Origin of the sequence: Pelagerythrobacter marinus (assembly GCF_034375205.1) — a bacterium.
GTDB lineage: Bacteria > Pseudomonadota > Alphaproteobacteria > Sphingomonadales > Sphingomonadaceae > Pelagerythrobacter > Pelagerythrobacter marinus.
In genome coordinates this window covers 2,854,363-2,911,304 of sequence record NZ_CP139719.1, presented here as the reverse complement: position 1 = coordinate 2,911,304, position 56,942 = coordinate 2,854,363, and the positions used below count along the sequence as shown (strand labels likewise).

47 protein-coding genes and 1 pseudogene (1 of these 48 running past the window's edge) are annotated in these 56,942 nt (G+C 70.5%); 19 read left to right on the top strand and 29 right to left on the bottom strand.

Annotated features, from left to right (window positions below; all coding sequences use genetic code 11):
• Positions 1-17: 17 nt before the first annotated feature.
• The 5 genes from T8T98_RS14145 to T8T98_RS14125 form a co-directional block, all read right to left on the bottom strand.
• Complete coding sequence (locus tag T8T98_RS14145; RefSeq protein ID WP_160734524.1) at positions 18-920, bottom strand: FAS1-like dehydratase domain-containing protein; 903 nt, start codon at positions 918-920, stop codon at positions 18-20.
• A complete protein-coding gene (locus T8T98_RS14140; RefSeq protein WP_251104698.1) occupies positions 920-2,134 on the bottom strand; it encodes an acetyl-CoA C-acetyltransferase in 1,215 nt (404 codons plus the stop codon). The genes T8T98_RS14145 and T8T98_RS14140 overlap by 1 nt, the downstream gene beginning before the upstream one ends.
• 70 nt (positions 2,135-2,204) lie before the next feature.
• Positions 2,205-3,380 carry an acyl-CoA dehydrogenase family protein gene (locus tag T8T98_RS14135; RefSeq protein WP_251104699.1) on the bottom strand — a complete coding sequence of 392 codons (1,176 nt, stop codon included), beginning with the start codon at positions 3,378-3,380 and terminating at the stop codon, positions 2,205-2,207.
• A gap of 39 nt (positions 3,381-3,419) precedes the next feature.
• Complete coding sequence (locus T8T98_RS14130) at positions 3,420-3,701, bottom strand: hypothetical protein (protein ID WP_251104700.1); 282 nt, start codon at positions 3,699-3,701, stop codon at positions 3,420-3,422.
• Positions 3,702-3,800: 99 nt separating this feature from the next.
• On the bottom strand, positions 3,801-4,097 hold the full coding sequence (locus T8T98_RS14125) for a hypothetical protein (RefSeq protein ID WP_251104701.1): 297 nt from the start codon (positions 4,095-4,097) through the stop codon (positions 3,801-3,803).
• 133 nt (positions 4,098-4,230) lie between these two features.
• On the opposite strand from T8T98_RS14125, the gene recQ reads away from it, so the two are divergent.
• The 3 genes from recQ (at position 4,231) to T8T98_RS14110 (ending at position 7,427) form a co-directional block, all read left to right on the top strand.
• Positions 4,231-6,021, top strand: a complete 1,791-nt coding sequence (gene recQ / locus T8T98_RS14120; RefSeq protein ID WP_251104702.1) for a DNA helicase RecQ — start codon at positions 4,231-4,233, stop codon at positions 6,019-6,021.
• A 128-nt stretch (positions 6,022-6,149) separates the two neighbouring features.
• Positions 6,150-7,112, top strand: a complete 963-nt coding sequence (locus tag T8T98_RS14115) for a right-handed parallel beta-helix repeat-containing protein (RefSeq protein ID WP_251104703.1) — start codon at positions 6,150-6,152, stop codon at positions 7,110-7,112.
• Positions 7,113-7,163: 51 nt separating this feature from the next.
• Positions 7,164-7,427: a DksA/TraR family C4-type zinc finger protein gene (locus T8T98_RS14110; protein WP_160734530.1), complete on the top strand. Its 264-nt coding sequence runs from the start codon at positions 7,164-7,166 to the stop codon at positions 7,425-7,427.
• Between the two features lie 10 nt (positions 7,428-7,437).
• Here T8T98_RS14110 and T8T98_RS14105 read toward each other — a convergent pair whose 3' ends face one another.
• From T8T98_RS14105 to pabB, 8 genes are all read right to left on the bottom strand, one after another.
• Positions 7,438-7,935 carry a GNAT family N-acetyltransferase gene (locus T8T98_RS14105; RefSeq protein ID WP_251104704.1) on the bottom strand — a complete coding sequence of 166 codons (498 nt, stop codon included), beginning with the start codon at positions 7,933-7,935 and terminating at the stop codon, positions 7,438-7,440.
• Positions 7,932-8,969, bottom strand: a complete 1,038-nt coding sequence (gene ribA, locus T8T98_RS14100) for a GTP cyclohydrolase II (protein WP_251104705.1) — start codon at positions 8,967-8,969, stop codon at positions 7,932-7,934. The genes T8T98_RS14105 and ribA overlap by 4 nt, the downstream gene beginning before the upstream one ends.
• A gap of 35 nt (positions 8,970-9,004) precedes the next feature.
• Complete coding sequence (locus tag T8T98_RS14095; protein WP_251104706.1) at positions 9,005-9,796, bottom strand: exodeoxyribonuclease III; 792 nt, start codon at positions 9,794-9,796, stop codon at positions 9,005-9,007.
• A gap of 294 nt (positions 9,797-10,090) precedes the next feature.
• Complete coding sequence (locus T8T98_RS14090; RefSeq protein ID WP_407675124.1) at positions 10,091-10,762, bottom strand: LolA family protein; 672 nt, start codon at positions 10,760-10,762, stop codon at positions 10,091-10,093.
• Positions 10,763-10,865: 103 nt separating this feature from the next.
• Complete coding sequence (gene rpmG, locus T8T98_RS14085; RefSeq protein ID WP_160734534.1) at positions 10,866-11,033, bottom strand: 50S ribosomal protein L33; 168 nt, start codon at positions 11,031-11,033, stop codon at positions 10,866-10,868.
• A 133-nt stretch (positions 11,034-11,166) separates the two neighbouring features.
• Entirely contained in the window at positions 11,167-11,571 is a 405-nt protein-coding gene (arfB, locus tag T8T98_RS14080) for an alternative ribosome rescue aminoacyl-tRNA hydrolase ArfB (RefSeq protein ID WP_160734535.1), read from the bottom strand.
• Complete coding sequence (locus tag T8T98_RS14075) at positions 11,564-12,217, bottom strand: RluA family pseudouridine synthase (RefSeq protein ID WP_251104708.1); 654 nt, start codon at positions 12,215-12,217, stop codon at positions 11,564-11,566. The genes arfB and T8T98_RS14075 overlap by 8 nt, the downstream gene beginning before the upstream one ends.
• A complete protein-coding gene (gene pabB / locus T8T98_RS14070) occupies positions 12,214-14,037 on the bottom strand; it encodes an aminodeoxychorismate synthase component I (RefSeq protein WP_251104709.1) in 1,824 nt (607 codons plus the stop codon). The genes T8T98_RS14075 and pabB overlap by 4 nt, the downstream gene beginning before the upstream one ends.
• Positions 14,038-14,142: 105 nt before the next feature.
• On the opposite strand from pabB, the gene T8T98_RS14065 reads away from it, so the two are divergent.
• Complete coding sequence (locus T8T98_RS14065) at positions 14,143-15,717, top strand: helicase HerA-like domain-containing protein (RefSeq protein ID WP_251104710.1); 1,575 nt, start codon at positions 14,143-14,145, stop codon at positions 15,715-15,717.
• 12 nt (positions 15,718-15,729) lie between these two features.
• Here T8T98_RS14065 and T8T98_RS14060 read toward each other — a convergent pair whose 3' ends face one another.
• The 6 genes from T8T98_RS14060 to T8T98_RS14035 form a co-directional block, all read right to left on the bottom strand.
• Positions 15,730-17,112, bottom strand: a complete 1,383-nt coding sequence (locus T8T98_RS14060) for a sensor histidine kinase (RefSeq protein WP_251104711.1) — start codon at positions 17,110-17,112, stop codon at positions 15,730-15,732.
• A 3-nt stretch (positions 17,113-17,115) separates the two neighbouring features.
• On the bottom strand, positions 17,116-17,850 hold the full coding sequence (locus T8T98_RS14055) for a response regulator (RefSeq protein ID WP_160734539.1): 735 nt from the start codon (positions 17,848-17,850) through the stop codon (positions 17,116-17,118).
• 47 nt (positions 17,851-17,897) lie between these two features.
• Positions 17,898-18,632 (bottom strand): EF-hand domain-containing protein, encoded by a 735-nt coding sequence (locus T8T98_RS14050; protein WP_160734540.1) that lies wholly within the window; start codon positions 18,630-18,632, stop codon positions 17,898-17,900.
• 197 nt (positions 18,633-18,829) lie between these two features.
• Positions 18,830-19,228 (bottom strand): cupin domain-containing protein, encoded by a 399-nt coding sequence (locus T8T98_RS14045; RefSeq protein ID WP_251104712.1) that lies wholly within the window; start codon positions 19,226-19,228, stop codon positions 18,830-18,832.
• A complete protein-coding gene (locus T8T98_RS14040) occupies positions 19,228-19,620 on the bottom strand; it encodes a VOC family protein (RefSeq protein ID WP_251104713.1) in 393 nt (130 codons plus the stop codon). The genes T8T98_RS14045 and T8T98_RS14040 overlap by 1 nt, the downstream gene beginning before the upstream one ends.
• A 124-nt stretch (positions 19,621-19,744) precedes the next feature.
• On the bottom strand, positions 19,745-21,562 hold the full coding sequence (locus T8T98_RS14035; protein ID WP_251104714.1) for an aminopeptidase P family protein: 1,818 nt from the start codon (positions 21,560-21,562) through the stop codon (positions 19,745-19,747).
• Positions 21,563-21,599: 37 nt separating this feature from the next.
• Between T8T98_RS14035 and T8T98_RS14030 the strand changes: the two genes are divergently transcribed.
• A complete protein-coding gene (locus tag T8T98_RS14030; protein ID WP_251104715.1) occupies positions 21,600-23,708 on the top strand; it encodes a S9 family peptidase in 2,109 nt (702 codons plus the stop codon).
• A gap of 2 nt (positions 23,709-23,710) precedes the next feature.
• The gene (locus T8T98_RS14025; RefSeq protein WP_251104716.1) at positions 23,711-24,109 is read left to right on the top strand and encodes an acyl-CoA thioesterase; all 399 of its coding nucleotides are present in this window, start codon (positions 23,711-23,713) and stop codon (positions 24,107-24,109) included.
• Positions 24,110-24,130: 21 nt separating this feature from the next.
• Here the strand turns inward: T8T98_RS14025 and T8T98_RS14020 are convergent, their stop codons facing one another.
• Complete coding sequence (locus T8T98_RS14020) at positions 24,131-25,831, bottom strand: GGDEF domain-containing protein (protein WP_251104717.1); 1,701 nt, start codon at positions 25,829-25,831, stop codon at positions 24,131-24,133.
• Between the two features lie 81 nt (positions 25,832-25,912).
• Positions 25,913-27,028 carry an alanine dehydrogenase gene (ald, locus tag T8T98_RS14015; RefSeq protein ID WP_160734547.1) on the bottom strand — a complete coding sequence of 372 codons (1,116 nt, stop codon included), beginning with the start codon at positions 27,026-27,028 and terminating at the stop codon, positions 25,913-25,915.
• A gap of 273 nt (positions 27,029-27,301) precedes the next feature.
• Between ald and T8T98_RS14010 the strand changes: the two genes are divergently transcribed.
• The 7 genes from T8T98_RS14010 to T8T98_RS13980 all read left to right on the top strand — a co-directional run bounded on the left by T8T98_RS14010 (position 27,302) and on the right by T8T98_RS13980 (position 35,673).
• Positions 27,302-28,738 (top strand): OprO/OprP family phosphate-selective porin, encoded by a 1,437-nt coding sequence (locus T8T98_RS14010; protein WP_251104718.1) that lies wholly within the window; start codon positions 27,302-27,304, stop codon positions 28,736-28,738.
• A 92-nt stretch (positions 28,739-28,830) separates the two neighbouring features.
• Positions 28,831-29,877 carry a substrate-binding domain-containing protein gene (locus tag T8T98_RS14005; RefSeq protein WP_251104719.1) on the top strand — a complete coding sequence of 349 codons (1,047 nt, stop codon included), beginning with the start codon at positions 28,831-28,833 and terminating at the stop codon, positions 29,875-29,877.
• Positions 29,878-30,056: 179 nt separating this feature from the next.
• On the top strand, positions 30,057-30,935 hold the full coding sequence (gene ku / locus T8T98_RS14000) for a non-homologous end joining protein Ku (RefSeq protein WP_251104720.1): 879 nt from the start codon (positions 30,057-30,059) through the stop codon (positions 30,933-30,935).
• Positions 30,935-31,405 carry an MgtC/SapB family protein gene (locus T8T98_RS13995; protein ID WP_160734551.1) on the top strand — a complete coding sequence of 157 codons (471 nt, stop codon included), beginning with the start codon at positions 30,935-30,937 and terminating at the stop codon, positions 31,403-31,405. The genes ku and T8T98_RS13995 overlap by 1 nt, the downstream gene beginning before the upstream one ends.
• Positions 31,402-33,951: a DNA ligase D gene (ligD, locus tag T8T98_RS13990; RefSeq protein ID WP_251104721.1), complete on the top strand. Its 2,550-nt coding sequence runs from the start codon at positions 31,402-31,404 to the stop codon at positions 33,949-33,951. The genes T8T98_RS13995 and ligD overlap by 4 nt, the downstream gene beginning before the upstream one ends.
• A 58-nt stretch (positions 33,952-34,009) precedes the next feature.
• On the top strand, positions 34,010-35,167 hold the full coding sequence (locus T8T98_RS13985) for a DUF2157 domain-containing protein (RefSeq protein WP_251104722.1): 1,158 nt from the start codon (positions 34,010-34,012) through the stop codon (positions 35,165-35,167).
• Entirely contained in the window at positions 35,164-35,673 is a 510-nt protein-coding gene (locus tag T8T98_RS13980; protein WP_251104723.1) for a GDYXXLXY domain-containing protein, read from the top strand. Before T8T98_RS13985 ends, T8T98_RS13980 begins: the two co-directional genes overlap by 4 nt.
• A gap of 918 nt (positions 35,674-36,591) precedes the next feature.
• On the opposite strand, the gene T8T98_RS13975 is transcribed toward T8T98_RS13980, so the two are convergent.
• Together T8T98_RS13975 and T8T98_RS13970 are read right to left on the bottom strand one after the other, a co-directional pair.
• Positions 36,592-38,949 carry an FtsK/SpoIIIE family DNA translocase gene (locus tag T8T98_RS13975; RefSeq protein WP_160734204.1) on the bottom strand — a complete coding sequence of 786 codons (2,358 nt, stop codon included), beginning with the start codon at positions 38,947-38,949 and terminating at the stop codon, positions 36,592-36,594.
• Positions 38,950-39,055: 106 nt separating this feature from the next.
• Entirely contained in the window at positions 39,056-39,628 is a 573-nt protein-coding gene (locus T8T98_RS13970) for a thiamine phosphate synthase (RefSeq protein WP_251104724.1), read from the bottom strand.
• On the opposite strand from T8T98_RS13970, the gene T8T98_RS13965 reads away from it, so the two are divergent.
• A complete protein-coding gene (locus T8T98_RS13965; protein ID WP_251104725.1) occupies positions 39,612-40,277 on the top strand; it encodes a YggS family pyridoxal phosphate-dependent enzyme in 666 nt (221 codons plus the stop codon). The genes T8T98_RS13970 and T8T98_RS13965 overlap by 17 nt on opposite strands.
• 86 nt (positions 40,278-40,363) lie before the next feature.
• On the opposite strand, the pseudogene T8T98_RS13960 reads toward T8T98_RS13965, so the two are convergent.
• The 3 genes and pseudogenes from T8T98_RS13960 to T8T98_RS13950 all read right to left on the bottom strand — a co-directional run bounded on the left by T8T98_RS13960 (position 40,364) and on the right by T8T98_RS13950 (position 47,654).
• Positions 40,364-43,099 (bottom strand): annotated as a pseudogene (locus T8T98_RS13960) (TonB-dependent receptor).
• 104 nt (positions 43,100-43,203) lie between these two features.
• A complete protein-coding gene (locus tag T8T98_RS13955; RefSeq protein WP_251104726.1) occupies positions 43,204-45,960 on the bottom strand; it encodes a [protein-PII] uridylyltransferase in 2,757 nt (918 codons plus the stop codon).
• Positions 45,957-47,654 (bottom strand): class I adenylate-forming enzyme family protein, encoded by a 1,698-nt coding sequence (locus T8T98_RS13950; RefSeq protein WP_251104727.1) that lies wholly within the window; start codon positions 47,652-47,654, stop codon positions 45,957-45,959. Before T8T98_RS13950 ends, T8T98_RS13955 begins: the two co-directional genes overlap by 4 nt.
• A gap of 163 nt (positions 47,655-47,817) precedes the next feature.
• Here T8T98_RS13950 and lgt point away from each other — a divergent pair, with 163 nt between their 5' ends.
• Positions 47,818-48,684: a prolipoprotein diacylglyceryl transferase gene (gene lgt, locus T8T98_RS13945; RefSeq protein ID WP_251104728.1), complete on the top strand. Its 867-nt coding sequence runs from the start codon at positions 47,818-47,820 to the stop codon at positions 48,682-48,684.
• Complete coding sequence (locus tag T8T98_RS13940) at positions 48,681-49,778, top strand: class I SAM-dependent methyltransferase (RefSeq protein ID WP_251104729.1); 1,098 nt, start codon at positions 48,681-48,683, stop codon at positions 49,776-49,778. The genes lgt and T8T98_RS13940 overlap by 4 nt, the downstream gene beginning before the upstream one ends.
• A 66-nt stretch (positions 49,779-49,844) precedes the next feature.
• On the opposite strand, the gene T8T98_RS13935 is transcribed toward T8T98_RS13940, so the two are convergent.
• The 3 genes from T8T98_RS13935 to T8T98_RS13925 all read right to left on the bottom strand — a co-directional run bounded on the left by T8T98_RS13935 (position 49,845) and on the right by T8T98_RS13925 (position 53,772).
• A complete protein-coding gene (locus tag T8T98_RS13935) occupies positions 49,845-51,386 on the bottom strand; it encodes an ABC transporter permease/substrate-binding protein (protein ID WP_251104730.1) in 1,542 nt (513 codons plus the stop codon).
• Complete coding sequence (locus tag T8T98_RS13930; protein ID WP_251104731.1) at positions 51,383-52,153, bottom strand: ATP-binding cassette domain-containing protein; 771 nt, start codon at positions 52,151-52,153, stop codon at positions 51,383-51,385. The genes T8T98_RS13935 and T8T98_RS13930 overlap by 4 nt, the downstream gene beginning before the upstream one ends.
• Before the next feature lie 101 nt (positions 52,154-52,254).
• Positions 52,255-53,772, bottom strand: a complete 1,518-nt coding sequence (locus tag T8T98_RS13925) for a sensor histidine kinase (protein WP_160734195.1) — start codon at positions 53,770-53,772, stop codon at positions 52,255-52,257.
• A gap of 121 nt (positions 53,773-53,893) precedes the next feature.
• On the opposite strand from T8T98_RS13925, the gene T8T98_RS13920 reads away from it, so the two are divergent.
• The 3 genes from T8T98_RS13920 to T8T98_RS13910 all read left to right on the top strand — a co-directional run.
• On the top strand, positions 53,894-55,057 hold the full coding sequence (locus T8T98_RS13920) for an acyl-CoA dehydrogenase family protein (RefSeq protein ID WP_251104732.1): 1,164 nt from the start codon (positions 53,894-53,896) through the stop codon (positions 55,055-55,057).
• Positions 55,054-56,007: an NAD-dependent epimerase/dehydratase family protein gene (locus T8T98_RS13915; protein WP_251104733.1), complete on the top strand. Its 954-nt coding sequence runs from the start codon at positions 55,054-55,056 to the stop codon at positions 56,005-56,007. The genes T8T98_RS13920 and T8T98_RS13915 overlap by 4 nt, the downstream gene beginning before the upstream one ends.
• 78 nt (positions 56,008-56,085) lie before the next feature.
• Positions 56,086-56,942, top strand: partial view of a carboxyl transferase domain-containing protein gene (locus T8T98_RS13910; protein ID WP_251104734.1) — the 5' portion only. The gene runs 754 nt beyond the window's last position; only the first 857 of its 1,611 coding nucleotides appear in the window; it begins with the start codon at positions 56,086-56,088; its stop codon lies beyond the right edge, outside the window.

Here is a 56,942-nt window from a genome sequence, read left to right as displayed (position 1 = left end):
GCCCAGCGCCGGCCGCGCTAGGTCGCGTGCGCTTCCACCACCTGGCGCCCGTCGCCGGCGAAGGCGGCGAGGGCCAGGCCCTCCCCCTCTCCCTCGCGCTCCCGGCGCAGGACGAGGTGCAGCGTCTCGCCGGCAATGGCCGGCGACAGGCCGCGGAAGCCGAAAGTCTTCAGCGCATTGTCGCCCAGCTCGCGCGCGGCGAGCTGGAGCAGGAGGCTGGCCGTCAGCGGCCCGTGGACCACCAGCCCGCGATAGCGCTCCACCTCGCGCGCATAGGGCGCGTCGTAGTGGATGCGGTGGGTGTTGAACGTCAGCGCGGAATAGCGGAACAGCAGGCGCGGATCGGGCACGATCGCGCGGTGCGCGTCCCACCCGCGCGGGTCGAACCGCTCCGCGCCCGGCTCAGGCGGCGACAGCGGGGCATCGCCCGGGGCCGCGGCGCGGTAAACCAGCGTCTGCCGTTCGCGCACTGCCGCGCGCCCGTCGGCGGTGGTCTCGTGCTCGACCGTCACGAAAGTCATCGGGCCGCTGCGCCCTTCCTTCGGCGTGATCGCGCCGATGCGCGACGTGCGCTCGATCGCGGCACCCGTCGCGATCGGGGCGAGGAAGGCGATCGTGCTCGCCGCCCACATCCGCCGCGGCAGGGGAATCGGCGGCAGGAAGCTTTCCGGGCTGTCGTCGCGCTGCGGATGCCCGTCCTCGCCCAGGTCCGCGGTCGCGGCATCGGGGGTGCAGAGGCAGAAGTGAATGCCCTGCGGCATCGCTGCCCCGGGGGCGGGGCCCGGGGTGGCGGGGCCCGGGGGGGCGCGGGGGCCGGGGGCGGGAAGGTCGAACGTGGCGCACCAGCGCGCCGCGAGCGCGGCGTCGAGCCGGTCGGCGGCCCGCTGCTCGCGCCCGATCCAGGCGTCCCACCCGGCCATCAGGCCGCGCGTTCGAAGATCGCCGCCATGCCCTGGCCGCCGCCGATGCACATCGTCTCCAGCCCGAAGCGCACTTCGCGCCGGTGCATCTCGTGCGCCATGTCGGCCAGGATCCGTCCGCCGGTCGCGCCGATCGGGTGGCCGAGCGAAATGCCCGAGCCGTTGACGTTGAGGATCTCGCGCCGCGAATCGTCCTCGCTCCAGCCCCAGCCCTTCAGCACGGCGAGGACCTGCGGCGCGAAGGCCTCGTTCAGTTCGACCAGGCCGATGTCGTCCCAGCCCATGCCGGTGCGGGCGAAGAGCCGCTCGACCGCCGGGACCGGGCCGATCCCCATGCGGCTGGGGTCGCAGCCGGCGGCGGCATAGCCGCTGAACCACAGCATCGGTTCCAGCCCCAGTTCGGCCAGCTTGTCCTCGGCCACGACCAGGCAGGCGGCGGCGGCATCGTTCTGCTGGCTGGCATTGCCCGCGGTGACCACCCCGCCTTCCAGCGCGCGCAGGCCGGCCAGGCTTTCCATGCTGGCATCGGGGCGGAACCCCTCGTCCCGCGTGAAAGCGACCGGGTCGCCGCGCCGCTGCGGCACCTCCAGCGGAACCAGCTGCGCGTCGAAACGCCCCGCTTCCCAGGCGGCGGCGGCATTGCGGTGGCTGCGCACGGCAAAGGCATCGGCCTCCTCGCGCGTGATGCCGTAATCCTTCGCCAGGTTCTCCGCCGTCTCGATCATCCCGCTGATGACGCCGAAGCGCTCGACCGGCTGGCTCATCAAGCGGCCGCGGGTCAGCCGGTCCCACAGCTCGACGTTGCCCGCCTTCACCCCGCCGCGCAGCGCGGTCGTGTAATGCTCGACATTGGACATCGATTCGCACCCGCCGGCGACGACCACGTCGGCATGGCCCGCCTCGATCATCATCGCCGCGCTGACCACGGCCTGGAGGCCCGATCCGCAGCGGCGATCGAGCTGGTAGCCGGGCACTTCCAGCGGCAGGCCGGCGGCGAGCCAGCTCCAGTGGCCGATCGCCGGCGCTTCGCCGCTGCCGTATCCCTGGCTGAAGACCACGTCGTCCACCCGCTCGGGATCGATCCCGCTGCGTTCGATCAGGGCCTTGAGGATCGCCGCCCCCAGCTCGCCCGCGGTCAGCGGCGCGAGCGTGCCGAGGAAACGCCCCACCGGGGTTCGCAGGGGGCTGACGATGGCGGCGCGGCGTTTGGTCATGGCAGATCCTTCAGGCGATTGTTCCAAGAGGTCCTCTCGACGCCGGGGGAGCCCGGCACGGCGCAGCTTGTCAGGTGCCGGCGGCGAAGTCGCGCAACATGTGCTTGGCGATCTGCAACTGCAGGATCTGCGTCGTGCCTTCGTAGATTCGGTAGATCCGGGCATCGCGGAAGAACCGCTCCGCGTCGTATTCGGCGAGGTAGCCGGCCCCGCCGTGGACCTGGACCACGCGATCGACGACCCGGCCGCACATCTCGGAGGCGAAGACCTTGAACGCGGCGGCCTTGCGCAGGACGTTCTCGCCCGCGTCGGCGCGCGCGGTCACGTCGGCCATCATCGCCTCGGCCGCGTAGATCTCGGTCTCGCTTTCGGCCAGCATCTGCTGGATCAGCTGGAAGTTCGCGATCGGCTCGCCGAAGGCCTTGCGCTCCGTGGCGTAGCGCAAGGCGGTGTCGAGCGCGCGGCGGGCATAGCCGGTCGCCGCCGCGCCGACCGAGATGCGGCCGTTGTCGAGGCTCTTCATCGCGAACACGAAGCCGCGGCCGGTCTCCCCGCCCAGCAGGGCATCGTCGGGAACGTGCACGTCCTCCAGGATGATGTCGGCGATCTGCGCGCCCGCCTGCCCCATCTTGCGGTCGGCGCTGCCGACGGAGACGCCGGGCGCGTCCATCGGCACGATGAAGGCGGAAACATGCGCGTTCTTGGGCAGGTTTTCCTTCTCTGTCCGGGCCATGATCAGGCCGACGCGGGCCTGCGGGGCATTGGTGATGTAGCGCTTGGTGCCGTTGAGGACCCAGCCGCTGCCCGAGGGATCGCGCCGCGCCGTCGTCTGCATCGCGGCGCTGTCGCTGCCCGATCCCGGCTCGGTCAGGCCGAAACAGGCGATCTCGCCCCCGGCGATCCGGGGCCACCACTCGGCCTGCTGCTGCGACGTCCCCCCGTTCTTGATCGCGGAGTTGAACATGCCGACGTTGATCGAGAAGATCGATCGGAAGGCCGGCGCGGCATAGGCCATGGCCTGCACGACGCGGGCGTACTGGCTGGTGTTGAGGCCGGCGCCGCCGAATTCCTCCGGCACGGTCAGGCCGAACAGGCCCATCTCGCGCATTTCCTGCAGGATCGGTTCGGGCACCGCGTCGTTCGCGATCACCTCCTCCTCCGCCGGGATCAGCCGTTCGCGCACGTAGCGCTCGAGCTGGTCGATGAACTGCTGGAAAATCTCGGGGTCCATGCCGGATGCGGCCATTTTCTGTCTCGTCCTTTCGCGTTGGCGTGTGCGGGCGTTCTAGTTTTCGGCCTGGGGAGGGGTCCGGTCGCCGTCTTCGGCGGTTTCCCGATCGCCGGGAGCATCTTCGCCGGCAGGTTCTGCGGCTGGGGCGCTGGCGGGGGCGTCGGGCTCGTCGCCGGCGATCGCCGCCACCGGGCGTCGCCGCTCTTCGAGCATGGCGGCCGCCTCGTCGAGCGCCCTCGCCTCCCCCACCGTCACGCCGCCCGGGCCGGGCTCGTTATCGGCGGGCTCGCACGCGGCGAGCGGGAACAGGGCGATCAGCAGGGCGAGCCGTTTCATCGGCCGGCACCATAGCGAAGCGCGGGCAAAGGAAAAGCGGGGGAATCGCCCACACGATCCCCCCGCCTTGCGCGGCCATCGGCGGCCGCCCGGCGAAGCTTACTGCGCGGCCTCGGCGGCGGCGGAAGCTTCGGCGGCGACGTCCGCAGCGGCCGCGGCAGCGGCTTCGGCCGCCTCGTCCGCGGCGGCGTCCGCATCGGCATCGGCCGCGGCGGTTTCGGCCGGGGCCGTTTCGGCGACCGGGGCATCGACCGGCTCTTCGGCGACCGGCTCGAGCGCTTCGTCGGCCGGCATCTCGACCGTGTCGGCCTCTGCATCGGCGGAAGCGTCTTCGGTGCTGCCGCAGGCGGCGAGCGCGAACACGGCCGGGGCCAGGACAAGTGCGAACTTCTTCATCGTTCTCTCCGTGGTGAGCGCCGGATGGCGCGGGTCCGCCCGATCCCTACCCCCGCCACATTTCAACCGCAATCTGCAAAACTCGCGCGCGCGCCGTTCACCTGCGGCCCGGCCTATGCCATGGCGCATCGCGATGGCGACGGCAGGGCAAGGCGAAACGGGGCTGGAGGCGGCACGGGCGGAACTGCGCCGGCTGTTCGGGTTCGACGATTTCCGCGGCGTGCAGCCGCAAGTGCTCGCGCGCGTGCTGGCCGGGCAATCGACTCTCGCGGTCATGCCCACGGGCGCGGGCAAGTCGCTGACCTACCAGCTGCCCGCGACGATGCTGCCGGGCACTTGCGTGGTGGTCAGCCCGCTGATCGCGCTGATGCACGACCAGCTGCGCGCCGCGCGGGCCAACGGGATCGAGGCGGCCACGCTGACCAGCGTCGATTCCGACTGGCGCGAGACGATCGACCGGTTCCGCGCCGGCGCGCTCGACTTGCTCTACGTCGCGCCCGAACGCGCCAGCCAGCCGGGCTTCCGCGATCTCCTCGGGTCCGCCCCGCTCGCGCTGTTCGCGGTGGACGAGGCGCACTGCGTTTCCGAATGGGGCCACGATTTCCGCCCCGACTATCGCCAGTTGCGCGGCCTGATGGACGCCTTCCCCCAGGTCCCGCGCCTGGCCCTGACCGCGACCGCCGATGCCCACACGCGGGCCGACATCCTCGACCAGCTCGGCATCCCGCGCGACGGGCTGGTCCTCGCCGGCTTCGACCGGCCGAACATCCGCTATGCCATGCGCCACCGCGACAACCCGGTGCGCCAGATCGCCGCGCTGATGGCGGAGGAGCCGGGGCCGGGGATCGTCTATGCGCCAACCCGCCGCAAGGTGGAGGACCTGGCCGGCAAGCTGGCGCTCGCCACCGGGCGCCCGGTGCGCCCCTATCACGCGGGGCTGGAGAGCGGGGTGCGCGCGGACAACCAGGCCGCCTTCGTCGCCAGCGAGGACATGGTGATCGTCGCGACCGTCGCCTTCGGCATGGGCATCGACAAGCCCGACGTGCGCTTCGTCGCCCATGCGGGAATCCCCAAGTCGATCGAGGGTTACTACCAGGAAACCGGCCGCGCCGGGCGCGACGGCGACCCGGCGCGCGCGGTCATGTTCTGGGGTGCCGGCGATTTCGCCACCGCGCGCCAGCGCCTGGCCGAAATCGACGAGGCGCGCCGCGCGGGCGAGCGCGCGCGGCTCGACGCGCTGGCCGGACTGGTCGAGACCGCCGGCTGCCGCCGCGCCGTCCTGCTGCGCCATTTCGGGGAAGACCCGCCGCCGGCCTGCGGCAATTGCGACAACTGCCTGGCCCCGCCGCGCGTCACCGACGCGACCGAGACGGCGCGCAAGCTGCTTTCCGCGGTCTATCGCACCGGGCAGAGCTTCGGCTTCGGTCACGTGCAGAAAGTGCTGACGGGTGTCGAGGACGAGCGCGTGCGCCAGCGCGGGCACGACGGGCTGAGCGTGTTCGGGATCGTCGCGGGGGAAGAGGCGCGGCTGCTGCAGCCGCTGGCGCGGGCGCTCCAGGCGCGCGGCGCGCTGGTCGCGACCGAGCACGGCGGGCTGGCGCTGGGCGGCGATGCGCGCGCGATCCTGAAGGGGGAGCAGGCGGTGGAAATCGTCGTCCCGCCGCGCGCCGAGCGCCGCCGCCGGCGCGATGCGAGCCCGAACCCGGTGGGCGATCCGTTGTTCGACGCCCTGCGCGACTTGCGCCGCGAGCTTGCCCAGGAAGCGCAAGTGCCGCCCTACGTCGTGTTCCACGACGCGACCTTGCGCGAAATGGCCGCCAGCCGGCCGGAGACGATGGACCAGCTCGGCGCGATCGCGGGTGTCGGGGCGAAGAAACTGGAAGCCTATGGCGCGCGGTTCCTCGACGCGATCAGGCGCCACTGAACGGTTGCGCCCGTGCTGCGCCCCGGGGCGCGTGCGGGATCGCAGGGGCGCAGGTTAGGGGCCGTTAACCCTTTCCGGCTATCGCCGGCCTCATGGATAGATGCGCCCGCACTTCGCCCGCCCGCAATATGCCGGCCGACCGGTCCGTCACGCTCGCGCTCGTCGCCGGGGCGCTGGCCACGGCCGGCATTCCCGCCGCGGCAGTGATCGCGCAGCCCGGCGCGGCCCCCTTCACCGTGGTCGAGACCGGCCAGGGGCATGCGACCCTGCAGCAGGCGGTCGATGCGATCGGCAACGGCAAGGGCACGATCGCGATTGCCAATGGCACCTATCGCCAGTGCGCGGTCCAGGAAGGCGGCACGATCGCCTATCTCGCCGCCGAACCGGGCAAGGCGGTGTTCGACGGCAAGACTTGCGAGGGCAAGGCGGCGCTGGTCCTGCGGGGGCGCGCGGCCGAAGTCTCCGGCCTCGTCTTCCGCCGCATGGCCGTGCCCGATTACAACGGCGCCGGCATCCGGCTGGAGCAGGGCGACCTTACCGTCGCGCAATCGTGGTTCGCCGACAGCCAGCAGGGCATCCTGACGGCCGACGATCCCAACGGGCGGATCGTGATCGACAAGACGACGTTCTCCGGCCTCGGCACCTGCGAAGGGTCGGGCGGGTGCGCGCATTCGATCTATATCGGCGATTACGGCCATTTGCGGGTCACGCGCAGCCGCTTCGAACGGGGCACCGGCGGCCACTACGTCAAGGCCCGCTCCGCCCGGGTCGATATCGCGGCGTCGAGCTTCGACGATTCGGCCGGGCGCGGCACCAATTACATGATCGACCTGCCCGATGGGGCCACCGGCCAGATCACCAACAACTGGTTCGTCCAGGGCGGCGACAAGGAGAATTACTCCGCCTTCATCGCCGTCGGGGCGGAGGATATCAGCCACAGCTCCGACGGGTTGCAGATCGCGGGCAACGACGCGCGCTTCGTCCCTGCGCTCAGCCGCAGTTCGGCGTTCGTCGCCGACTGGACCGGCGCGCGCCTGTCGATCACGGACAACCGGCTCGGTGCCGGGATCGAGCCGTTCGAACGCCGTTGACCGGAACCGCCCGCGCCGCCCGGCGGTTGTGGGGGTGAAAGGGGAAGGGCAATGGCAGGCGGCTGGGCCCGCGACGGGGCCGTCCAGGACCAGATCGACGACACGGTGAACGACGCGGTCGAGGCCGCGCGCACGCGCATGCCGCGCGGCGAGAGCGCCGAGTATTGCGACATCTGCGGCGAGGATATTCCCGAAAAACGCCGCCAGGCCCTGCCCGGCGTGCGCACCTGCATCGCCTGCCAGGCGGAGCGCGACGCCGCCGTCCGGTCTTCCGGCATCAACCGCCGCGGCAGCAAGGACAGCCAGCTGCGCTAGCGCGCGCCGGTCAGCCGAAGGCGGGGGCGTAGGTCACGACGCCGCGCGGAGCGTTCCCTGCCATGACGAGGCGCTGGAAATAGGCGGCCGGGGGCCCCGGGAATGCCAGGCCGGGATCGTGCGCGAAGCCGAACCGGCCGTAATAATCCGGCTCGCCCAGCACGACGCAGCCCGCGGCGTCGCGCTCGCGCAGCAGGGCCAGGCCCTGTTCGATCAGCGCCGCGCCGATGCCCTCGCCTTGGCGTGGCGGCATGACCGCGACGGGACCGAGGCCGAACCAGCCTTCGCCCCCGTCCGCGATCGCGACGGGCGAGAAGGCGACGTGGCCGACGATTGCGCCGCCGTCTTCCGCGACCAGCGAGATCGAGAGGTCGCCGTCGGCGCGCAGGGCATCGACGATGGCCGGCTCGCTACCGTCGCTGTGGGGATGGCCGTCGAAGGCCGCGCGCACGACCTCGTGGATCGCGCATTCGTCGCCGGCGCGCTCGGGTCGGATCGCGACGCTCACGTCAGCAGGTGGCCCGAACGGTCGCGCTTGGTCGCGAGGTAGCGGGCGTTGTGCGGGTTGTCGGGCAACTGGTGCGGCACGCGCTCGGCCACCGTGATGCCGCTGGCGGCCAGCGCATCGACTTTGCCCGGGTTGTTCGTCATCAGCCGGATCTCGCGCACGCCGAGCAGGTCCAGCATCCGGGCCGCGACCGGGAAATCGCGCGCCTCGTCGGGCAGCCCCAGCCGCCGGTTGGCGTCGACCGTGTCGAAGCCCTGGTCCTGCAGGCGATAGGCGCGCAACTTGTTGACGAGGCCGATCCCGCGCCCTTCCTGGCGCAGGTAGAGCAGGACGCCCCAGCCGCCGCGCCGCGCCTCGTCCGCCATCGCGTGCAGTGCGGCGTCGAGCTGCGGGCCGCAGTCGCACTTGAGGCTGCCGAGAATGTCGCCGGTCAGGCATTCGGAATGGAGCCGCACCAGCGGGGCGGCGTCGGATCGCTGCTCCCCGATGACCAGCGCGACGTGTTCGCGCGTGTCGTCGGCGCTGCGGAAGGCGACGATCTCGGCGTCCTCGCATGCAGAGACCGGCAGCCGCGCCCGGGTCGAGATCGCCAGCGCCGTGCTGTCGGCCCATTCCACCAGGTCAGCCGGGGCGACCGGCTGCGGCTCGCCCGCGTTCACCGGGTCGACCAGGAAGGCGGGCAGAATGCCCGCGATCCGCGCCAGTTCCAGCGCGGCCAGCGCGTGGTCGGGCCAGGCGATGTCTTCCGCGCGGAACGGCCCCTTCAGCGGGCTGCGCAGGTCCAGCGCCGGATCGGCCACCGGCAGCGCGCTGCCGAGGTCGAACGGCTCGGCCCCGTGGATCAACACCGGCGCGTGCGGTTCGGCCGCCTCGCGCTGGTTGGCAAGCTTGAGCGTTTCCGCGCGCGCGGCGGAGATCAGCATTCGCGGCGCCTGCGCCCGGCGCGCGATCGCGGTTTCCACCGGCAGGAACAGCGGCCCGCCCTCCATCGCCAGCGGCCAGCCGTGGCGCAGGGCATCGATCGCCTGCGCCACCCGCCGTGCGGGCGAAGGGCCGGGCGCCGGCGCGCTCAGAGCGCGAACTCCGTCACCAGCGGGACGTGGTCGCTCGGGCTTTCCCAGCGCCGCGTTTCCTCGACGAAGCGGTGCCCGGTCGCCTGGCGCGCGAGATCGGGGCTGGCCCACATGTGGTCGAGCCGCCGGCCCTGGTCCTTCTGGCGCCAGAAACTGCGATAGGACCACCACGAGTAATTCCGTTCCGGCGCGGGGATGAACTCGCGCCCCAGGTCCACCCAGCCATGGGCGTCGCGGAACCGGCCGAGCGTCTCGACCTCGATCGGCGTGTGGCTGACGACCTTGAGCAGGGCCTTGTGATCGTAGACGTCGCATTCCAGCGGCGCGATGTTGAAATCGCCGACGATCAGCGTCGGCCGGTCGATCGCCTCGGCCCAGCGGGTCATCCGGCCGAGGAAGTCGAGCTTCTGCCCGAACTTGGGATTGACCTCGCGGTCGGCGACGTCGCCGCCGGCCGGGATATAGACGTTTTCCAGCACGACGTTCTGCCCGGGGCCGAGCAGCTCCACCCCGACGTGCCGCGCCTCGCCGTTGTCCTGCCAGTCGTGGCGGCAAAACTCGCGCATCGGGATGCGGCTGACCGTGGCCACCCCGTGATAGCCCTTCTGCCCGTGCACGGCCTGGTGGACGTAGCCCATGTCGGCCAGCGCGGCGGCCGGGAACTGGCTTTCCTGGCACTTGATTTCCTGCAGGCAGAGGACGTCGGGGGACTGTTCCTCGATCACGCGCTTGACCTGCTCGATACGCAGGCGGACCGAATTGATATTCCAGGTGGCAATGGAAAGCATGGGCCCGGCCTTAGGTGTCCCGGCCGCCAGCGGCAAGCCGGGGGATGCCCGGCGCGCGGCCGGGCCGGCTGGCGGACAACAAAAAACCCTCGTGCCGGGGGCATTGGCACGAGGGTTCCATGTTAGCGTTCGTCACGCTGTTGCAAGGCGGCGTTGTCGCGAGGTCAGGGCAACAGGGGGGAAACCCGCCTCGCACCGACTTGCAAGGCACAAGATAGGGATGGCCGGCTTTCTAACCAATGAACGAGCGGCCGCACCTCGTCGCAGGCCATGAACGACGCGGCGCGCAGTCGTTCACCCCGGTCGGCGGGTCGAGCGGCGCGGATCGCGGTAGGTGAACGCGCTGTCGGGCACCGACATGCCGTAGCGGTGGTTGCGCAGGCGCACAGTCGTGCGGTTGTTCTGCACGTCGAGCGCGACCCAGTTGGTCAGTTGCAGGCCCCCGGGGGCCGAGGCGTTGCGGGTGAAGATCAGCGTGATCACCCCGAACTGCGGCTTGTCCGGATCGCGCACCTCGACGCCGACGACATCGGGGTGCTCGGTCGGGACCAGCTTGCCGTAGCGTTTCACGTCGCGCGCGGGATCGAGCAGCGCGCCGAGCGGCGAATCGGAGATCGGCCAGCGTTCGACCTGGTTCACCTCGTAATCGATCATGGTGAACGACTTGCCGTTCGAAACCAGCAGCAGCGGCACGCCTTCTTCGTACTGGAAGCGGATCTTGCCCGGCCGCTTGAGCGTCATCACCCCGGAAACCGTCCGCCCCTTGCGGTCGGTCTGGGTGAAGTCGGCCTTCATCGTGGAGATGCCGCGCAGCGCGGCGACGGCCCGGTCGAGATCGCCCTCGGCCGCGGCGACCGGCGCCGCGGGGGCGACGAGGGCGGCCGGCGCGACCAGCGCGAGGGCGGCCGCGACGGCGAGCGCGCGCGGATGGCGGGCGGGCCGGAAAGAGGCGATTCCGCGCGCCAGGCGGCGCAGCGGGGAAAGGGTGATCTCGTGCACTGTCATGCTCCGTCGGTTAGGGCTGGAGCATTGAACCGCCGCTGAATTGATCCGGTTCCGGCGATTCAGCTTACTTGATCTTCGCTTCCTTGAACTCGACGTGCTTGCGCGCGACGGGATCGTACTTGCGGAAGGTCAGCTTCTCGGTGATGTTCCGGGGATTCTTCTTCGTCACGTAGTAGAAGCCCGTGTCGGCGGTCGAGACGAGCTTGATCTTGACGGTTGCGGGCTTCGCCATGGCGTGTTCCTAAAGATCGATGGGGGCCGCCCGGTGCGCCGGACCTGCCCGAAAAAATACAGGCGGCGCGCACGGCACCGCCCTTCCGGCGCGCCCATTGGGCGATTCACCGGCGAAAGTCAAGCGCGCGCCGTCACCAGTCGACCTTGCCGCGCCCGGCCTTGACCGCGCCGCGCGCCTTCTTGGCCTTGAGCCGCTTGACCTTGCCCACGCGGTTCACCCGGCTCTTCGCGCGGCGGGCGGGCGGGGTCAGCGCCTCTTTCAGCAGGGCCGCCAGCCGTTCGCGGGCGGCCTCGCGGTTCTGTTCCTGGGTCCGGTATTCGCGCGCGGTCAGCACGATCTCGCCCCCCTGGGTCAGTCGGCTGCCGGCGATGTCCTTCAGCCGCGCGAAGGCGTCGGGCGGCAGGCCCAGCGCGAATACGTCCACCCGCAGCTGCACCGCGGTCGCCACCTTGTTGACGTTCTGCCCGCCCGGCCCGCTCGCGGCGATGAACTTCTCCTCCGCGATCTCCAGCGCGCGATCGAGGATCCTACCCATCGCCGAACCCGAGCGCGGCGAAATCGGGCGGCAGGGGTGCCGTCGCGTCGACCGGCGGCTTGTTCCCGCGCGTGACGGACAGGCCCGCGGCATGGAGCATCGTGCGCGGCGCGCCCTTACCGCTGCCATAGACCGGGTCGCCCAGCAGGGCCATTCCGATCCCGCTCGCCGCGTGGACGCGAATCTGGTGCGTGCGGCCCGTTTCGGGGGTGAACTCGACCAGCGTGCGCCCGCCGCGGCGCGCGACCACGCGCCAGTGGGTCAGCGACGGCTTGCCCTTGCGCGCCGGGATCATGCGCCAGCCCTTGTCGGCGCTGGAAATCTTGCTCAGCGCCAGTTCGACCGTCCCTTCCTCCTCGCCCGGCTCGCCGTCGAGAATGCCGAGGTAGCGCTTGGCGACCTGGCGTTCCTCGAACGCGCGGGCAAAGCGCTTCAGCGCCTTCGGATTGCGCGCCAGGAGCAGGCAGCCGGACGTATCGGTATCGAGGCGGTGCACCGCCACCGGCGCGCGCTGGAACCCGAGCTTCAGCGAATCGAGGTGATCCTCCAGCGCGGGCCCGCCCTTGCGCGGCCGCTCGATCGGCAGCCCGCCGGGCTTGTCGATCACCAGCGCCTCGCCGTCTTCGAAGAGAATGTCGATCGTCATGCCAGTCGTGCTTTCATCAGGCCACGCAGGGCGTTGCCGATCAGGAACCCGCCTTCCAGGTCGGCCAGGGTCAGCCGCGCCTCGCGCGCGCGGCCGCTTTCGATCAACGCCGTGCGCCCCACGCCCGGCAGCAGGCCGAGCGATTCGGGCGGCGTTTCCAGCGCCCCGGAGCCGGGGCGATAGAGATTGGTGAAGCTGCCTTCGGTCACCAGCCCGTCCTCGCGCACGAAGATCGCTTCCGCGGCCCCCGCCTCGCGCGCGGCGGCGAGCGCTTCCTCGTAGAACCCGCGATCGCTCGTCTTGTGCCGCAGGCGCCAGTCGCCCGGGTCCACCGGCAGGGGCAGCGCGATGCACGGCACCGGCTCGCCCGGCGGTTCGGGCATGTCGCCGGCCTCCAGCGCGATCGCGCCGCCGCGCGCGGCGAGCAGGCGCACGCGCGATTCGCGCTCCAGCTCGAAGCACAGGGCCTGGATGCGGTTGCGCGCGGCATGGCGATCGAACGCGAAGCCGAGCGCGGCCGCGCTGGCCTTGATCCGTTCGAGGTGCAGCTCGATCAGCGCGATCCCTTCCTCCGGGGTGAAGCGCATGGTTTCCACCAGGTCGAAGCCCGGCGCGCGGTGGCCGGGGGAACTGCGCCGGGCGAAGCCGCCTTTCAGCACGGCCTCGCGCCATTCGGCCATCGGCGCGCTGTCGGCCACGATCGCCGAACCGACCCCGAGCACGGCGGTGCCTTGCGCATTCTCCACCGGGGTCAGCCGCAGCGTGCGGATCGCGACGTTGAACGCGGCATCGTCTGCGCTCTCCCCCTCGGCCGGGCCGATCCGCCCGATCGCGCCGCAATAGGGGCCGCGCGCGTCGCGCTCGACTTCGGCGATCAGTTCCATCGCGCGGATCTTGGGCGCGCCGGTGATCGAGCCGCAGGGGAACATGGCCCGCACGAGGTCGGCCGCGCCGTGCCCCTCGGCCAGCCGCGCGCGCACGGTCGTCACCATCTGGTGGACCGTGGGGTAAGTCTCGACCGTGAACGGCGCATCGACCTGGACGCTGCCCGGCTCGGCCACGCGCGACAGGTCGTTGCGCAGCAGGTCCACGATCATCAGGTTCTCGGCCCGGTCCTTTTCCGACCCGGCCAGATCCCGGGCCAGTGCATCGTCGCGCGCCGGATCGTCCGATCGCGGGCGGGTGCCCTTCATCGGCCGGGCCCGCGCCTCGCGCCCTTTCAGCGAAACGAACAGCTCGGGCGAGAGGCTCAGCAACCAGTGCTGCCCGTCGAACACGACGCCGCCGTAACCGGCCTGCCCCGCCGGGCGCAGCGCGGCATAGAGCGCGAGCGGATCGCCGCGGTACGATCCGGCGAGCGGCAGGGTCAGGTTCGCCTGGTAGATGTCGCCCGCGCCGATCGCCTCCTGCAGGCGGGCGAAAGCCTCGCCATAGGCGCCCGGCGAAACCTGCGGGTCGAGCGGGCCGAGCGTGGCCGCGCCTTCCGCCTCGCCGGCCAGCCATTCGCCGACCCGGCCCGCCGGGATCACGGTTTCGCGCGCGAACCGGCCGAACCAGACGAGCGGCCCGGCCGCGCCGGCGCGCCGCTGCGCGAGCGGGGCGAGGCGGGGTTCGAGCGCCAGCCCCGCCTCGTAGGCGACGAACCCGGCCAGCCAGCCGCCGCGTTCGCGCCGGGCGCTGTCGGCGGCCTCCAGCACGCCGGCGACGTCCTGCGCGCGCCGGGCCACGAAGACCTCCTCCGGCCCCTGGTAGAGGCGCGCGTCGGCAGCGCCGTCGCCGCGGGCGTCGTCGAGCAATACGAAAGGAGCGTGGTCCGCCATTCGCCCTGCCTTAGGGGCGCGGGGAAAATTGGCCAAGCCGGGAACTTGACCGTGCCCGACGGGGTGGGCCATGCCATGGCGGCATCAAGGCGGGAGGTTTGCGCAGTGGGTGAGATCTTTCTCGGGCTGGCCGACAACGGAGAGAAACAGGTCCTCAACCTCGCGCGGGCCAACCGCCACGGGCTGATCGCGGGCGCGACCGGCACCGGCAAGACGGTGACCCTGCAGGGCCTGGCCGAAAGCTTTTCCGCCAAAGGCGTGCCGGTCTTCGTGGCCGACGTGAAGGGCGACCTCTCGGGCATTGCCATGGCCGGATCGCCGACGTTCAAGAACGCCGACAAGCTGGAGGAGCGGGCGAAGGAACTGGGCATGGACGACTATGCCTATTCCGACAATCCGGCGGTGTTCTGGGATCTCTACGGCGAACAGGGGCACCCGATCCGCACGACGATTTCCGAAATGGGGCCGCTGCTGCTCGCGCGGCTGCTCGATCTCAACGACACGCAGGAAGGCGTGCTGCAGATCGTGTTCCGCCATGCCGACGACAACGGCCTGCTCCTGCTCGACCTCGGCGACCTCCAGGCCATGCTGGCCCACTGCGCCGAAAACGCGAAGGAGCTGAGCGCGAAGTACGGCAATGTCAGCCGCGCCAGCGTCGGCGCGATCCAGCGCCAGCTGCTCAGCTTCGAGAGCCAGGGGGCCGATCGCTTCTTCGGCGAGCCGGCGCTGGAGATCGACGATTTCCTCAAGTGCGACGAGCAGGGGCGCGGCTATGTCAACGTGCTCGCGGCCGACAAGCTGATGCGCAGCCCCAAGCTCTACGCGACGTTCCTGCTCTGGCTCCTGGCCGAGCTGTTCGAGAGCCTGCCCGAGGTGGGCGACCCGGACAAGCCGAAGCTGGTGTTCTTCTTCGACGAGGCGCACCTGCTGTTCGACGATGCGCCCAAGGCGCTGGAAGAGAAGATCGAGCAGGTCGTGCGCCTGATCCGCTCGAAGGGGGTGGGCGTGTTCTTCGTCACCCAGAACCCGATCGACGTGCCCGAGGACGTGGCCGGCCAGCTCGGCAACCGGGTGCAGCACGCCTTGCGTGCCTTCACCCCGCGCGACCAGCGCGCGATCCGGGCCGCGGCGGAGACGTTCCGCATCAATCCCGACCTCGACGTCGAGCAGGCGATTACCGAGCTGAAAGTGGGCGAGGCGCTGGTTTCCACCCTGCTCGAAGACGGCGCGCCCTCGGTCGTCCAGCGCACGCTGATCAAGCCGCCGCGCAGCCGGCTGGGGCCGATCACGGCCAAGGAACGCGCGATCGTCCAGTCGGTGAGCCCGTTCGACGGGAAATACGATACCGCGATCGACCGCGAAAGCGCGGAGGAAGTGCTGGCGCAGAAGGCCGCCGATGCCGCCGCCACGGCCGAGGAAGTGGAGGAGAAGGGCCGCGAGGAAGTGGAGAAGCGGCCGCGCAAGAGCACATCGATCTGGAGCAAGGCGATGAAGCGCGCGATCGGCGCCGCGACCAGTTCGGGCGCGGCGATCGCGGCCAGCACGATTACCGGCCGGCGTTCGCGCGCGAACCCGATGAAGACGGCGGCGACTTCGGGCCTGGGCTCGATCGCGACCGATCTTGCCGGGCCGCTGGCAGGCCGGTTCGTGCGGAACCTGATCGGCGGACTGATGCGCTAGGCGCGCGGCCGGTCAGCCGGCCGGCAGGCGAATCTCCGCCCGCAGCCCGCCGCCGTCGCGATTGGCGAGGGCCAGCTCGCCGCCGTGCTGCTCGGCAATCGCGCGGGCCAGCGTCAGCCCCAGCCCGGCGCCGCCGGTTTCCCGGTTGCGCGAGGCCTCGCCGCGGGTGAACGGCTCCATCATGTCGGCGATCCGGCCCGGCGCGATGCCGGGGCCGCGATCCTCGACCCGCAGGACCAGGTGCCCGCTCTCGCGCGCCAGCGAGACTTCGGCCGCGCCGCCGTAGCGCACGGCATTGGCGATCAGGTTGCGCAGCCCGCGCCGCAGCCAGGTGATGTGGACCGGGCGCGCGGCGCGCACCGTGGGGCCCAGCGTCACCGGGTCGCCCATGTCCTCGAACTCCTCGACCACCGAGGCGGTCAGCGCGGCGAGATCGACCCGCTCGGGCGCCTCGCTCGCCCGGCCGACGCGGGCGAGCGAGAGAATGTCGTCGAGCGAGCGGGTGATGTCCTCGATCCCGGCGGCCATCTTCGCGCGCTCGGCCTCGTCCTCGACCGATTCGATCCGCACGCGCAGCGCCGCCAGCGGGGTCTTCAGATCGTGCCCGATCGCGCCGAGCATGACGTCCTTCTCGTCCAGCAGGGCGGCAATGCGCGCCTCCATCGCGTTGTGCGCGGCGATCAGGCGGCGCACGTCGTGCGGGCCGCGCGCTTCGAGCTGCCCGTCGGCGTTCCGATCGCGCGCGAAGCTTTCGGTCCGCGCGGTCAGCGCGGCCAGGGGCCGGGTGATGCGACGCAGCAGCAGGAAGTGAAGCCCGACCAGCAGGAGGTAGATCACCAGGGTCTGGAACAGGATCGAGCCGAGCACGCCGCGCTGGCGCACCGGGATCAGCACCCGCGCGACGGCCCATTCCTGCGCGCCCTGCGCCTTGAGCGCGGCGACCAGCAGGCGCGGCCGGTCCCCGCCACCGCGCAGCAGGCGCGCGCGCAGCCGGGGGCGGGTGGCGAGATAGGGGTCCGATGCCAGGGGCCGCACGAAGACCGCCAGGTCGGACACGGCGACGCCGTGGCTCTCGACCATCGCGCGCAGGGCCTCGGCCCGTTCCGCGTCGGCCACGTCGCCGGGCAGGGGCGCGAAGGCGGGGCTCCGCTCGATCCGCAGCGCGCGGACGAAGGAATCGTCGGGCCGGCGCGGCGGGGTGCGCAGCGCGCGCTCCTCGCGCCCGTCCCGGCCGCGCACGACGAGCGAGAAGGCGGCGGCGTTCAGCACCGCCGCTTCACGCCGCGCCTCGGCCGCGCGCCACAGCAAGGTGGCCGAAATCGCCTGCGCCAGCAGGAGGACCGCGGCCACCGCCAGCAGCATCTGGCCCAGCAGGCTTCGTGGCCACAGCCGCACGGTTCAGCCCTGGTCCTGCGCCACGCGGCGCACGTCGGCGGCGAAACGATAGCCGCCGCCGCGCACGGTCTGGATGAAGTGCGGGTTGCGGCTGTCTTCCTCGATCTTGCGGCGCAGGCGGCTGACCTGGTTGTCCACCGCGCGATCGAACAGGTGCGCCTCGCGCCCCTGGACCATGTCGAGCAGGCGATCGCGGTCGAGCACCGCGCGCGGATGGTCGAGGAAGGCGCGCAGCAGGCGGAACTCCGCGGTCGAGATCGGCACGAGCGCCCCGTCGGGATCGGTCAGCTTGCGCTTCAGCGGGTCCAGCCGCCAGTCTTCGAACAGGTAATGGGCATCGTCCTCGGCCGCCGGGGCCGGCCGGCTGGCGCGCCGCAGGACCGACCGTATCCGCGCGACCAGCTCGCGCGGCTCGAACGGCTTGACGACATAATCGTCCGCGCCGATTTCCAGGCCAACGATGCGGTCGGTCGCCTCGCCCCTGGCGGTCAGGAAGATGACCGGGATCTCGCGCGATTCGACCAGGTGGCGGCACAGCGAAAGCCCGTCCTCGCCCGGCATCATGATGTCGAGCAGGACGAGATCGGGCGCCTCGCCCAGCAGGAGGCTGCGCGCCGCGGCCGCATCCGCCGCCTGTTCGACGACGAACCCCTGGCGGACGAGATAGTCGGCCAGGGGTTCGCGCAGGCTTGCCTCGTCATCGACGAGCAGCAGGCGGATGGTCGCGGTGTCGTTCATCGCGCGGGCCTAGACCTGCGTGGCGGCGCGGATCAAGCGCCGGCCGGTCAGCCGGGGCGGCGCGCGTCGCGGCGCTGCTCGGTCCGCTCGCGCATGGTCTCGCGCCGGGCCTCGCGCGCGGCCTTGCGTTCGGCGGCGGTGACCACGCCGTTGCCGTCGGCATCGGCGCGGGCGAAGCGCTTCTCCGCCGCGGCGAGGAACTCGGCCCGGCTCACCGCCTTGTCGCCATCGCTGTCGGCGCGGCGCAGCATGGCCATGCCGGCCTTCCTGCCGCCGCGCCGGCCGGCCTTGTGGCCATGGCCCTTGCGCCGTTCGCGGGCCTCTTCGCCGCGGGCCCGCTTGCCGAGGGTATCGCGCGCGGCCTGCATTTCGGCCTGCGAGATGCCGCCGCTGCCGTCGGTATCGATCCGCGCGAAGCGCTGGGCGCGGCGCGCTTCGCGGCGTTCGGCGCGCGCCTCGCGCCGCTCGGCCCGCTTCGCGCGGTGTTCGGCCCGGGCAGCGTCCATCTCGGCCTGCGTCACTTCGCCATTGCCGTCGGCGTCGAGCCGGGCGAAGCGCTCTGCCTGGCGGGCGGCGCGGTCGGCGGCATCGATGCGGCCATCCGAATTGGCGTCGAGGCGGGCGAACATGCGCTCTGCCTGCGCGGTCATCTCGGCGCGGGTCACTTCGCCGTTGCCGTCGGCATCGGGGCCGCGCGGGGCGCGGTCGGCCTGGGCATGGGCGAGCGTGCCGGCGGCAAGCGCCAGCGCGGCGGCGGAAAGGGGAAGGGCGATTGTCTTCATGTCGTCGGCTCCACTGGAAGGGGCGAAAGGGTTGAGCCGCGGACCCGCCGGAAGGGGGGGAGGGATTGGTCCGGGCAGGGCCCGCAGCTCGTGGTGCCTCTTCTAGGGGCGCATTGTCGCAGGATTATCCCGGACCGGGGCGATATTGTCGCGGATTGTCGCACCGCGCGCCGGCCGTTCATCACCGCGCAAGCCGGTCAGCGCGGGCGGTGTTCGGTCCCCTCGCCGGCGGTGATGAACAGCGCGGTCGCCTCATTCCCGGCAATATCGGCCGTGTGCCAGGTGCCGGGCGGGTTGATCGCATATTCGCCGGGGCGCAGGGTGACCGTGTCGCGCGACCCGTCGGCATGCTCCTGGTGCAGGGTCATTTGCCCGGCGAGACACAGGACGACTTCGTCGCCTGCCGGGTGCATTTCCCACGACTCCCACGGCCCGGTAAAGCGCGACCAGCTGACCAGCCGCCCTTCGGCCCCGTCCCCGGCATGGCGCCGCGCGTAGTCGGCATACCATTCCATCCCGGTGAATTCCGGCTCCGCCACGGCCGTGGCCCCGCGGCCGAGGTGGACCGGGAAACGGGCGATCGGCCGCGCGGGCATCAGCCCTTCACCATGCAGAAGGCGTTGAGCTTGTTGCCGTCGCGATCGCGGAAATAAGCGGCGTAAAAGGTCCGGCCCTCGCCATCGGGTTCGCCACGCGGCCCGGGCGCGCCTTCGTCGGTGCCGCCGTTGGCCAGCGCGATCTCGTGCAGGCGCTTCACCTGGTCCGGGTCCTTCGCCTCGATCGCGACCATCGTGCCGTTGCCCACGCTCGCCGCCTGCCCGTCATAGGGCCGGGTCAGCGCGATGCCCGCGCCGCCGTCCCACTGGCCCCATGCGATGAAGGTGTCGAAGTCCATCATCCGGCCCACGCCCATCTCTTTCGCGATGGCATCGTAGAACCCGGCATTGCCCTGCAGGTCGTTGGTCCCCAGTGTCACGTAACCGATCATCGCCTCTCTCCCTTGCCAGCGACTCGCCAGGTCGGAACATTAGCAGAACATCGGCGCGCGCGAAAGCGCCCCGCGATCGGGCGGGATCGTCGCCGTGCCACGGCGGGCTCGGCCCGGCGCGCGGCTAGAGCGGCCGGCAGGCTTCCTCCAGCCAGGCCAGCACCTCGCCTTCGAGCTGCGGGGCGAGGATCGCGCGGGTTTTCGCGTGGTAATCGTTCCACCAGGCGATCTCGTCCTCGGTCAGGAGTGCGCGATCGACCAGGGTGCGATCGATCGGGACGAACGTCAGCGGCTCGAAACCCAGCCACTCGCCCTCGCCGCCCTCGATCTCGCGCTTCACGGTCAGGACGAGGTTCTCGATCCGGATGCCGTATTCGCCGCCCTTGTAGTAGCCCGGCTCGTTCGACAGGATCATCCCGGCGAACAGCTCCTGCCCGGTGCCGGCCTGGCCGCCGCTGGACTTGGCGATCCGCTGCGGCCCCTCGTGCACGCCGAGGAAGCTGCCCACGCCATGCCCGGTGCCATGACCGTAATCGACCCCCGCCTGCCACAGGAACTGGCGCGCGAAAGCATCGAGCTGGCTGCCGTTGGTCCCCTGGGGGAAGACCGCGCGGTCGATCGCGATATGGCCCTTGAGCACGCGGGTGAAGCGATCCTTCTGCTCGGCCGAGGGGGCGGCCGAACCATCGGGCGTGCCGATCCACACCGTGCGCGTGATGTCGGTCGTGCCGTCGAGGTACTGCCCGCCCGAATCGCACAGGAACACGCTGCCCGGCTCGATCGGCAGGTTCGAATCCTCGTCCACCCGGTAGTGCGGGATCGCCGCGTGCGGGCCGGCGGCCGAAATCGTGTCGAAGCTGTTGTCTTTCAGCAGGCCGGTCGCCTGGCGGAATTCCTGCAGCTTGGCAGCCGCCGAAAGCTCGGTCTCCCCGCCCTGGGGCGCGGCGACCGACAGCCAGTGGAGGAACCGCGCGACCGCCGCGCCGTCGCGTTCCTGCGCCTTGCGGTGCCCTTCCTGCTCGACCGGGTTCTTGATCGCCTTGGGCAGGATCACCGGGTCGCGCTCGGCCACCGGCGTCGCCCCGCCTTCCTCGAGCAGGCGGAAGATCGCCGCGACGCCGAAATCGGGATCGACCGAGACGGTCTTGCCCTTCATCGCCGAAAGCGCCCCGTCGAACTCGCTGCGCGCGCGAATCGTCACCGCGTTGCCGAGGTGCTTTTCCAGCTCGGGCGTGACCTTTTCGGGCGCGATGAACAGCTCGGCCGTGCCGTCGTCGTGCGCGATCAGGTAGGACAGGGCGACCGGGGTCCGCTCGACATCAGTGCCGCGGATATTGAGCAGCCAGGCGATCGAATCGAGCGCCGAGACGACCGCCGCGTCGTAGCCTTCCTGTTTCAGCCAGTCGGCCACTTCGGCGCGCTTTTCCGCGCTCGAGCGGCCGGCGTGCTCGTCCGCGTGGACCAGCGCGGGGGCGGTGGAAGGTTCGGGCTGATCGTCCCACACGGCATCGACCGGGTTGCTTTCGACCGCGACCAGTTCGCTGCCCTTCCTGGCCAGCGCCTTGCCCACCTGGTCGGCCCAGCCCTTGGTATGGAGCCAGGGATCGAAGCCGATCTTCGCGCCGGCAGGGGCGTTGTCGGCGATCCACCTGCCCATCGAGACCTTGGGCACGAGGCAATAGTCGTAGAGGTTGCCGTCCACCTGTTCGCGGACCTGGATCGTGTAGCGGCCATCGACGAACATCGCCGCCTTGTCGGCCAGGACGACGGCGCTGCCGGCCGATCCGCCGAACCCGGTCAGCCAGGCCAGGCGCTGGGCATAGCCGCCGATATATTCGCTCATGTGTTCGTCGGAGATCGGGACGACGAAACCGTCCAGGCCGCGGCGCTTCAGTTCCTCGCGCAGCGCGGCGAGACGGCTTTCGTGGGTTTGCATCAGCATGGTTGCGGTCCTTTCGTGGCCCACATAGAGCCGCGGAATGGATCATGCCACCGAACATTCCCCGTCCGGCCCCCCCGTGGCGGCACGGCGCCCCGTGACGACAACGCATCACGGGGTGGAGATTTCCGACGATTACGCCTGGCTGCGCGATCCCGGCTATCCCGCGGTGACCGACAAGGCGGTGCTCGCCCACCTCGAGGCGGAAAACGCCTGGTTCGAGGCGCGGATGAAGCCGCATCGCCCGCTGGTCGATGCCCTGTTCGGCGAAATGCGCGCGCGGATCAAGGAAGCCGACCGCTCGGTGCCGCAGAAGGACGGCGACTGGCTCTACTGGATCGAGTTCGAGGAAGGGGCCGAGTACAAGAAATGGTGGCGCCGCCCGGTCGGCGCGCCGGACGACGGCAGCGCCGACGAGCTGATTCTCGACGAGCCGGCCCTGGCCGAGGGCAAGCCCTATTTCCGCGTCGGCGCGCTGTCGGTCAGCCAGGATGGCACCAAGCTGGCCTTTTCGATCGACGACAACGGATCGGAACGCTTCACCGTGCGGGTCAAGGACCTGGCGACGGGGGCGATGCTGCCCGACGAGATTCCCGGCACGCTGTCGGCCCTGGTCTGGGTCGCGGGCGACACGGGGCTGATCTATTCGCTCGCCAACGAACAGTGGCGGACCGACAATGCCCGGCTCCACTGGCTGGGCCGCCCGCTGGCCGATGACGTCGAGCTTTATCACGAGGACGACGAGGGCTTTCGCGTCGGCTCGTCGCTCTCGGCAGACGAAAAATGGGTCGTGATCGGCAGCAGCGACCACGAGACGAGCGAGGTCCGCCTGGTTCCGGCCGACGACCCGCTGGCCGGGCCGCTGCTGGTGCGCGAACGCGCGAAAGGCGTCGAATACGATGTCGACGTGCATGGCGAGACGCTGTTCGTCCATGCCAACGACACGCACGAGAACTTCCGCCTCGCCACCGCGCCGCTCGCGCGGCCGGGCGACTGGACCACGCTGATCGCCGGTTCGGACGGCTTCTACCTCACCGGGTTCGAGCTGTTCCGCGATTTCTACGTGGTCGAGGGCCGGCGGGGCGGCCTCGATACGATCGAGGTGCGCTATTACGACGATCCCGCGCGGGTCGAACCGATCGCCTTTCCCGAAGAGAGCTACAGCGCCGCGCTGGGCAACAACCCCGAGTTCGCGACCGGGGTGCTGCGCCTTTCCTACGAAAGCATGGTCAGCCCCTCGACCGTCTACGACTACCACGTGGCCGAACGGCGGCTGGACGTGCGCAAGGTGCAGGAAATCCCCTCCGGCTACGACGCGACGCTCTATCGCACCGAGCGGCTGGAGATCGCCGCGCGCGACGGCACCCCGATCCCGGTCTCGATCGTCTATCGCGCCGATCGGCCGCAAGCCGGGCCGCTCCACCTCTACGGCTACGGCGCCTACGGGATCGCGATCCCGCCCGGCTTCTCCACCAGCCGGCTGAGCCTGGTCGATCGCGGCTTCGCCTATGCCATCGCGCATGTTCGCGGCGGCGACGACCTGGGCCGCGCCTGGTACAAGGCGGGCAAGCTCGAACGGCGGACCAATGCCTTCAACGACTTCGTCGACGTGGCGAAAGGGCTGATCGGTCGCGGCTATACCCGCGCCGGGCAGATCAGCATCTCGGGCGGGTCGGCCGGAGGCGAGCTGATGGGGGCGGTGATCAATTCGGACCCCGCGCTGTGGGGCGCGGTCGTCGCCCACGTGCCTTTCGTCGACGTGCTGAACACGATGCTCGACCCCACGCTGCCGCTGACGCCGGGCGAATGGCCCGAATGGGGCAATCCTATCGAGGACAAGGCGGCCTTCGACCTGATCCGCAGCTACAGCCCCTACGACAACGTGCGCGCGCAGGACTATCCGCCGCTCCTGGTCACCGCGGGGCTCAACGATCCGCGGGTGACCTACTGGGAACCGGCCAAGTGGGTCGCGCGCTTGCGCGCGCTGAAGACCGACGACAACGAGCTGCTGCTGAAGACCAACATGGGCGCCGGGCACGGGGGCAAGTCGGGCCGGTTCGAAAGCCTCGAGGAAGCGGCCGAGGAATTCGCCTTCATCCTGTGGCAGATGGGCATGGCCGGCACCGATGCCGAATCCGGGGCGGCGTAGGCATGAACGGCCCTTTCCGCATGACCTTCACCGCCCTGCCGGGCCACATCGACGTGATGGGCCACGTCAACAACACGGTCTGGGTGCAATGGGTGCAGGATATCGCCACCGCGCACTGGGACGCTGCGGCAAGGCCCGAACACGCCCGCGCCTTCGCCTGGGTCGTGACCCGGCACGAGATCGACTATCGCGGCAATGTCGCGGCGGGGGAGGAGGTCGCCGGCGAGACCTGGATCGAGGGCGATCCGCGCGGCGCGACTTCGCTGCGGCGGGTCGATTTCCGCAACGCGGCGGGCAAGGTCATCGTTTCGGCCGCGACCACCTGGGCCATGCTCGACCGCGCGAGCGGCCGCCTCGTGCGGGTGCGCGCCGATGTCGTCGCGCCGTTCCGCCCCGGCTGATCGCGCCCGCCCGCACCGCGTTCAGGCGGCTGCGCCGGCCGCCGTGCCCCCGGCGGCGAACAGCGTCAGCCGCTCGTGCATCGACCGGTTGCGACCGGCTTCCTTCGCTTCGTAAAGCAGCTTGTCGGCCCGGGCGTAGAGCTCGTCGAAGCCGATCGTGTCGGGCACCCCGTCGGGGATCTCGATCATCCCCATGCTCGCGGTAACGACCCGGTCGATTTGCGTGACCTCGCGCGCGACGCGCAGGCTGATCGTGCGCCGGATCCGCTCGGCCCGCTCGGTCGGGCGTTCGCCGCGCAGGAACAGCAGGAACTCCTCGCCCCCCATGCGCACCGCGACCGAATGGCGCTTGCGCTCGCCGGCGAGGACCGCCGCGACCGTGCGCAGGACCTCGTCGCCGGCCGCGTGGCCGAAGGTGTCGTTGACGTCCTTGAACCGGTCGAGGTCGAGCAGGGCGAAGGTCGAGAATCCCTCGGCCCGAAGCTGCGGGAAGCGCTTGGCCAGGCCGCGCCGGTTCATCAGCCCGGTCAGCGGGTCGCGTTCGACCAGGTCGCCCAGCTCGGCCGCCACCCGGCGGGCGCTGTCGCGCTCGCGCCGCAGGGTCAGGAAGCGGTCGGTCACGCCGAGCGCGGTTACCGTCGCCTCGCACACCAGGCCGAGGTAGAACAGGTCCAGCGTGCGCACCGCGGGCACGCCCGGCATCAGCTCGGTCGAGATCTCGACCAGGAAGACGATCGTCAGCGGGATCCAGCCCACCAGCTGGAACCGCACCGCGCGGCTGCCGCGGGCGAGCGCGCTGCCGACGACGCGGAACCACAGGACCATGACCGGCAGCAGCGCGATCCCGTGCAGGGGCAGGCCCGCCGGGACCATCCATTCGGGCCACAGCGTCTGCAGCGCGGAGACGGCCAGCGCCCAGGCCGCGGCCCATTCCATCGCCCGCGCCTGGCGCGCGCCGAGCTTGTCCGCCTCGATGAAATGGCGGGTGAACAGCAGGCAGGCGGCGATCGCGGCGCCGAACGTCATGATCGTCGCCGCGCGCCAGGCCATCGGATCCAGCGCGAACCATTCGTTCACGATCCCGCTGCGCAGCGCGACCAGCGGGATGAAGCAGGCGGTCATGGCCGCGTGCCAGACGATGAAGCGATCGCGCAACACGCGCCAGAACAGCGCGTCGAAGACGATCGGCATGGCCAGCATCCCGATCAGCACCGCGATCAGCGCCAGCCGCCCGACGTGGCCGGGGCGCCGGTCGGGCCGCTCGCTCGAAAGGTGCAGGCTCTCGAGGCTGGCCTTGTGCGACAGCCCCTCTATCCGCGCCTCGACCCGGGCCGGCGGCGCGCTCGCGCGCGGCAGCGGCAGGGCCAGCGTGGGGCCGGCGCTGGTCGCGATGGCATCGGCCATCGGCACGCTCGACCGGGCGACGGAGCCGTCGCGCCCCTCCACGGTAAAGGCGACCCGGTCGAACCGGCCGAGGTTCATCAGCAGGTAGCGCGGCGGCGGGCCAGCCGGGTCCGGTTCGAACTGCAGCGCCAGCGTTTCGGCCGGGAACCGGGCGGGCGCGGCGGTGCAGGGCAGGACGGCATCGCCGGGCAGGTCGGCCAGGACGCTGACGGTGGAGACGGCAGGCGGGCAGGGATGGGCCGCCGCCGGGGTGGCCAGCGCAGCGATCATCGCCAGGGCCGCCGCGACGGCTGCCCCCAGGATGGAATTCCCGCCCATGCCGTAGCGTTAGGGCGTGCGGGTTATCGCCCCGTTAAGCGGCGCGCAGGCGCTGTTCCGGGGCCGGCCGGCGTGAACGGGTCAGGCCAGGACCTCGGCGACCGGGTGGTAATCGTAGCCCAGTTCCTGCGCGACCGCGGCATAGGTCACCTTGCCGGCATGGACGTTCAGCCCTTCGGCGAGGTGCGGATCGCGGCGCATGGCCTCTTTCCAGCCGAGGTCGGCGATCCGCAGCGCGTGCGGCAGGGTCACGTTGTTGAGCGCGTACGTGCTGGTGCGCGCGACCGCTCCCGGCATGTTGGCGACGCAATAGTGGACCACGTCGTCGACCACGTAGGTCGGGTCCGCGTGGGTGGTCGGGTGGCTGGTTTCGAAACAGCCGCCCTGGTCGATCGCGACGTCGACCAGGACCGCGCCCGGCTGCATGCAGCGCAGCAACTCGCGCGAGACCAGCTTGGGTGCCGCCGCGCCCGGGATCAGGACCGCGCCGATGACGAGATCGGCCTCGCACACCGCGTCTTCGAGGTTGGCCTTGTTGGAAAAGCGGGTCTTGGCCCGGCTTTCGAAGTGGATCCCGACCCGTTCGAGCACCGCCGGGTCGCGATCGAGGATGGTCGTGTCGGCGCCGAGGCCGACCGCCATCTGCGCGGCGTTGAAGCCGACCACGCCGCCGCCGATTACCAGGACCTTGCCCGGCAGAACGCCGGGCACGCCGCCCAGCAGCACGCCGCGCCCGCCCTGGGCCTTCTCCAGCGCGGTGGCGCCGGCCTGGACGCTCATCCGCCCGGCGACCTGGCTCATCGGCTTGAGCAGCGGCAGCGAGCCGTCGGGGCCGGTCACCGTTTCATAGGCGATCGCGGTCACGCCGCTTTTCACCAGGTCGGCGGTCTGCGGCGCGTCGGGCGCGAGGTGAAGATAGGTGTACAGCACCTGGCCTTCGCGCAGGCGGGCGCGTTCCTCGGCCTGGGGTTCCTTGACCTTCACGATCATCTCGCACTCGGCAAAGATCTCCTCCGGCCCGTCCTTGATCGTCGCGCCGGCCTGGCGATACTCGGCATCGTCGGCGCCGATGCCGTTGCCCGCGCCGCTCTGGATCCAGACCTCGTGGCCATGCGTTATCAGCTCGCGCGCGCTCTCGGGCGTCAGGCCGACGCGGTATTCGTGGTTCTTGATTTCGGTGGGGCAGCCAATGCGCATGACTCGGGTCTCCTCGCTGCGGCGCCGTTACAAGTGAAACTAGCGCGCCGCAACCTGCCGCTACGGCGAGGGGCACCGGCGCGCGCGCGGGGGTGGCGCGCGCGCAACAGGCGCGACGGGAAGGGCCCGAAGCGCCCGAGCGCCGCCTGCGATGGGCGCCCCCGATGGTCGCGCGCGGCGATCGCCCGTCTGCAATCTGTCATCGAAGCGTCACAAAACAGGCATACGGGCGCCGCCAACCGGTTAGAAACCGGTCGTAAAAGGGTAACCGAAATGAAAAACATTCTGTTCGCCCCCGGCCTCGTCCTCGCGGCCATGCCGCTCGCCGCGGCCCCGGCCATCGCGCAGGAGACGCCGCCCGCGGCGAGCGAGACTGCCCGCGAGCTGGCCGCGATGCGCGCCGAGATGGCCCGCATGGCCGCGCGGATCGAGACGCTCGAGGCCGAACTGGCCGCCGCGGACGATGCGCCTGCCGCCGTTCCGGCGGACGATGTAACTGCCGCCGTTCCGGCGGACGATGCAACTGCCGCCGCCGATCCGGCGAACGCGCACGCTGAAGGCGCTTCCGGCGGCGCACCCGCCGGCAGGGGCGGGACCACGATCCGCTGGAAAGGCGCGCCGGTGATAGAGGGCGAAGGCGGGTGGAGCTTCAAGCCGCGCGGGCGCCTGCAGATCGATGCCGGCACCATCGCCGCCCCCGCCGCGACCGGGGTGGAGGATGGCTTCGGCAGCGAGATCCGCCGCGCCCGGCTCGGCGTCGAGGGCGATATCCCGGGCGGCTTCGGCTACAAGTTCGAGCTCGATTTCGCCGGCGGCGAGGTCGAGATCGCCGATGCCATCGCGACTTACGGCGACGGCGGGCTGACCGTTTCGGCCGGGCAACACAACACGTTCCAGGGGCTGGAGGAACTGACCAGCAGCCGCTTCATCTCGACGATGGAACGCGCCGCCTTCACCGACGCCTTCGGCTTCGAGCGGCGCGTCGGCCTCTCGGCGCAATACGCGGCCGATGGCTGGCTGGTCCAGGCGGGCGTGTTCGGCGACAATGCCGACGACCTTTCGAACCGCAACTGGAGCGTGGACGGCCGGCTCGTCGCGATGCCCGAACTGGGCGGGGCGCAGCTCCACCTCGGCGGGTCGCTCCACTATGCCGAGTACGAAAGCGGCACCACGCTGCGTTATCGCCAGCGGCCCTTCGTCCATTTCACCGATACGCGCTTCATCGACACCGGCCGGTTCGCGGCGGACAGCGAGCTGGGCATGGGGCTGGAAGCGGCCGCGATCGCCGGGCCGTTCCACGCCGCGGCCGAAGGGTTCTGGCAGAAAGTCGATCGCCCCGGGGCCCTGGCCGACCCGACGTTCTTCGGCGGCTATGCCGAAGTCGGCCTGTTCCTGACCCGCGGCGACACGCGCGGGTACAAGCGCGGGGTGTTCGACCGGGTGAAGCCGGCCAGCCCGGTGGGCGAAGGCGGCTTCGGCGCGATCCAGGTCAACTTGCGTTACGACCGGCTCGACCTTTCCGAGGCCGCGATCGTTGGCGGCACGCAGGATGGCTATGCCCTCTCGCTCGTCTGGACGCCGACCGACCATACCCGGCTGATGGCCAACTATGGCCGGATGGAGTATCGCGGCGCGGCCATTCCCGCCGCCGGGGGCGAGCGGTCCTACGGCGTCGATGCCTTCGGCGTCCGCGCGCAGATCGATTTCTGATCGGGGGCGGAAACCGCGCCCGCACATGTCATGTAGTTGTCATGGATCGCTCATACCCGAGAGCCGATCCCAACCTTGCAAGGGGTAAGAAAATGCAGTTCACCAAGTCCATCTGTCTCGCCGCCGTCGCGGCGCTTTCGCTCTCGGCCTGCGGCGATGCCCCGGGCACCGGCGGCACGCGCGATTCGATCCGCGCGGTCGGTTCGTCCACCGTCTATCCCTTCGCCAAGGTCGTGGCCGAGAACTTCGCCCGCGCGCATCCCGACTTCCGCTCGCCGCTGATCGAATCGACCGGCACCGGCGGCGGCATCGCGCTGTTCTGCGAAGGGGTGGGGCCGAACACGCCCGACATGGTCAATGCCTCGCGCCGGATGAAGCAGAGCGAGTTCGAAACCTGCCAGGCCAACGGCGTGGAGGAGATCATCGAGCTGCAGGTCGGCCTCGACGGGATCGCCTTTGCCTCGGCCCAGGGCGGGATCATGATGAACCTGACCCCGGAAATCGTCTACAAGGCGATTGCCGCGCGCCCTTACGGCGAAGAGCAGACGGCCAAGACCTGGGCCGATGTCGATCCCTCGCTGCCGGACGAGCCGATCCTCGTCTACGGCCCGCCCTCGACCTCGGGCACGCGCGATGCGCTGAAGGAACTCGTGCTCGAAGTCGGCTGCGATGCCGACCCGGCGATGGAAGCGCTGAAGGAAAGCGACGAGGATCGCCACGCGCAGATCTGCACCGAAGTGCGTTCGGACGGCGCCTATGTCGACCAGGGCGAACAGGACAACCTGATCGTGCAGAAGATCGGCAACAACCCGAAGGCCGTGGGCGTCTTCGGCTATTCCTACCTCGAGGAGAACGCCGGCAAGGTCCAGGGCCTGCCGATGAACGGGGTCGAGCCGACCTACGAGAATATCTCCAGCTTCCAGTACCCGGGCGCGCGCCCGCTCTACGTCTACGTCAAGAAGGCGCACCTCGACGCGATCCCCGGCCTCAAGGAATTCCTGGCCGAGTGGGCGGAAAGCTGGGGCCAGGACGGTCCGCTGGCCTCGATCGGCCTCGTCCCCTCGCCGGACGAGACGATGGCGGCCAACACCGCGTCCGCGACCGGCGAATACACGACGATCACGGGCGAGGAGCTCTGATCGCGCGCGCGGCATAGCGCCCGCGCCCGGCGCGAAAGGGGGCGCCGTCTCGGCAGCGAGGCGGCGCCCCTTTGTCATGCCCGCTCCCGATGCAGGTGCGCGCCGTCCCGCGTGAAATCGCGCCGCCGGAAACGATTTGCCGTCCCAAGCGCTGAATCGCGCGAAAGGGGACAGGAACGATGGCGGCACGCGCCTATTGGCAGGGACAGATCAGGCTGGCGCTGGTTTCGATACCGGTCGAAGTCTATGCCGCGACGAAGAGCGGCGCCTCGATATCCTTCCGCCAGATCCACGAGCCGAGCGGCAAGCCGATCAACTACGAGAAAGTCGTCCAGGGCATCGGCCCGATCGACCGCGACGACATCGTCAAGGGCTACGAGATTTCCAAGGGCAACTACGTCCTGCTGGAGGACGAGGAGATCGAGGCGGTCAAGATCGAGAGCCGCAAGACGCTGGAACTGGTCCAGTTCGTCGACGCGCACGAGATCGACGTGTTCTATTTCGAGAAGCCCTATTACGTCGTGCCGCAGGACGAGCTGGCGCACGAGGCCTTCATCGTGCTGCGCGAGGCGCTGCGGCAGAAGAAGAAGGTGGCGCTGGGCCAGCTTTCGGTGCGCGGGCGCGAAACGCTCGTCAGCCTCAAGCCCTGCGGCAAGGGGCTGGTGCTCGAAACGCTGCGCTACGAGGACGAGGTCCGCAAGGCGCAGACCTATTTCAAGGACATTCCCGACGACAAGCCGGACAAGGAAATGCTGGAACTGGCCGGGACGCTGATCGACAAGAAGAGCGCGCCCTTCGACGCCGGCGAGTTCGAGGACCGCTACGTCGATGCGATCCGCAAGCTGATCGACAAGAAGGCCAAGGCGAAGGGCAAGACGATCCTCGAGGACGTGGAAGAGCCCGCGCCCTCGGGCGGGTCGAACGTGATCGACCTGATGTCCGCGCTCAAGAAATCGGTGAAGGAGGAAAAGCCGGCGAAGAAGCGCTCGTCGAAGAAATCCTCGTCCAGCGGCAAGTCGGGCGGCAAGTCGGGCGGGAAGACGCGGAAGAGCGCGTGATGGAACTGAACCCACCCGTTCTCGTCCACTGGATGGACTGGGACCTGCTGGTGCGCCTGGGCGCGGCGGCGATCCTCGGCCTCGCGCTCGGCCTCGACCGCGAAGTGCGCGGGCACGCCGCCGGGATGCGGACCCACGGGCTGATCTGCTTCGCCGCGGCGGCGATGACGGTCTCGGTCATCTCGCTGTTCGGCCAGCTCGACGGCGAGCGGATGGACCCGCTGCGCGTCTACGAGGCGACGGGCGCCTTCATCGGCATCATCGGCGCCGGGCTGATCGTGTTCAGCAAGGGCGAGGTGAAGAACCTGACCACGGCCGCGCACTTGTGGCTGGCGGCGGTGGTCGGGATCGCCTGCGGCGCGGCGCAATGGCCGCTGGTGGCGATCGCGGCGGTGATCTCGGTCGTCATGCTGACGCTGTTGGGTTTCGTCGAACGGCGCTGGTTCCCCGACGAGGACGGAACGCCGTGAGCAAGCGCGATCCCCTGGCTGAATACAACCGCAAGCGCGATTTCGCGAAGACCGCCGAACCGGCGGGCAAGCGCGCGAGCGGCGAAGGCGGCAACCGCTTCATCGTCCAGAAACATGCCGCCACCCGGCTCCACTGGGATTTCCGGCTCGAAGCCGACGGCGTGCTCAAGTCGTGGGCCGTGACCAAGGGCCCGTGCCCCGATCCCGACGTCAAGCGCCTCGCCGTGCGGACCGAGGACCACCCGATGTCCTACGCCGATTTCGAAGGCACAATCCCCAAGGGCGAATACGGCGGCGGCACGGTCATGCTGTGGGATCGCGGCACCTGGGCGCCGGTCGAGGGCAAGAGCTGGAAGGATATCGAGAAGGGCCACCTGCACTTCACGCTCGACGGAGAGCGGATGAAGGGCGAATGGCTGCTCGTCCGGATGAAGAAGAAGCCGGGCGAAAAGCGCGAGAACTGGCTCCTGCGCAAGATCGACGACGAACATGCCGAACCCGGCGACATGCTGGTGGAGCGCGAGCTGACGAGCGTGCTGACCGGCCGCGCGATGGCGCAAATCGCCGCCGACAAGCAGGGCGAGCACTCGCTCGAAGGCAAGTCGGGCGCGGCTTTCGCGAAGGAGATGGCGAAGGCGGGCGAACACAACGCGAAGAAGGCGCCGAAAACGAGGAAGAAGCCGGCGCGCAAGGGCGGCGCGGGCAAGCCGCCCCCCTTCCGCAAGCTGCAGCTGGCAACGCTGGTCGATGCCGTGCCCGCGGGCAATGGCTGGATGCACGAGATCAAGTTCGACGGCTATCGCGCGCTGGTCGCCGCGGCCGGCGGGACGGTGCGCGTCCATACCCGCAGCGGCAAGGACTGGAGCGAGAAGTTCGCCCCGCTCGCGCGCGCTTTCGCCGCGCTCGACCTGCCGCCCTGCCTGATCGACGGCGAAATCGTCGCCTACGATACCGCGGGCAATCCCGATTTCTCCTCGCTCCAGCGCGTGCTCAAGCGCGGGCACGGCGCGCAGGGGGAAGGCGACAGGCTCGCCTTCCATGCCTTCGACCTGCTCGAAGCCGATGGCGAGGACCTGGCCGGCCTGCCCAACGTCGAGCGCAAGGAACGGCTGGAGGCGCTGCTCGACGGGGTCGAGGCGCCGATCCACGTCGCCGACCACGTGATCGGCGCGGGGGAGAAGCTCTACCGCGCGATGTGCGAGGCCGCGCAGGAAGGGATCATCTCGAAGGCGATCGACGCCCCCTATCGCGGCAGCCGCACGCGCAACTGGGTCAAGGTCAAGTGCACGCTGCGCCAGGAATTCGTGATCGTCGGGTGGAAGGCGTCGAGCGCGAAAGGCCGCCCGTTCGCCTCGCTCCTCCTCGCCCAGCACGAGGGGGCGGGCGAGGATGCGCGGCTGGTCTACAAGGGCAATGTCGGCACCGGTTTCTCGCACGAGACGCTGGAAGACCTGGCGGCGAAGATGAAGCGGCTGGAGCGCAAGACGCCCCCGGTCGAGGTCGATCGCGCCTCCGCCCGCCAGGTTACCTGGGTGACGCCGAAGCTGGTCGCGGAAATCGCCTTCAGCGAGTTCACCGCCGACGGCAACGTGCGCCACGGCAGCTTCCTCGGCCTTCGCAGCGACAAGGACGCGGACGAGGTCCGGCCGGAGAAGGCCGACCCGGCCCCCGCGGGCGAGGCCGCGCAGGACGTCGAGATCTCGAGCCGCGAGCGGGTGATCTTCCCCGATGCGAAATGCACGAAGGGCGATCTCGCCGATTACTACGCCGATGTCGCGCCGCTGATGCTGCCCTTTGCGGGCCAGCGCCCGGTCAGCCTCGTCCGTTGCCCCCAGGGGCGGGCGAAGAAGTGCTTCTTCCAGAAACACGACAGCGGATCGTTCGGCCCCCACGTCAGGCACGTGCCGATCGCGGAGAAGAAAGGCGGGACCGAGGACTATCTCTATCTCGAGGATGCCGCGGGCCTGCTCGCCTGCGTGCAGATGGGCACGATCGAGTTCCACGGCTGGGGCGCGCGCAGCGGCGATGTCGAGCGGCCCGACCGGATGATCTTCGATCTCGACCCGGACGAGGGGCTCGATTTCGCCGACGTGAAACAGGCCGCGCAGGACCTGCGCCGCAAGCTCGCCGATATCGGCCTGACCAGCCACGCGATGCTGACCGGGGGCAAGGGCGTGCACGTCGTCGTGCCGCTGACCCCGGGCCATTCGTGGGACGCGCACAAGGACTTCGCCCGCCGCTTCGCCGAGGCGCTGAGCATGGCCGAGCCCGACCGCTTCACCGCGACGATGAGCAAGGCGAAGCGCAAGGGGAAGATCTTCATCGACTGGCTGCGCAACCAGCGCGGCAGCACCGCGGTCGTCCCCTATTCGGCGCGCGCGCGCGAAGGGGCGCCGGTGGCCGCGCCGATCGCCTGGGGCGAGTTGAAATCGTTCGACGATGCCAAGCCGTTCACGATCGCCGACGCGGCGAAGCTGCACGCGCGCGCGAAGTCGAAATCGCTCGCCGGGTGGGGCTTTGCCGAACAGCGCCTGCCCGACATCTGACCGCGCCCGGCGCGCCGCGCTTGCTGTCGCCTGCGCGCGGGGATAGCCTGCGGCGCAGATGATCGACGGCAAACTTTCCGCCTGGCAGCGCGCCGGGCTGCTCGACGCGCAGACGGTGGCGGCGATCCGCGCCTACGAGGCGGAGAATGCGCGGCCGCTGGTCCTGTGGGCCGCGATCGGCCTCGGCGCGCTCGCGGTCGGCCTCGGCCTCGTCTCGGTCGTCGCCGCCAACTGGGAGGATATCCCCGGCCGCCTGCGGCTCGCGGTCCATTTCCTCGCGCTCGCCGGGCTCGCCGCGCTGCTCTGGCGGCTGGGCCGCGACCTAGCGGTGGAGGCCTCGTGGGCGGGGGAGGCGTCGTGGGCGGAGGAAGCGGCGCTGTTCGTCTTCGGCGTGCTCGGCCTCACTTTCTTCGGCCATGTCGGGCAGGTCTACCAGACCAGCGCCCCGCTGTGGCAGCCGCTGGCGGCGTGGCTGGTGCTGTTCGCGCCGGCGATCGCGCTGCGCGGATCGGGCTGGCTGACCGCGGGCCTCGTCGCGCTGGTCGTGACCTGGGCGAGCTGGGGCTTTGCCGACCCCGCCCGCCCGCTGTTCGGCGCAGAGGCCCGCTCCGACGCGGTGATCGGCCTCGCCACGGCGCTGCCCGTCCTGCTCGCACCGCTGGGCGCGTGGATGGACCGGCTGGGCGCGCGCGAAGGGTTCTGGTGGCGCCTCGAACAGCTCGGCTTCGCCTATGCGATCGCCTGTGCCTCGCTGGTGATCGTGGCCAGCGCCTTCGGCGAGCTCGACGGGGACGGGCTGCTCACTTTCACCGCGCAGGGGGTGCAGGCGCTCGTCGGGCTGGTCGCCGCGGCACCGGTCGCGCTGGCCCGCCGCGATCCGCCGGGGGCGTCGAGCGCGACGGTCCTCGCGGGATCGGCCCTTGCGATCCTCGCCGCCCACGCGGTCGAGGGCAGCCAGCTCGGCGCCGCGCTGCTGTTCATGGCGCTGTGGGTCGGGATCGCGCTGGCCGCGCTCCAGGGCGGTTCGCGCGGGGTGTTCCAGCTGGCGGTGGCGACGGTCGCCGCGCGGCTGGTGATCCTCAGTTTCGAACTCGCGAGCGACCTGCTCACCAGCGGCTTCGGCCTGATCCTCGCCGGTGTGCTGATCCTCGCCATCGCCTGGGGCGCGGTACGCCTCTCGCGCCGCCTCGCGCCGGCGCGCCGGGGGGCGGCATGACCGCCCGCATGACCGCCCGGCGCGCGCTGGCCGCGGCGCTTGTCCTGCCGCTCGCCGGGCTGGGCGCGAGCTGGGGCTGGGCCGACCGGGCGGCGCAGCAGGGCACGGTGTGGCACGTGCCGATCGCCGGGCACGACCCGCGCGACGTCCTGCGTGGGCACTACGTCGTGTTCACTTATCGCTGGCCCGGCCTCGAAGGCGGCGGGCCGGTGCCCGAGACGCTGTGCCTGGAAGGGAATGCGCCGGACCTCGCGCGCGTCTTCGCCCCGCGGGGGCAGGCCTGCGATGCCTTCGTCCATGCCCCGCGGGGCTGGAACGGGTCGCGCGGCGGGCTGGAAAGCGGGCGGCTCTACCTCCCGCGCGAACGCGCCCGCGCGCTGGAGCGGCAGCTGGCCGACCCGCGCCAGCAGGGCATCGTCCACATCCGCGTGCGCGAAGACGGCCACCCGACCCCGCTCGACATCACCTTTCACCCGCGTAGCGAGGCGGCGGCGCCCGCGCGGTAATCCGCCTGGGCGTGGGATGTGGCACATTCCCCTTGACATTTATAACCATTTTGGTTATGTGGTGAGGGCCAGTCCAGGCTGGCTCAAGCGACGGGGGCAAAGCGTGTACGCGTCACGTCTGGCCGCTTCGTCCATACGGCCGGTGCCTCGGGGGGGCTAGTGACCGCTCGATAAAGCACCCCTGTGCCGGAATGCGAGGACATGGGAACCCGGGTTCGCTCTTCGCGGTGGCCCTCAACGCCGCGAACGACACGAACCCTGGTTCCAACGGACGGGGCAAGCGCGAGCCCTGGCCCTGTCCGCGCCTCGCATTCCTCGAAGGGCCGAGCGGGAGGTTGAAGGCAACCCCTCCCGCCACTCGCAAGGATGTTGCCAAGGCAACCCTGTGACGCCCAGGTGGCAATCCTGTGATGCCCAGGCGGCACCGGCCGGTTCCGTCCGCTTGCCTTTCCTCCCGGCGTAACCGTCCGCACTCGCCAGCGGATGACCGGGCGTGGGCCGGTGCCGTGCCCCGCCATGCAACCCCCGCGAGTTCCTGCGAAAGCAGGAACCCAGACACAGCCACAATGCCCGCCATCCTGGGCTCCTGCTTTCGCAGGAGCTCACGTTGCGGGGAGAGAGGAACGGGGTGCCGCTCCCTGCCTGATGGGAGGATGTCTCAACCCTCCCGAGTTCCTGCGAAAGCAGGAACCCAGAGGCAGCCCCAACGCCCGCCGTCCTGGGCTCCTGCTTTCGCAGGAGCTCACGTTGCGAAGGGCGTGCCTTCCCGCCCCCCCGTCATGCTGAACGGGTTTCAGCATCCATCGTGCCACCCGGCACCTACAATGCGGGAAGGGGAAATGGACTCCGAACCACGTTCAGGGTGACGGCGTTTCGGGCGTTCGGACCTGCCCCGCCCACGCGCGCTGACGGTGCGGGCTAGATCGGGTTGCCGTCCTGGTCGCGGAAGATCTCGCGGCGGCCGACGTGGTTGGCGGGGCCGACCAGCCCTTCTTCCTCCATCCGTTCGATCCACTTGGCCGCGGTGTTGTAGCCCACGCCCATCTGGCGCTGGAGCCACGATCCGCTGGCCTTCTGGTTCTCGAACACGATCTGGCAGGCCTGGCGATACTTGCGCTCTTCGGGATTGTCGCTCGCGGTCAGTTCGTCGTCGAAGCTGAAGCCGCCGTCCTCCGGCTCCTCGGTCACGGCATCGACGTATTCGGGCTTGCCCTGCCCCCGCCAGTGTTCGGCCACCGCCTCGACTTCCTCGTCCGAGACGAAGGGGCCGTGGACGCGGACCATCGCGCCCGAGCTGGGCTTGTAGAGCATGTCGCCCTTGCCCAGCAGCTGCTCGGCCCCCTGTTCGCCCAGGATCGTGCGGCTGTCGATCCGGCTGGTGACGTTGAAGCTGATCCGCGTCGGCAGGTTGGCCTTGATCACGCCGGTGATGACATCGACCGAGGGGCGCTGCGTCGCCATGATCAGGTGGATGCCCGCCGCGCGCGATTTCTGGCTCAGCCGCTGGATCAGGACCTCGATCTCCTTGCCCACGGTGACCATCAGGTCGGCCAGCTCGTCCACGATCAGCACGATCTGCGGCAGCGGCTCGTAATCGAGCTGCTCCTCCTCGAACAGCTCCTCCCCCGTTTCGGGATCGAACCCGGTCTGCACCCGGCGGCCGAGCGGCTTGCCCTTGGCGATCGCGGCCTTCACCCGCTCGTTGAACGAATGGATGTTGCGCGAATTGATCGAGCTCATCATCCGGTAGCGCCGTTCCATCTCCTCGACCGCCCACTTGAGCGCGCGGACCGACTTGTGCGGCTCGGTCACCACTTGCGACAGCAGGTGCGGGATGTCGTCGTAGCTTTTCAGCTCCAGCACCTTGGGATCGATCAGGATCAGGCGGCACTCGTCGGGCGTGAAGCGGTAGAGCAGGCTGAGCAGGATGCAGTTCAGCCCGACCGACTTGCCCGACCCGGTCGTGCCCGCCACCAGCAGGTGGGGCATGGCGGCAAGGTCGGCGATGATCGGCTCGCCGGCGATGTCCTTGCCCAGGATGATCGGCAGGCTGCCCTTGGCATTGGCGAAAGCCTCGCACGCGACGAGTTCCTTGAACGCGACCATCTGGCGGTGGGCATTGGGCAGCTCGATCCCCATCACCGTCTTGCCCGGGATCGGGGACACGCGCGCGCTGATCGCGCTCATGTTGCGGGCGATGTCCTCGGCCAGGCCGACCACGCGGCTGGCCTTGATCCCCGGGGCCGGCTCCAGCTCGTACATCGTCACCACCGGGCCCGTGCGAACGGCGGTGATCTCGCCCTTGACGTTGAAATCGTCGAGCACGGTCTCGAGCAGGCGCGCGTTGCGCTCCAGCGCCAGGCGGTCGAGCTTGGGCCCGGTGTCGGCCGGCGGTTCTGCCAGAATGTCGAGGCTGGGCAGCTCGAAGGCGGCGAACATGTCGCGCTGCTTTGCCTTGTCGAGCCGGGCCGGGCGCGGCGGGGCGCTGCGTTCGGCGATCTCGGGCGCGCGCCGGCGCGGGGCCGGCTCGCCGGGGGTATCGGCCGCCGGCTCGTCCACCGCGATCGCGGGGGCGGGCCTTGTCGCCGCGCGCCGCTGCCGCGGCAGGAATGGCACCTCGCGCCCGGCCAGCGCCGGGGCCCGGCGCAGGAAGGCGGGCAGGGTCAGCAGCGCGCGCCAGTCGATCGCGAAGACGCGGGTGACCAGCGCCACCCCGCCGGCCAGCGCGGCCAGCGCCATTGCCAGGATCGCCCAGCCGCGCCCCCCTTCGGGCAGGCGGCCGGCCAGCGCCTCGATCGCGCCGGCGCCGAGCAGCCCCGCGATCCCGCCGGAGGAAGCGGGCAGGGCCCCGCCCGGCCCGTCGAAGGCGAGCGAGAGCACGCTGGAGAGCAGGACCATCGCGAGCAGGAGCAGGATCACCGGGCGCAGCCAGTGGGTGTCGGTATCGCGGTCTTCCTCTTCCACATCGCGCCAGAGCTTGCGCGCGCAGACGTAGAGCAGCGGGAGGAGGAGGATGCCCGAAAGGCCGAAGAAGAACAGCACCCGCTCCGCCGCCCAGGCCCCGCCGGTGCCCATCCAGTTGCCGATGTCGGTCCCCGCCGCCGCGGTCGAGGGGCTGGGATCGGTCTGGGTATAGCTGACCAGCGCGAGGGTGAGGAACACCGCGGCGCTGAAGAGCACGGCGGCCCCCGCCATCTGCGCGGCGCGGCGCAGGCTGCGCCGGAAAGTGGCGCGCCAGTCTGTCTTCGGCGATTTGGCGGCCGCGCGGGTGGCCATGGCTATTCCCCTGCTGTGGCGGTCACTATGAATCCTCGGCGAGTCCGGCGTCAAGCGACCTTCGACGGCCGGCCGCCCCCGTTTCTGCCGGGCGGGCGCGCCGGCGCTATACCAGCCCGTCGATCGCGGCCCAGCGCGGCCAGTCGAGCTCGCGGGCCCGCTGCGCCGTCATCCCGCCGAGCGCGATGACCGGCATCTGCGCCCGCGCGGCGAGCGCGCGGAAGCGGATCGGCCCCAGCGTCGGCGCGTCGGGGTGCGACCGGGTGGGGAAGACGGGCGAGAGGGTGACCGCGTCGGCCCCGATCGCGTTGGCCGCCTCGATCCCGCGCGCGTCGTGCGCGGTCGCGATCCGCAGGCGGCCGTTGCCCGGCCCGATCCGGCGCGCGGGGCCGTAGAGCCCGTGCGCGCCCCATTCGCGCGCCTCGCCCGCGCTGCCCGACAGGACCACGCGGTGCCCCTGTTCGCGCGCGATCCCCGCCAGCACGGCGAAGCGCGCGCGGCGCGGTTCGGGCGCGAGGTGGTAATGCCGATAGACGAAGCCCGACCCTTCGGGCAGCGAACGCAGCGCCTGTTCCAGCAGGGCGTCGTTGCGCGCATCGGACAGCAGCCAGAGTTGGGGCAGGGTATGGTTTCGCAGCACGGTGCCGCTATAGCGCGTCGCGATGGAAAACCCAGACACTCCGCTCCAAGCGGTCCACGATCGCATTGCCCGGGCCTGCAAGGCCGCCCGCCGCGACCCGGCAGAGATCACCCTCGTCGCCGTCAGCAAGACCCATCCCGCCGGCGCGATCGCGCCGCTCCTGCACCAGGGGCAGCGCGTCTTCGGCGAAAACCGGGTGCAGGAAGCCCAGGCCAAGTGGCCCGCGCTGCGCGAAAGCCATCCCGACGTGCAGCTGCACCTCGTCGGCCAGCTCCAGTCGAACAAGGCGGACGAGGCGGTCGCCCTGTTCGACTGCATCCATTCGCTCGACCGGCCCAGCCTGCTCAAGGCCCTGGCCCGGGCGATGGACAAGGCCGGCCGGCGCGTGCCCTGCTTCGTCCAGGTGAACGTGGGGGAAGAGGAGCAGAAGGGCGGATGCGCGGTGCCCGACCTGCCCGGGCTGATCGCGCAGGCGCGCGGGGCGGATATCCCGCTCGCCGGCCTGATGTGCATCCCCCCGATGGGGATCGAGCCGGCGCCGTTCTTCGCCCTGCTCGACAAGCTCGCCCGCGACAACGGCCTGGCCGGGCGCAGCATGGGGATGAGCGGCGATTACGAGACGGCCGTGATGACGGGCGCGACCCACGTGCGGGTCGGCACCGCGCTGTTCGGCCAGCGGGCGCGCTAGGCGGGCAAGCCCCCGCGCCGGGCGGGCAAAGAAAAAGGGGCGCCGCGCGGCGCCCCTTTCCCTTCGATCGGATCGATCGTGCGCGGTCAGAACTCGCCGCGCACGGTGATCCCGTAAGTGCGCGGTTCGGCGAGGAAGGCCGAATAGGTCTGCTGCGGCGCGATGAACGGCGTGTTGAACGCGACCTGGGTGTAGTTCGTGTCGAACAGGTTCTGCACCCACCCCTCGATCGAGAAGCGATCGGCGATGTTGGTCAGGCCGATGCGGCCGTTCACGATCACGTAGCCATCCTGCTCCTTGCCGTAGAGCAAGTCGGAGCCGGTGTTGTAATCGCCGGTCATGCGGGCGTTGAAGAACACCAGCCCGCGCATCCCGCTGGCGCCGATTTCGGGCGTCCACGAGACCGACGAGGTGGCGACCCATTCGGGCGCGTTCGACATGTTGTCGCCCGGCAGCAGGCGCAGCGCGGGATCGAGCGGAACGCCGGTGTCGGTGCCGATCAGGTCGTCCTCGTAGCTGGTGTCCGAATAGGTCAGGCCCAGCGTGATGCCGAGATCGCGGGTCGGGTTGAGCGTGGTTTCGAATTCCACGCCCTGCGCGACCACGCCCGGCTGCACGTTCTCTGGATCGCACGCCCCGGTCGTGGCGTCCCCGTCCTGGTCCGCGCCGCCGAGGTCGGTCGAGCACGAATTGATGTTCTGGACGAGGTAGAACGAGCCGTTGAACGTGTTGAGCTGGAAGTTCGAGAACTCCTGCCGGAAAGCGGCGATGCTGAAGCCGAAATCGCGGGTCGAGTACTTGGCCCCGATCTCGTAGGCGTTCACCGTTTCCTCGTCGAACTGCAGCGCGCCCACGTCGATGTTGTTCGGATCGAGCAACAGCGGGTTGGACAGCGCGGAGCGGTCGAGGTTGAAGCCGCCCGCCTTGTAGCCGCGCGAGTAGGAACCGTAGAGCAGCAGGTCGGGCGTCGCCTTCCAGCTGAGCACGGCCGTCCCGGTGAACTCGTCCTCGTCACGCGAATCGGACAGCGAAACGCCGTCGAGCTCGGCGGTCGAGTTGCCCTGGCACGACAGCGAGAGGATGCCGCCGGCGAAGGCCGCCAGCGACGGCACGCCCAGCAGCGGGGACAGCATCGCGCGGTTGGTCGGGCAGACGGTGTTGTCGTTGCCGAACAGCGCGTCGAAGTCCTTCGTCTAGTTGGTGTAACGAAGGCCCAGGGTCAGGTCGACGGTGTCGGTGATGTGGAAGATGTTGTGGGTGAAGAGCGCGAAGTTCTCGCTCTTCTGGTTGTAGACATCGCCCGTGCCGCCGGCATCGCTGATGGTCGAGAGGTTGTTGATCCCGGCCACGATCGCCGGCGTCGCCGCCCCGAACACCGCGCCGCTCTGGATCACGCCGAAGGCCGCCGGGCTGAAGCAGTTCTGCTGCGTCGGATCGGGCACGGTCCCCACGATCCCGCCGAGCGAGGGCTGGAGCGCGATCGCCAGGCGGCAGGAAACGAACGTGCCGTAATCCTCGCCGAAGCGCAGGTTGTCGGTCACCCGCAGCTTCTCGTTGGCGTAATAGCCGCCGACCAGCCAGTCGAGCCGGTCGTCGAAGGCCGAACCCTGCAGGCGCAGTTCCTGGGTGAAGGTCTTGAACCGGCGCGAACCGGCGTCTTCGCCCGGGGCGCGATAGAGGATGTCGAGCTGGGTATAGTCGGTGTCCGACGCCTGCCAGTTCGAATATTCGCGATAGCCGGTGATCGAGGTCAGCTCGACCGCGCCCAGCTGCCAGTTGAGCTCGCCCGAGATGCCGTAATCCTCGGTCTCGCCGGCGTAAGTGCGGCCGGGGGTGACGTAGATGTCGCGGTCGAACGTGCTCTGGGTGAAGGCGCGCGGGTCCTGCCCCAGGCCGAGCATGACCGGGACGATCGGGTTGTCGGTGCTGGTCAGCGCCGGTCCGCCCTCGGGGCGGGTGAAGGGATCGAGCCCCGGGCTGACCCGCGCGAGCGGGGCGAACTCGGGCTGCACGAAAGTGGCGGCGCAGCAGGCCTCGTCCTTCTTCGAATAGTCGGCGACGAGGCGGAAGTTCAGCGTGTCGCTCGGCTCGAACAGCAGCTGCCCGCGCACCAGGTAACGGTCGCGGTTGTTGACCGTCGTGTCGTTGTTGACGTCATTGTAGAAACCGTCACGCTCGAAATAGACGCCGTCCACGCGCGCCGCGACGGTCGAGCCGATCGGCGCGTTGACCCCGGCCTCGACGCGGATCGCGTCGTAATTGCCGTAGGTGAAGGCGCCGTAGCCCGAAACCTCGAACTCGGGCGGCGCGGTATAGATGCTGATCAGGCCGGCCGAGGCATTGCGCCCGCCCAGCGTGCCCTGGGGGCCGCGCAGGATCTCGATCCGGTCGATCGGGCCCAGCTCGCTGAGCGCATTGCCCGAGCGCGAGCGATAGACGCCGTCGACGAAGACCGCGACCGAGCTTTCGAGGCCGGGGTTGTCGCCAACCGTGCCGATCCCGCGGATACGGGCCGAGCCGTTGGCCTCGTTGCCGGTCGAGGAAACGAGCAGCGAGGGGGCGACCTGGTTCAGTTCGCGGATGTCGCTGGTACCCGATTTCTCCAGCAGTTCGCCGGAAACGGCCGAGACCGCGACGGGAACGTCGGCCAGCGACTGCTCGCGGCCCTGGGCGGTCACGACGATGACCGGGCCCGTCTGTTCCGGCGGCGCCTCGACCGCGGGCTCCGCCCCGCCTTCGTCCTGCGCGAACGCCGCCTGCGGGACGAGCGCGACGCTGGCGCCGGCAAGCGCAAGAGCCCTGATAGATACCAATTGCTTCATTGTTTTCTCCTCCACCAAAACTTGACGTATACGTTAACTCAAGTCGGCCCGGGAAAGAAACAAAGTTTCCACCAGGGCCCGCTTTTTATCGATTAGTGTTGCATTCAGGCGTCTTCGAGCTCCGCCTGGCGCCGGTCGCTCGCCGCGTCGAGCAGGGCCGCCTCGACGGCCTGGGCCCGCGGACCGGTGATTTTCTCCCCCAGGAGGTCGGTGACGTAGAACGTGTCGGCCGCGCGCTCGCCATAGGCGGTGACATGCGCCGAATGGACGACCAGCTGGCATTCGAACAGCGCCCGCGCCAGCCGGTTGAGCAGCGCCGGCCGGTCGCGCGCGTTGACCTCGATCACCGTGAAGCGGTTGGAGGCCTGGTTGTCCACGATCACCCGCGGCCGCACGTCGAAGGCGCGCGCCCGGCTGCGCGGCAGCGGCCGCCTGGCCAGCCGCGGGACCAGCTCGATCCGGTTGGCCAGGGCATCGTCGATCGCCGTCTCGATCCGCGCGAGCTGCTCCGCCTCGTGGAACGGCTGGCCCAGCGGGTCCTGGACCAGGAAATTGTCCACCGCCCACCCGCCGCGGGTCGTGTGGATGCGCGCGTCGATGATGTTCGCCCCGGCCAGGTGGATCCCGCCCGCGATGCGGTAGAACAGGCCCGGGTGGTCGGCCGCGATCACGCTGACCAGCGTGGCCCCGCGCGAGGGATAGACCTCGCAATGGATCGACAGGTCGTGGTCCAGCCGCCGCGCGGCCGCGAACTGGCGCAGGTTCAGCGCCGCGATGTCTTCCGGCTCGGCAATCCAGTAGGCTTCGCCGAACTCGTCGCCGTGGCGTTCGATCAGGCCGGCATCGTCGGCCAGGATCGCGCGGGTCGCGTCCTTCTTCGCCGCCACCCGCTGCTGGCGCCCGTGGCGCATGTGGCCCAGCCGCAGCCGCTCGTGCGCGAAATCGTACAGCTCGCCCAGCAACTGGCGTTTCCAGCTGTTCCACGTGCCGGGGCCGACCGCGCGGATATCCACCGCGGTCAGGATCAGCAGGTGGCGCAGCCGCTCGACGCTCTGCACTTCGGCGACGAAGTCCTCGATCGTCTTGGGATCGGTCAGGTCGCGCTTGAACGCGGTCGCGCTCATCAGCAGGTGATAGCGCACCAGCCAGGCGACGAGGTCGGTCTCGTCCTCGCTCAGGCCGAAGCGGGGGCACAGCTCCTCCGCCACTTCGGCGCCCAGCACCGAGTGGTCGCCGCCGCGCCCCTTGGCAATGTCGTGCAGCAGCACCGCGACATAGGCCGCCCGGCGCGAGGCGATCTTGTGGACCAGCCGGGTCGAGCGCGGGTGGTCCTCGGCCAGTTCGCCCTTCTCGATCCGGCTGAGCAGGCCGATCGCGCGGATCGTGTGCTCGTCCACCGTGTAATGGTGGTACATGTCGAACTGCATCTGCGCGTTGACCTTGCCGAAATCGGGCACGAAGCGGCCGAAGACGCCGGCCTCGTTCATCCAGCGCAGCACGGTTTCCGGGTCGTTGCGCCCGGCCAGCAGCTCGAGGAACAGCGCGTTGGCGCGCGGATCGTCGCGAACTTCGGCGGTGATCAGGCGCGAATCGCGGTCGGCCTGGCGCATCGTCGCCGGCTCGATCTCCAGCCCTTCCGCCTCGGCCACGCGGAAGATCTCGATCAGGCGGACCGGGTCCTTGCGGAACCAGTCGTCCGACGGGATGCCGATCCGCCCGCCGAACACGCGATAGCCCTTCACGCTGCGCGGCCGCGCGCGAAAGCCGGCGAGCAGCCCCTGGCGCGCGCGCTTCTGGGCGAACTGTTCGTCGATATGGGCCAGGAAGACCCCGGTCAGGCTGCCGACGCGCTTGGCCTGGAGGAAATAGAACTGCATGAAGCGTTCGACTTCGCTCTTGCCCGGGCGGTCGGTGAAATTCATCCGTTCGGCCACCTGCCGCTGCAGGTCGAAGGTCAGCCGGTCCTCCGCCCGCCCGGTGATCATGTGCAGGTGGCAGCGGACCGCCAGCATGAAGCCTTCGGCGCGGCGGAAGCTGCGGTACTCCTGCGCCGTCAGCAGGTCCACGTCGACCAGCTCGGCGGCGCTGCGGACCTTGTGGATGTACTTGCCGATCCAGTAGAGCGTCTGCAGGTCGCGCAGCCCGCCCTTGCCGTCTTTCACGTTGGGCTCCACGACATAGCGGCTGTCGCCCATCCGCTTGTGCCGCGCGTTGCGCTCGGCCAGCTTCTCGGCCACGAACTGGCGTTCCGTCCCCGTCACCACGTCGGCCCAGAACCGGCGGCGCGTTTCCTCGTAAAGCGCCTCGTCCCCCCAGACGTAGCGCCCTTCGAGCAGGGCGGTGCGAATGGTCACGTCGCCCTTGGCCATGCGGACCATGTCGTCGGGCGTGCGGCTCGAATGGCCGACTTTCAGGCCCAGGTCCCACAGGTAATAGAGCATCGCCTCGATCACCTGTTCGCACCACGGCGCGTTGCGGGTGGGGGTGAGGAAGGCGATGTCCACGTCCGAATGGGGCGCCATCTCCGCCCGGCCGTAGCCGCCGACCGCGAGGATCGAGAGCCGCTCGGCTTCCGAGCGGTTGGCCGCCGGGTAGTCGTAGGCGACGACGTGGTCGTGGATCAGCCGCACGAGCTGGTCGACCAGGAAGGCCTGGCCGGCCACGCATTCGTGCCCGGCGTGCGGTTTCTCGATCAGGCGCCGCCGCAATTCGTCGCGCCCGGCGTCCAGCGCCTCGCGCAGGGCGGCGATCACCGCCCCGCGACTGTCGGCCGCGCCCTCGCTTCCCAGCCTGTCCAGCGTCTCGGCCAGGGCGCGCCGGTCGATGATCGCGCGCTGCCGGGGGATGCGGACCTGGTTCAAGCCTCGATCAGCTCCTCGCCGAAGCGGGCGCGGACCGCGCGCTTGTCGATCTTCTGCGTCCCCAGCCGCGGCAGGGGCTCGTCCGACTGGCGGATGTGCTGCGGGATCTTGAACGGCGCCAGCTGCCCGTCGAGGAAGCTACGCAGCTCGTCGGGCGTCAGCGAATGGCCTTCCTTGCAGTAATAGACGGCGGCCGGGATCTCGCCCAGGCGTTCGTCGGGAAGGCCGAAGACCGAGCATTCGGCGACCGCGTCGTGCCCGTAGATGCCCTGTTCCACCTCGATGCACGAGATGTTCTCGCCGCCCCGGATGATGATGTCCTTCTTGCGATCGACGATGAACAGGTACTCGTCCTCGTCGAGATAGCCGAGGTCGCCGGTGCGGAAATAGCCGTTGTCGAAGAAAGCCGCAGCGGTCGCGTCGTCGTTGCGCCAGTAGCCGCGGAAATTGGCGATCGAGCGAATGCAGACCTCGCCCACTTCGCCCTGGGGCAGCGCGTTGCCGCCGTCGTCGAGGATCGCCAGGTCCACCAGCGGCTTGCTCGCGCGGCCGGTCGATCCGGGCTTGGCCATGTAGTTCTCGTTGAAATTGCCGCAGCCCACGCCGTTGGTCTCGGTCAGGCCGTAGCCGAGCAGCGGGAAGCCGCCGGGGAAGGCCTTCTTGATCTTGTTGACGTGGTCCACGGGGCGCGGCGCGCCCCCGGCGGCGAAGCTCTTGCAGGCGCTGAGGTCGAACGAATCGCGTTCGGGGTGGGTCGCGATCTCGTAGCTCATCAGCGGGACGCCGACGAAGTAGGAGACTTTCTCCGCCTCCATCAGGCGCATTGCCTCGCGCGCGTCCCACTTGGGCATGAGCACGAGCTTGCGCGCGATCGCGTAGCTTTGCAGGTAGAGCGGCACTTCGCCGGTGACGTGGAACAGCGGCACCGCGATCAGCGCGCAGGCCTGCCCCTCGGGCGCGTCGCCCCGCTCGGTCAGGAGCTGGGCGGCCATCGCGCTCTGCGAGACATAGCTCATCGTGCCGTGGACGACCCCGCGATGGTCGGACCAGGCGCCCTTGGCATCGCCGGTCGAGCCCGAGGTGAACAGGATGGTCGCGATGTCGTCCGGCCCGATCTCGTCCAGCATCCGCATGGCGACGTCGCCTTCGCCCCAGATCGGAGCGAGCCCGTCGGACGGCGGGAGGTCGTGCGCGATCTCGACGATCCGCGCCGGGTGGTCCGTCCCCTCGAGCCGCTCGGCCCGCTGGCCGTCGGCGAGGACGAGCGAGCACTCGGACAGGCGAATGCCGTAAGCGAGTTCCTCCCCGGTCCAGAACCCGTTGAGCAGGGTGGCGCAGCCGCCGCCCATGATCACGCCCATGTAGGCGATGATCCAGTTGGCCGAATTGCGCGCGGCGATGCCGACGCGGTCGCCCTTCTTCATCCCGTGGTCCTGCACCAGGCCCGCGGCGACGTGGCTCGCGGCGACCCAGCATTCGCCGAACGTCAGCCGCACGTCGCCGTCGACCAGGAAGACGAGGTCCTTATGCTCGTTGCAGAAATGCGCGAAATAGTGGGCCAGGCTGGGCGGGGCGTTCTTGAATGCCGGCAGGGACAGGCCCTCGCGCTCCACTGATTCGGTCTCGAACGGCATTCCGGGGGCGGTCAGGCCCTCGATGATGCGTTCCAGATCGTTGTCCAGTTCAGTCGGCATTCGTCAGCTCTCCTCTCGCCATTCCCCTACGTCACGGCGCGATCGAATCGTACCGGACGCTCGAACGCAGGGTTTCACCCCGTCGCTCTCTATGCCAAAAGCCGCGCGAAATTCCCGCGTGCCGGGCACGGTCTTCGACCTGATTTGATAAGGGGTTCGCCAGTTGCTGTCACTACTTGCCGCCGCCGCCGCGGATACCTCGGGACCGATTCAGTGGGCGGAACTGGGGCTGACGCCCGGCATCGACCTGGGGTTCTTCACCCTGCGCTGGTACTCGCTCGCCTATCTCGCGGGGATCGTGCTGGGATACTGGCACCTCTCGCGCATGATCAAGGCCCCCGGCGCGCCGATGGCGCAGCGCCATGCCGACGACCTGTTCTTCTATTGCACGCTGGGCATCATCATCGGCGGGCGGCTCGGCTATGCCACGTTCTACGACCCGTCGCTGTGGACCAGCCTCCAGCTGTTCCAGCTCTGGACCGGGGGGATGAGCTTCCACGGCGGGCTGGCCGGGGTCCTGGTCGCGATCGCCTTCGTTTCGTGGCGCGGCGGGCTGCCGTTCCTGCGGGTGGCCGATTACATCGCGGTCAACGTGCCGTTCGGCATGATGTTCGGCCGCCTCGCCAACTTCGTCAACGGCGAGCTCTGGGGCCGGCCCAGCGACGTGCCCTGGGCGATGGTCTTCCCCGGGGCGGGCCCGCTCGCGCGCCATCCCTCCCAGCTCTACGAGGCCGCGCTGGAAGGCGCGCTGCTGGTCGTCGTCCTGCTCTACCTGTTCTGGAAAACGCGCGCGCGCTATCGCCCCGGCCTGCTGGTCGGCGTGTTCACCGCCGGGATCGCGCTGGGCCGCTTCACGGTCGAGTTCTTCCGCGAACCCGACGCCCAGCTGGCCGAATTCGCCGCCAATACCGGGCTTTCGATGGGACAGTGGCTCACGATCCCGCTGATCGTGCTCGGCGTGGCGGTCACCGTCCGCGCGCTCGCGCGGCCGCCGCTGGCCAGCGGAGCGCCCGCGGCCGGAGCGGCATGAGCGGCAGCGACGCGGCTGGCGACGCGGGCGGCGACGCGGGCGAGACCGGCGAGCTGGGCGACATCTTCCGCCGGCTGATCCGCAATACCGGGCCGATCTCGCTCGCCCAGTTCATGGGGGAGAGCAACGCGCGCTACTATGCCGGGCGCGACCCGCTGGGGGCGGCGGGCGATTTCGTCACCGCGCCCGAGATCAGCCAGATGTTCGGCGAGCTGATCGGCCTGTGGCTGGCCGACATGTGGATCCGCGCCGGGCGCGAGGAGCCGGTGCTCTACGTCGAGCTCGGCCCCGGGCGCGGCACGCTGGCGCGCGACGCGCTGCGCGCCGCCGGCCGCTACGGCCTGGCGCCCGAGGTGCACCTGGTCGAAGGCTCGGGCGCGCTGCGCGAGGTCCAGGAACAGGCCGTGCCCGGCGCCTTCTGGCACGCCGACCTGGCCGGCGTGCCGCAGGACGCGCCGATGCTGCTGGTGGCGAACGAGTTCCTCGACGCGCTGCCGGTGCGCCAGCTGGTGCGCACGCGGGACGGCTGGCGCGAACGCATGGTCGGGCTGGAAGGGGACGATTTCGTGTTCGTCGCCGGGCGCCAGCCGATGGACGAGGCGGTGCCGGCCGAATGGCGGGGCGCCGCGGTCGGCACCCTGCTGGAAACCAGCCCGGCCTCGGCCGCGATCGCCTACGAGATCGCCGGCCGCCTGGCCGAGCAGGGGGGCGCGGCGCTGGTGATCGATTACGGGCACGGCGAAATGCGAACCGGATCGACGCTGCAGGCGGTGCGCGCCCATGCCAAGGTCGATCCCTTCGCCGCACCGGGGGCGGCCGACCTGACCGCGCACGTCGATTTCGCCACGCTGGCGCGGATCGTCCAGGCGCGCGGGGCGCGGCACCTGGGCACGGTCACCCAGGGCGAATGGCTGCGCGCGCTGGGGATCGACGCGCGGGCCCAGACGCTGTCCGCGCGCGCGCCGCACTACGCGCAGGAGATCAAGGCCGCCCGCGACCGGCTGGTGGACGAGGCGCAGATGGGGCGCCTGTTCAAGGTCATGGGCATTGCCGCCCCCGCCTGGCCCGACGGCGCGGGGTTCGACGCGCAGTAGCCGCCTTGCCGGCGCCGTTCCTCCATCGGGAGGGCGCCGGCCCGCACCCGCCGCGGCAGAGGCCGGCTAAAGCCCGAGCCGGGCGGAAAGCGCGCGCGCGGCGGCGGCGGGGCTCTGCTTGTCCGCGTCGGTGCGGTCCACCGCCAAGTTCGCCCTTCGCATCGCCTCGACGCCGATCGCGCCGACCAGCGGGCGCAGCGCGGCCACCAGCGCCGCGTCGTCCGCGCGGTCGGGGGCGACGAGGACCAGCGCGTCGTAGGCCGGGAAGGCGCCTTTCGGATCGTCCAGCACGACCAGCCGGTCGGCCGCGATCCGCCCGTCGGAGGTATAGGCGCTGATCACGTCGGCCTCCCCCGATTGCAGGGCGTTGTACATGAAGGTCGGCTGGAACGTGCGCTGGCGGGCGAAGCGCAGGCCATAGGCGTCGCGCACCGCGCGCCATTCGGGCCGGCGGAAGAATTCCGGGTCGGCGCCGATCACCAGCCGCGGCGCCACGCGCGCAAGGTCCGCCAGCGAGGCGACCCCCAGCGCCGCGGCCCGGTCAGCCCGCATCGCCAGGGCATAGGCGTTCTCGAACCCGAGCCGGCCGAGCACGAGCGTGCCGCTGGTCTCGCGCTCCCAAGCCGCGATCGCGCGATAGATCGCCTCGCGCCCCGGGTTGTCGGTGCGGCCCATCTCGTTGGTCCACAGCGTGCCGGTATAGTCGATCGAGATGTCGATCGCGCCCGAGGTGACCGCGTCGTGGACCACCGCGGAGCCGAGGCCGTCGCGATATTCGACGCGGTACCCGGCCTCCTCCAGCCGCTGGCCGATCAGGCGGGCGAGGACATATTGCTCGGAAAAGCTCTTGGCCCCGATCGCGACCGGCTCCTCCCCCTCGCCCGGCTCGAACCAGGCGAGCGCGGCGGCGCCGATCCCGGCGAGCGCGAGGCCGGCGCCGGTCCAGACCATCCACCGCCGGCGCCGGGCGAAGCCGCGTTCGACCAGCCCCAGCAGCGCGTCGGCGACCAGCGCGAGCGCCGCGCTGGCGATGCAGCCGGCGAGGACGAGGGCCCAGTTCTGCGTCTGCAGCCCGGCGAAGATCGGGTCGCCCAGGCTCGGCTGGCCGATCGTGGTCGCCAGGGTCGCCGCGCCGATCGTCCAGACCGAGGCGGTGCGGACCCCGGCCATGACGTAGGGCGCGGCCAGCGGCGCCTCGACCAGGCGCAGTTTCTGCCACGCGGTCATGCCCACGCCGTCGGCCGCCTCGAGCACGCCGGGCGCCATGTGCTCGCGCGCGGTCACCGCGTTGCGCAGGATCGGCAGCAGGGCATAGAGCGCCAGGGCGAGCAGCGCGGGAAGGAAGCCGAGCGTCGGCAGCCCTTCGCCGAACACCGCGCGCAGGCTGAGCAGGATCGGGAAGAACAGCGCGAGCAGGGCCAGCGCCGGGATCGTCTGGACCAGGCTGGCGAAGCCGAGCGCGATACGGGCCACGGCGGGCGAGCGGCTGGCCCAGACGGCCAGCGGCAGGGCGATCGCCATGCCCAGCGCGATCGCCGCCGCCGCCAGGAGGACATGGGCCGCCAGCTTGCCCCCCAGGCCGAGCAGGATCGGCAGGATCGCGTTCACCCTTCCAGCTCCGCGATCGCGTCGGCCTGGTCGCGCGGAACGGCGACCAGCGCCTGCGCCTCGTCCCCGCCCGCGCCCGCCAGCAGCGCGCGCGGCGTCTCGTCGGCGACGATCCGGCCCGCGGCCATGACCAGGACCCGGTCGGCCAGCAGCAGCGCCTCGGCCATGTCGTGGGTCACCATCAGCGTGGTCAGCCCCAGCCGGTCGTGCAGTTCGCGCACCTTGCGCCCCAGCGCGTCGCGGGTGACCGGGTCGAGCGCGCCGAACGGCTCGTCCATCAGCAGGACCTGCGGCTCGCCGGCCAGCGCGCGGGCCACGCCGACGCGCTGGCGCTGCCCGCCCGAGAGCGCGTGCGGCATGCGGCGGGCGTGGGCGGGCTCCAGCTCCACCAGTTCGAGCAGTTCGGCCACCCGCTCCGGCCCGATCGGCCGCCGGGCGAGCCGCGGGCCGATCCCGATGTTCTCCGCCACCGTCATGTGCGGGAACAGGCCGATCGACTGGAAGACATACCCGATCCGCCGCCGCAGCGCCGGCGCGGCGATCGCGGTCACGTCCTCCCCTTCGAACAGGATCGTGCCCGCATCGGGCGCGACGAGGCGGTTGATCGTCTTGAGCAGGGTGGACTTGCCCGAACCGGAGGCGCCGACCAGCGCGACGAAGCTGCCGCGCGCGATCGCCAGGTCCACGCCGTCGATCGCGCGGGTCCGGCCGAAGCGCTTGGCCAGGCCGTCCAGGCGCAGCGCGGTCGGGGGCGCGGCATCGTCCATCCCGCCGACCCTAGCCGCGAACCGCGCGAAAACGAAACCCCGTGGAAACGAGACCCCCCGGAAACGAACCCCCCGGAAGCGCCCCCCCGGAAGCCGAGACGTCAGTCGGCCAGCCGGACCACCGGCAGGCGCAGGGTCGCCGCCAGTCCGCACTCGCGCCACTCGCGCGAGACCTTGCCCCCCAGCTGCCCCACGCTCATGTCGATCAGGCGGGTGCCGAAGCCATTGCCGCCGCTTTCGGCGATCGCCGGGGCCGGGCCGCCGGTCTCGGCCCAGGTGACGAGGATATCCTCCCCTTCGCGGGCCAGCTCGATCGCGATGCGCCCTTCCTGCTTCGCCAGCGCGCCGTACTTGATCGCGTTGGTCGCCATCTCGTGCAGGACCAGCGCCAGCGAGATCGCCGCGCGCGAGCCGACCGGGGCGGTTTCCCCCGCCACGGCGATGCGGTGGGCCCGGATGCCGGCGAACGGTTCGAGCAGGACCGAGATCAGCCCGCGCAGGTCGCCCGATCCCTGGTCGGCCGAAGGGAGGACGAAATCCTGCGCCTTGCCGAGCGAGGCGATCGTGCCGACCAGTTCCTCGCCGAACGGGCGCAGTTCCTCGCGCCCGCGGGTGCGCAGCGAGATCAGGCCGGAAATGAGCGCGAAGATGTTCTTGATCCGGTGCGCCAGCTCGCGCGCCAGGGTGTCGCTCGAATCGGCTTCGCGGTGGCGCTCGTCGATGTCGGTCAGCGTGCCGTACCAGCGCGCGACGCTGTCGTCCTCGTCGCGCACCGGAAGCGCGCGCGCGATCGTCCAGCGCCAGCTGCCGTCGGCCTGGAGCAGGCGGAACTCGTTCTCGAAGCTGTCGCCGCGGGCCATGGCCTCCTGCCAGGCGGCCGATGCCCGTTCGCGGTCGTCGGCATGGACGAAGCCCAGCCAGCCTTGCATGTCGCGGGGCGGCGCGCTGCCCGTCACCCGTTGCCAGCGGGCGTTGAAGTAATCGAAGCGCCCCTCCCCGTCGGCCGACCAGATCACGTCGGGCAGCCAGTCGCCCAGCGTGCGGAAGCGGGCCGCCTGGCGGGCGAACTCGTGGCGGTGCTGGCGCGCCTCGCGCTGGGCCTGGAAACGGCGCTTCACCGCCTGGGACAGCAGGGTCAGCCCCTGGGCCTGCAACTCGGTCAGCCCGCCGGGCCGGGGCCGGGTGTCGAGCACGCAGAGCGCGCCGATCGGCGCCCCCTCGCGCGAGGCGATCGGCGCGCCGGCATAGAACCGCAGGCCGAAATCGCCGGTCACCAGATCGAACTCGGCGAACCGCTCGTCCTCGCGCGCGTCGGGCACGACCAGGAGGCCGCCGTCCATCATCGTGTAGGCGCAGAAACTGGTCGAGCGCGGGGTGCCTTCGGCTTCCACCCCGGTGCGGGCGATGAACCGCTGCTGTTCGGATTCGACCAGCGTCACCAGCGCCACCGGCGTTTCGCACAGGCGGGCGGCGAAGCGCACGATCTCGGCCAGTTCGGGATCGTCGACAAGCGCGTCCAGCCCGTGCGCGGCGACGACCCTCGCGCGCTCCGCATCGCCGCAGAACGCCGGCGCCGGGGCCGCGTCCGGCGGCCACAGAGTTGAATCGTCGATTTCCATCCCGTCGGCTCTTGCGATAGCGAATTCACCGGGATTTCCAAGGGCTTTTGCCCCCGTTTGCGGGGGGTTTGCCGCTACGGTCGCGCTCGGCTATGCGCCGGTCGACAAGTTAGGAGCTCCCATGCGCGCGACCCCCGATTTCGATTTCCAGCTCGGCGAGACGGCGGACATGATCCGCGAGACCACGGCCCGCTTCGCCGACGAGCAGATCGCCCCCCTGGCCGAGGCCATCGACCGCGAGGACCGCTTCCCGCGCGAGGAGCTGTGGCCGGCGATGGGCGCGCTGGGCCTGCACGGGGTGACCGTGCCCGAAGCCGACGGCGGCCTCGGCCTCGGCTATCTCGAACACGTCATCGCGGTGGAGGAAGTCAGCCGCGCCTCGGCCAGCATCGGCCTCAGCTACGGCGCCCATTCCAACCTCTGCGTCAACCAGATCGCGCGCTGGGGGAACGAGGAGCAGAAGGCGAAGTACCTGCCCGGCCTGATCAGCGGCGAACACGTCGGCTCGCTCGCCATGTCCGAGGCCTCGGCCGGGTCGGACGTCGTCTCGATGAAACTGAGGGCGCAGAAGGTCGAGGGCGGCTATCGCCTCAGCGGGACGAAGTTCTGGATCACCAATGCGCCCTATGCCGATGTCCTGGTCGTCTACGCCAAGACGGGCGAGGGGTCGCGCGGGATCACGACGTTCCTGATCGAAAAGGACTTCGAAGGCTTCGCGATCGGGCAGAAGATCGGGAAGATGGGGATGCGCGGTTCGCCGACCAGCGAGCTGGTGTTCGACGACTGCTTCGTGCCCGAAGCGAACGTGATGGGCCCGGAAAACGGCGGCGTGGGCGTGCTGATGAGCGGGCTGGACTACGAGCGCGTCGTGCTCTCCGGCCTCCAGCTCGGCATCATGCAGGCCTGCCTCGACACGGTGATCCCCTATGTCCGCGAACGCCAGCAGTTCGGCCGGCCGATCGGGACGTTCCAGCTGATGCAGGCCAAGGTCGCCGACATGTACGTCGCGCTGCAATCGGCCCGCGCCTATACATATGCCGTCGCGCGCGCCTGCGACGCGGGGCAGACGACCCGCTTCGACGCCGCCGGCGCGATCCTGCTGTCGAGCGAGAACGCCTTCCGCGTCGCGGCCGAGAGCGTCCAGGCGCTGGGCGGCGCCGGCTACACCACCGACTGGCCGGTCGAACGCTACCTGCGCGATGCCAAGCTGCTCGACATCGGCGCGGGCACGAACGAGATCCGGCGGATGCTGATCGGCCGCGAACTGATCGGGGCGGCGGGGTGAAAGTTCTCCTCACCGGTGCGTCGGGCTGGCTGGGGCGGTTCCTCGCCCCGCGGCTGCGCGCGGCCGGTCACGAGGTCGTGGGGCTGGACATCGCCCCGGGCCCGGACACGCAGGTGGTGGGCACCGTGGCCGACCGCGACCTGGTGCGCGACGCGGTGCGCGACCACGCGATCGAGGCGATCGTTCACGGCGCGGCGCTGCACAAGCCCGATATCGCTCGCTACGACGAACAGGCCTTCGTCGATACCAACGTGACCGGCACGCTCAACCTGCTCCGGGCGGCGGTCGATGCCGGGCACGGCCGCTTCGTCTTCACCTCGACCACCTCGATGATGGTGTCGGACCGCGTGCGCGCGGGGGCCGGCAAGGCCGCGTTCTGGATGGACGAGGGGTTTCACGCCGGGCCGCCGCGCAACATCTACGGCATGACCAAGGCCGCGGCGGAAAACCTCTGCGCCCTGTTCGCGCGCCTGCACCCGCTCGACGTCGCGATCCTGCGGACGGGGCGCTTCTTTCCCGAGGAAGACGATACCCACCGCGAGCTGTCGGGCGAGAACATGAAGGCGAACGAGTTCCTGCACCGCCGGCTGAGCGCCGGCGACGCGGCGCGGGCGCATGTCCTCGCGCTCGAGCGGATCGGCGGGCTGGGCTGCGAGACTTTCGTGATTTCCGCGCCCCCGCCGTTCGCGCGCGACGAAGCGGGCGAACTGGTGCGCGACGCGCCGGCGGCGATCGAGCGGCACTTCCCCGGCGTGCGCGGGCTCTACGCCGCGCGCGGATGGGCCCTGCCGCACAGGATCGAGCGGGTTTACGACCCGGCGAAGGCCGAACGCGTGCTCGGCTTCCGGTGCGAGACCGATTTCGCCCGCGTCCTCGCCGCGTTGCGCGCGGGCGAGCCCCTGCCTTTCGACCACGATCCGGCCTATGTGCCGCCGAAGGAACTCGCATGACCGCGCCCGCGCCCGCCCCCGGCCCGGCGCCGGCACGAACCCACGCCCTGCAGATGAAACGGACAGATTGACCCGCCCATGACCGCACCCACGCTGACGACCAAGCTGGACCGCGAAGCGCCCGACGCCCGGGCGCGCTTCGAGCACAACAAGGCCCTGGCCGGGGATTTGCGCGCCCGCGTCGCCGCGGCGGCGCTGGGGGGCAGCGAAGGCAGCCGCGAGCGCCACCTGGCGCGCGGCAAGCTGCTTCCCCGCGAGCGGGTGGAGCGGCTGCTCGACCCGGGCAGCCCCTTCCTCGAGATCGGCCAGCTCGCGGCGAACGGCATGTACGGCAAGGACGCGATCAACGGCGCCGGGCTGATTGCCGGGATCGGCCTCGTCGCCGGCCGGCAGGTGATGATCGTGTGCAACGATGCCACCGTGAAGGGCGGCACCTATTACCCGATGACGGTCAAGAAGCACTTGCGCGCGCAGGAAATCGCGCGGGAAAACCACCTGCCGTGCATCTACCTCGTCGACAGCGGCGGGGCGAACCTGCCGCACCAGGCCGAGGTCTTCCCCGACCGCGACCATTTCGGCCGCATCTTCTTCAACCAGGCGAACATGAGCGCCGCCGGCATTCCGCAGATCGCCTGCGTCATGGGCAGCTGCACCGCGGGCGGCGCCTACGTGCCGGCGATGAGCGACGAGACGGTGATCGTGCGCAACCAGGGCACGATCTTCCTCGCCGGCCCGCCGCTGGTGAAGGCCGCGACGGGGGAGGAAATCAGCGCCGAAGACCTCGGCGGCGGCGACCTGCACGCGAAGAAATCGGGCGTGGTCGATCACCTGGCCGAGAACGACGAACACGCGCTGACCATCGTGCGCGATATCGTCAGCCACTTGGGCGAGAACCCGGCCGCGGCGAAGAACGTCGACTTGCGCGATCCGCGCGC

Bases quoted from the DNA above. Each gene is read 5' to 3' on its own strand.
- T8T98_RS13975 (WP_160734204.1), bottom strand. From the start codon at position 38,949: ATGGCCACCCGCGCGGCCGCCAAATCGCCGAAGACAGACTGGCGCGCC.
- T8T98_RS13920 (WP_251104732.1), top strand. From the start codon at position 53,894: ATGCGCGCGACCCCCGATTTCGATTTCCAGCTCGGCGAGACGGCGGAC.
- T8T98_RS14140 (WP_251104698.1), bottom strand. From the start codon at position 2,134: ATGACCAAACGCCGCGCCGCCATCGTCAGCCCCCTGCGAACCCCGGTG.
- arfB (WP_160734535.1), bottom strand. From the start codon at position 11,571: ATGGGTAGGATCCTCGATCGCGCGCTGGAGATCGCGGAGGAGAAGTTC.
- T8T98_RS13995 (WP_160734551.1), top strand. From the start codon at position 30,935: ATGGAACTGAACCCACCCGTTCTCGTCCACTGGATGGACTGGGACCTG.
- T8T98_RS14125 (WP_251104701.1), bottom strand. From the start codon at position 4,097: ATGAAGAAGTTCGCACTTGTCCTGGCCCCGGCCGTGTTCGCGCTCGCC.
- T8T98_RS14045 (WP_251104712.1), bottom strand. From the start codon at position 19,228: ATGCCCGCGCGGCCGATCGCCCGTTTCCCGGTCCACCTCGGCCGCGGG.
- T8T98_RS14130 (WP_251104700.1), bottom strand. From the start codon at position 3,701: ATGAAACGGCTCGCCCTGCTGATCGCCCTGTTCCCGCTCGCCGCGTGC.
- T8T98_RS13950 (WP_251104727.1), bottom strand. From the start codon at position 47,654: ATGCCGACTGAACTGGACAACGATCTGGAACGCATCATCGAGGGCCTG.
- recQ (WP_251104702.1), top strand. From the start codon at position 4,231: ATGGCGACGGCAGGGCAAGGCGAAACGGGGCTGGAGGCGGCACGGGCG.
- T8T98_RS14135 (WP_251104699.1), bottom strand. From the start codon at position 3,380: ATGGCCGCATCCGGCATGGACCCCGAGATTTTCCAGCAGTTCATCGAC.
- T8T98_RS13925 (WP_160734195.1), bottom strand. From the start codon at position 53,772: ATGGAAATCGACGATTCAACTCTGTGGCCGCCGGACGCGGCCCCGGCG.
- T8T98_RS13965 (WP_251104725.1), top strand. From the start codon at position 39,612: ATGGAAAACCCAGACACTCCGCTCCAAGCGGTCCACGATCGCATTGCC.
- T8T98_RS14050 (WP_160734540.1), bottom strand. From the start codon at position 18,632: ATGAAGACAATCGCCCTTCCCCTTTCCGCCGCCGCGCTGGCGCTTGCC.
- pabB (WP_251104709.1), bottom strand. From the start codon at position 14,037: ATGGCGGACCACGCTCCTTTCGTATTGCTCGACGACGCCCGCGGCGAC.
- T8T98_RS14055 (WP_160734539.1), bottom strand. From the start codon at position 17,850: ATGAACGACACCGCGACCATCCGCCTGCTGCTCGTCGATGACGAGGCA.
- T8T98_RS14035 (WP_251104714.1), bottom strand. From the start codon at position 21,562: ATGCTGATGCAAACCCACGAAAGCCGTCTCGCCGCGCTGCGCGAGGAA.
- T8T98_RS13980 (WP_251104723.1), top strand. From the start codon at position 35,164: ATGACCGCCCGCATGACCGCCCGGCGCGCGCTGGCCGCGGCGCTTGTC.
- T8T98_RS13930 (WP_251104731.1), bottom strand. From the start codon at position 52,153: ATGGACGATGCCGCGCCCCCGACCGCGCTGCGCCTGGACGGCCTGGCC.
- T8T98_RS14095 (WP_251104706.1), bottom strand. From the start codon at position 9,796: ATGCTTTCCATTGCCACCTGGAATATCAATTCGGTCCGCCTGCGTATC.
- ald (WP_160734547.1), bottom strand. From the start codon at position 27,028: ATGCGCATTGGCTGCCCCACCGAAATCAAGAACCACGAATACCGCGTC.
- T8T98_RS14115 (WP_251104703.1), top strand. From the start codon at position 6,150: ATGCCGGCCGACCGGTCCGTCACGCTCGCGCTCGTCGCCGGGGCGCTG.
- T8T98_RS14025 (WP_251104716.1), top strand. From the start codon at position 23,711: ATGAACGGCCCTTTCCGCATGACCTTCACCGCCCTGCCGGGCCACATC.
- T8T98_RS14110 (WP_160734530.1), top strand. From the start codon at position 7,164: ATGGCAGGCGGCTGGGCCCGCGACGGGGCCGTCCAGGACCAGATCGAC.
- rpmG (WP_160734534.1), bottom strand. From the start codon at position 11,033: ATGGCGAAGCCCGCAACCGTCAAGATCAAGCTCGTCTCGACCGCCGAC.
- T8T98_RS14145 (WP_160734524.1), bottom strand. From the start codon at position 920: ATGGCCGGGTGGGACGCCTGGATCGGGCGCGAGCAGCGGGCCGCCGAC.
- T8T98_RS14010 (WP_251104718.1), top strand. From the start codon at position 27,302: ATGAAAAACATTCTGTTCGCCCCCGGCCTCGTCCTCGCGGCCATGCCG.
- T8T98_RS13940 (WP_251104729.1), top strand. From the start codon at position 48,681: ATGAGCGGCAGCGACGCGGCTGGCGACGCGGGCGGCGACGCGGGCGAG.
- T8T98_RS14040 (WP_251104713.1), bottom strand. From the start codon at position 19,620: ATGATCGGTTACGTGACACTGGGGACCAACGACCTGCAGGGCAATGCC.
- T8T98_RS14030 (WP_251104715.1), top strand. From the start codon at position 21,600: ATGGATCATGCCACCGAACATTCCCCGTCCGGCCCCCCCGTGGCGGCA.
- T8T98_RS13985 (WP_251104722.1), top strand. From the start codon at position 34,010: ATGATCGACGGCAAACTTTCCGCCTGGCAGCGCGCCGGGCTGCTCGAC.
- T8T98_RS14020 (WP_251104717.1), bottom strand. From the start codon at position 25,831: ATGGGCGGGAATTCCATCCTGGGGGCAGCCGTCGCGGCGGCCCTGGCG.
- T8T98_RS14005 (WP_251104719.1), top strand. From the start codon at position 28,831: ATGCAGTTCACCAAGTCCATCTGTCTCGCCGCCGTCGCGGCGCTTTCG.
- T8T98_RS14075 (WP_251104708.1), bottom strand. From the start codon at position 12,217: ATGACGATCGACATTCTCTTCGAAGACGGCGAGGCGCTGGTGATCGAC.
- ku (WP_251104720.1), top strand. From the start codon at position 30,057: ATGGCGGCACGCGCCTATTGGCAGGGACAGATCAGGCTGGCGCTGGTT.